The following is a 54,245-nucleotide window of genomic DNA, read 5'->3' on the forward strand; positions in this document are numbered from 1 at the left end:
TGCACCGCATCCACCACGTCGCGCACGGCGCCCAGCGAGGTGATGATCAGCGGCACCTTCTCCTCGACCGAGACCATCATGTCGGCCATCAGGCGCGGATTGGTCGGGTGGACGATGTGGTTGACGCCGAAGGCGGCGGCGTCGGGCTTCAGGCGCGCCTTGATCTCGTGCAGCCACTCCCGATAGCCCTCTGTCGTGCGCTGGTTCAGCGAGGGGAAGGTGCCGATCACGCCCGCATTACAGGCCTCCACCACCAGATCCGGCCCCGACACCAGGAACATGGGCGAGGCGATCACCGGCAGCTTCAGGCCGGACTGCAGGGAAGCGGGAATGGCCACGGGTCGTCTCTCCTGAGTTGCTTTTGGCCACGCTAACCGGCTGTCGTCGGGGAAGGCAATGCGTTCCAGCGCCCTTCTCCCCTTGTGGGAGAAGGTGGCAGGCGGAGCCTGACGGATGAGGGGTGTGAGCGCCCTGGCGGCCGATGATCGCACGGGACAGGCGCAGGACAGCAAACCTCGCGCCGACACCCCTCATCCGAGCGCCTCCGGCGCCCACCTTCTCCCACAAGGGGAGAAGGAGAAAAAAGAGAGTCCAATTCGTCTGAAATTCGCATCAGTGGATGCTGAAGGGCACGGTGACGACGAAGGTCGATCCGACCTCTTCCGGCCGGATCGTGGCGGGGTCCAGCCGGCCGCGAAGGACGATTTTGACGGCCGCCTCGCCGAAGCCGCTGCCGCGAGGAACCTCGCCGATCACGACGCAGTTGGTCGGCTTGCCTGAGGGCGCCACTTCGCAACGGACGGCGGCGCCGCCGGAAAGGCCGCGATCGACCGCCCTTTGCGGATAGTCAGACGCCTTCGGCTGGGGCGGCGTCAGCCATCGGGATTCAATGTTGGCCAACGTCCGGGCCGGTTCCTGCGGGGGCGGCTCGGGGGCGAGATTGAACGGCACGCGGACGGCGAAACGGCTAGAGGCCGCGTCAGCGCCGTCATCGCTGACCACCACGCGCCCGCGCTGCACGATGCCCAGGGCGGCCGGACCGAAACCCATGCCCGGCGGCGTTTCGGAACGGACTTCGCAGTTGACGGGCCGGCCGTCCGGCGCGGCGTCGCAGGCGATCACGGCGGCGCCGCTGACGTCCGCCTGCAGGGCCGCTTCGGGGAAGTCATCGACCGAAGCCTGCGGCGGCACGCTCCAGCGCGGGGGCGCCAAGGCCTGATCGGCCTCCTGGGCCGAAGACGCCGGGGGCAGGGCGGCGACGCCTGATGCAATCACCAGCGCGCTCAAGGCGAAGCCAAGCTTGGTGGGCGAGATCATGGATGCTCCTGAAACAGGCCGCCGAAATGTCTCTGCGGAAAAAAAGAGAGTCCAATTCGTCTGAATCGTCTGAAATCGCCTCGTCCCCGCGCGGCCGGTCTCTCTCGGCCGGGGCGCAGTCTAGCACAGGTGAAACGGGGGGATGGCCGATTGCGGCGGGGGCGGCGTTTTCTTTGGCGGGGCGAAGGCCTAAATGGCGGGCATGACCCACTATACCGACAGCCTCAGCCAGCTCGGCGTCCAGACCGCCGCCCCGACGAACCCGCAAGAGGCGGTGCTGGAGCGCGTGCCCAATCCGCACGCCGACACGCTCTATGTGGCGCGCTTCACCGCGCCGGAGTTCACCAGCCTGTGCCCGGTGACGAACCAGCCCGACTTCGCCCACCTCGTCATCGACTATGTGCCCGGCGACTGGCTGGTCGAGAGCAAGAGCCTGAAGCTGTACCTGACCAGCTTCCGCAACCACGGCGCCTTCCACGAGGACTGCACCGTCGCCATCGGCAAGCGCCTGGCCGAGCTGCTGCAACCGAAATGGCTGCGCATCGGCGGCTATTGGTATCCGCGCGGCGGCATCCCCATCGACGTCTTCTGGCAGACGGGCGCGCCGCTGGAGGGCGTGTGGCTGCCGGATCAGGGCGTGGCGGGGTATCGCGGGCGGGGGTGAGGGGGCCACAAGGGCCGCTAAAGTTAGTAAAGGCCGCATTAACCAAAGTCGGCGAGTTTGTGACCGGGAGTTAATGCACCATGGCCGATACTACCATTGAATGGACGGACGCGACCTGGAACCCGGTCGCAGGGTGCACGATCATAACGCCCGGCTGCACCAACTGTTACGCTATGCGCATGGCGGCGCGCCTCGAAGCTATGGGAGTCGAGAAATATTCTGGCCTCACGCGAAAGAGTGGTGGCAGGTATGTATGGACTGGGCGGATCGCGCTGGATGAGTCAGCGCTGGGCGTTCCCGCTCGTTGGCGGAAGCCGCGCATGATCTTCGTAAATTCTATGTCCGATCTCTTCCATCCGGATGTCCCTCTAGAGTTCATTCGACGTGTCTGGATAGCGATGGCGGCGGCTCCACAGCATGTGTTTCAGGTCTTAACCAAGCGACCAGATCGCATGCGTGAAATATTGAATGAAGTAGCTCCCCAGCCGCTTACGCATGTTTGGCTGGGCACCACGGTCGAAGATAATGCTGTGGTCAGCCGATTGGATGAATTGCGCGCTACGCCGTCAGTCATTCGCTTTGTTTCTTTCGAGCCGCTGATTGGCTCGGTCAGGCGCGCGGAGCTTACAGATATTCAATGGGCTATCGTCGGAGGGGAGTCGGGCCCTCGTGCTAGACCGATGGAAGAAGCTTGGGTCGATGAGATTCGGGCCGCCTGCATCGCTACCGAAACGGCCTTTTTCTTCAAGCAGTGGGGTGGACGGAATAAGAAGGCCGCCGGCCGGACTTACCGTGGTCGGCTTTGGGACGAGATGCCCTTGTTGAGAACGGCACCTGCCAGCTTTTGAGCTAACCCGACGGCAGGACCGGATGCATTAGACATTGCGAAGAATAGTGAAAATTGGTGGACGCCCTTGCCGTCCATGTACAGACGCAGGGGGTTAGAGACCCATGGGAAGAGCCCTGCTAGTCTGCGCTTGACCCATTCTTCCACGGCGACTTCATCGGCGGTTCGCGCTGAATTCCGCGCGATTTCACCTACGTCCATGCCCGCGAACAGGCTGACTTGCTCTGGCCGAAGTTCGTACCAAGCGGAACGCCAATCTTCAGTGCCGAACATTCGCGTGAGCCGCCGATGCTTGTGGCTGTCGACCGCAGATAGAGATTTCGCTGCCTGACGTAGGATGCCATTGATGTTTACGAGATACCAAACATCGATTGCGTTGGTGCGCCGTATGGCCTCTAGCGTAGACCAGTCAACATTCAGGCCGTAGGGGTCGAGAAACATTACGGCTCTCTTGCCAGACCATCTTTCTCGGGCGAGAGCATCAGGAATTATGGCGTTGCAGTCGCCTCTGACGACTTCAACCAAGCGGCTCGGATACTCGGCAGCAAGGGCCTTCAGAGCTTCTACGTGGCCACGCTTTTGATCGATAAAAGTTAGGCGGTCGAAATGCGGACGAGCATCCAGTGCGATGCGGGCCGACCCGCGTCGATGCTCCTTATAGGCTGCTCGGTCGTCTTCAAAAATGGACCCTCGCACTTCTGCATGTTGCACGGTTCGATGCCCTGCTCCTGCGAAGGCGTCGATGTACCAAAGATGCTTGAACTTGGGCCTTAGTGCGGTTGTGTATGCGCTCAGATAATTTTCGATGACCTCTAGTTTGAGATCCGTCGAAGTGTTTCCGAAGATGTGGTCTGTCACAGGATCGCTCGCAACGCCGACTCAAGTCGCTTCGTCGCACACGGTTACACGTGGAAGCGCGGTTGTGTAGTGAGCTTAGCCGCGTGTGATATTGATGTTGCCCATGACCCCATCCTCCCGTCTACCGCTCGAAGCCTGGGGCCGGCGTCTGATGAAGCGCGCGGAGGCGTGGGCCGACCGATCGCGCCTGCGCCGTTACGCCTATGAGTTCCTGTGGTTCGGGCTGAAGCAGGGGTGGGCGTGTCTGTTCGGCGGGGCGATGCTGGCGCTGATCCTGGGGACGTTTCTGTTCTGGCCAGATCAGGCGCCGCTGGCGCGCTATGACTTCCTGGTGCTGGGGGCGCTGGGGATACAGGCGCTGATGCTGGCCTTCAGGCTGGAGAGCTGGGAGGAGGCGCGGGTCATCTTTCTGTTCCATGTCGCCGGGACGATCATGGAGCTGTTCAAGACCTATCACGGGTCGTGGATCTATCCGGAAGAGTCGGTGCTGAGGATCGGCGCCGTGCCGCTGTTCTCGGGCTTCATGTATGCGGCGGTGGGCAGCTACATCGCGCGGGTGCAGCGCATCTTCCATATCCGGGTGCGGAACTATCCGCCGCTGTGGACGACGTGGGTGCTGGCGGCGGCGATCTACGTCAACTTCTTTGCGCACCACTGGCTGCCGGACGTGCGGCTGGCGCTGTTCGCGGCGACGGGGCTGCTGTTCATGCGGGGGTGGTTCTACTTCACCGCCGACCGGACGCGGCGGTCGATGCCGCTGCTGCTGGGCTATGGGCTGGTGGCGCTGTTCATCTGGTTCGCGGAGAACCTGGGGACGTTCGCGCGGGCCTGGGTCTATCCGGGGCAGAGCGACGGGTGGGAGATGGTCAGCCTGAACAAGCTGGGGGCGTGGTTCCTGCTGATGATCATCTCGGTGGTGCTGGTGTCGATCGTGCACCGGCCGGAGGAGGAGCCGAGGTAGGAAGGCCTTCTCCCCTTGTGGGCGAAGGAGGGCGCCGGAGGCGCTCGGATGAGGGGGGGGCGGCGGGGCGTTTGCCGCCTGTGCTCGCCAGATGACGTAATCGGATGCCGGGGCGCTGACACCCCTCATCCGTCTCGCTGCGCGAGCCACCTTCTCCCACAGGGGGAGAAGGGGCGTTACGGCCGCCGCGTCACCTTGTGCGCCAGGTTGGGGCGGGGGCGCTCCAGCGGGGGCTCGGACAGGGAGCCGACGTGGATGAAGCCGGCGATGCTTTCGCCGTCCTCGACGCCGAACAGGGCGACGGCGGCGGGGTCGTAGGCATACCAGTCGGTGATCCAGCTGGCGCAGTAGCCCAGGGCGTTGGCCGCGTGCTCAAGGTTCATGCAGACGGCGCCGGCGGACAGCTGCTGCTCCCACACCGGGACCTTGTGACCCTGAATGGGGGTCGAGACGACCAGAATGGTCAGCGGCGGGTTGGCCAGCTTGGCCAGGGAGGCGACCTCCTTGCCGGTGCGGTTCTGGGTCTCGCCCAGCACGGCGAGGGCCTCGGACAGTTCGGCGCGGCTCTGGGGGCCAAGGATGACGAAGCGCCAGGGGAACAGCTTGCCGTGGTCGGGCGTGCGGGCGCCCAGGAGCAGGATCTGCTCGACCTCGGCGTCCGAGGGGCCGGGCAGGCTCAGCAGCTGGGCCGAGGCCGAGCGGCGCACGGTCAGGCGCGCCAGCAGCTCTTGCGAACGGACGGGCAGGGGCAGGGGGGCGGACAGGTCTGACGGGCTCATGGCCGCTTAGCTAGGATTTCCCGGCCTCCGGCGCCATAGCAGGGGGATGAGCAAGATCCGCGACATCAAGCCCCGCTGGGCCGAGGGCCTGCCCCAGACGCCGCCGTGGCGCAGTCTGGGGACGAGCGTGATCGTCGATACGCCCTGGATGCAGGTGACGCGCCATCCAGCCGTGGCGCCGACGGGGGCGGATGCGGACTATATGGTCATGCGGCCCAAGAATGTCGGCACGGGCGTGCTGCCGCTGCATGACGACGGGACGGTCAGCCTGGTCGGGCAGCACCGCTTCGCCCTGATGCGCTACTCCTGGGAGATGCCCGAGGGCGGGGCGCCGCAGGGCGAAGACCCGTTCGAGGCCGTGAAGCGCGAACTGGCCGAGGAGGCGGGGCTGACGGCGCAGCACTGGCGCGCGGCGCTGGACGTGGACCTGTCCAACTCCATCACCGACGAGCGGGCGATGACCTGGGTGGCCTGGGGGCTTGAGATGACCGAGACGGCGCCGGACGCGACGGAGGTCTTTCTGTCGGCGCGCGTGCCCTTTGGCGAACTGATGGCCGAGATCGCGCGCGGCGCGGTGCGCGACAGCCTGACGGTGGCGACGGCTTACCGCGCCTACCATATGGCCCGGGAGGGCGAACTGCCCGCCGCGCTGGCGCGTTCCATGCTGGGCGCGTAAGATCGCCGCCGAACGCGAAGGAAGCCTGATGGCCAAGCTGGAAGTCGTGCCGCAACAGCCGGACCTGTGGGCGCAGTTGCGCGCCGCAGCCCAGGACGCTGCGCGCGAGGAGCCTCGCCTGGCGTCGCAGCTGAACGCCGTGGTGCTGGCGCACGATGATTTCGCGGGGGCGCTGAGCTTCCAGATCGCGCGCAAGCTGGGCGATGCGGAACTGGGCGCCATGACGGTGCGCGAGGTAGCCCTGTCGGCCTTCGCCGCCGATCCGGGCATCGTGGCCGCCGCCGAGGCCGACCTGAAGGCGGTGCAGGAGCGCGATCCGGCGATCCGGTCGCTGTTGCAGCCCTTCATGTATTTCAAGGGGTTCCAGGCGTTGCAGGCCTGGCGCGTGGCGCACTGGCTGTGGGCCCAGGACCGCGACACCCTGGCGTTTCACTTCCAGAGCCGGATCTCGGAGCTGTTCCAACTGGACATCCACCCGGCGGCGCGGATCGGCTCGGGCGTCTTCCTGGACCACGGCACGGGCATCGTCATCGGCGAGACGGCGGTGATCGGCGACGAAGTGTCGATGCTGCACGCCGTGACCCTGGGCGGGACCGGGGCCGAGCGCGGCGATCGCCATCCGAAGATCGGGCGCGGCGTCCTGCTGGGCGCCGGGGCCAAGGTGCTGGGCAACATCACGGTCGGCGACTACGCCAAGGTGGCGTCCGGCTCGGTGGTGCTGAAGCCCGTCCCGGCGGGCTGCACCGTGGCGGGGGTGCCTGCGCGGCTGGTCAACTGCCCCACCGACGCCACGCCGGCGCGGACCATGGACCATACGCTGTCCGACATCGTCTATGACTTCGTGATCTGAGACTCTGCTGTGGGCTGATCCTGTCCGGGCTTCCAATCGGCAGACGGCTTCTCTACCCTTCGCGGCCAACGAGTTGAACGAGGCTACCCCGTGACCGAGAACGATCTGAAGCGCGTCGAGACGCACCTGAAGCGCACCTTCAACCACGGCGGCATCAAGGTGAAGGGCCGCAAGGTGGCCGATTCCGCCGAAGTCTATGTCGACGACGAGTTCATCGGCGTGGTGTTCGAGGATGAAGACGAAGCCGGTTCCTACATGTTCGAAATGGCGATCCTGGCGGAAGACCTGCCGCCGGCCTGAGGCCCGCCTGACGACGTGAATTGAAAAAGGCCGGAGAGGGCGTCCTCTCCGGCCTTTTTTCTTGGCGCTCAGCGCCGGATCACAAACCGAACAGACGGGCGAAGAAGCCCTTCTTCTTTTCGGGGGCGGGCGTGTCGACTGGCTTCACCGGCTCGACCGCCGCAGCGGCGGCGGCGGGCGCCGTGGCCTGAACGGGGGGCTCGACCGGGGCGGCGACGGCCGCGACGGCCGGCTCGGCCCTGGCCTCTGAAGCGGACGGCGCGGCTTTCACGGCGGGCTTGGCTGCGGGGGCCTTCTTCGGCGCTGCAGCCTTCTTGGGCGCGGCGTCCTTGGCGGCGGCCGTCTTCGCGGTCTTGGCGGCCGCCGGCTTCTTGGCCGGAGCGGCCTTGGCGGTCGTCGCCTTGGCTGCGGCGGGCTTGGCCTTGGGCTCAGCCTTGGGTGCGGCCGCCTTGGCGGGAGCCTTGGTCGCCGCGGCGGCCTTTACGGTCTTGGGCTTGGCGTCAGCTTTTGTCGCTGCGGCGCTCGACTTTGCCGCTGGTTTCGGCTTGGAAGCGACAGAAGCCGCTTTCGCGGCAGGTTTCGTCTCAGACGGTGCTTTGGCCATAAACTCCCCGACCCCTCGTTGGACGCGGGCGTGTGATCCAAGCCCGCACTGGCGATTCGTTATTATAACGGTGTTTGAAAAATGTCCGAATCCGCAGTTCAGGTGATCGCCCGCGGCGACCGCGCCCCGGCCGAGGCCGCCGCCGCCGCCATCGACGCCAACCCCCTGCTGGAAGGCGCCACCTACTCGATCCTGGAAGAGGATGAGGACAAGGAAATCTGGCGCATCGACGCCTTCCCGACCAGCGACGAGGAAGCCGAAGGCATCGCCGAGATCCTGCGCGCCACCCCGGGCCTGGAAGTGGTGGTCGAGAAGCTGGCGGACGCCGACTGGCTGGCCATGAGCCTGTCGGGCCTGCCGCCGGTCGAGGCGGGGCGCTTCTTCGTCTATGGCGCGCACGATCAGGGCAAGATTCCCGAGGGCCGGGTCAATCTGAAGATCGACGCAGGCGCCGCCTTCGGCACCGGCCACCACGGCACGACGGTCGGCTGCCTGGAGGCCTTCGACAAGCTGCTGGAAACAGAGAGCTTCGAAAAGGTGCTGGACGTCGGCTGCGGCACGGGCGTGCTGGCCATCGCGGCGGCCAAGACCGGCTCGCCCATCGCCGTCGGCACGGACATCGACGAGCCCTCAGCTCGCATCGCCAATGAGAATGCGGCGATCAACGACGCCAAATGCGAGTTCTATTTCGCCGACGGCCTGAGCGACGCGCGCATCGCCCAGCACGCGCCCTATGATCTGGTGTTCGCCAACATTCTGGCCGCGCCGCTGGTGTTCCTGGCGCCCGAGATCGCCGGGGCGCTGAAGTCGGGCGGGGTGGCGATCCTGTCGGGCCTGCTGCGGACGCAGGAAGAGCGGATTCTGGAGGCCTATCTGCCGCTGGGCTTCGTGGTGGAGCAGACGATCCATCATGACGCGTGGAGCGCGCTGCAGCTGCGTAAGAAGTAGGCGCACCGATTCTCCCTCCCCGTCCCGGGGAGGGTGGTCGCGTAGCGACCGGGTGGGGAGGGCCTGGTGATCCTGGCCTCGGCGCTCGAATAGCCTTGCCGCCCCCACCCGGCCTCGCCTTTGGCTCAGCCACCCTCCCCGGGGCGAGGAGGGAGAATGTCTTGCCTCTCCTCAAACGCTGCAGGGAGAGTATATGGGCTTCATGCGCCAGACATTCGACGAAACCACCGATCCGTCCTTCGGGGCCAAGCACCTGCCTCTGCTCCGCGCGGAGATGGCCAAGCAGGGCCTCGACGGCCTGTTGGTCCCGCACGAGGACGAGCATCAGAACGAATATCTGCCCGACGCCAATGAGCGGCTGGCCTGGGTCAGCGGCTTTACCGGCTCGGCCGGGGCGGGCGTGGTGCTGATGGACAAGGCGGCGGTCTTCGTCGACGGCCGCTATACGGTGCAGGCCAAGGCCCAAACGGACGAGGCCCTGTTCGAGCGGCAGCCGCTGAATGCGCTGGCCGACTGGCTGGCGGCTGTGCCGGCGGGGTCGGTAATCGGCTATGATCCGCGGCTGCACAGCCCCGATGCGCTGGCGACGCTGAAACGCGCGGTCGAGAAGGCCGGGGCGACGCTGAAGGCGGTCAAGGCCAATCCGATCGATCTGGCCTGGGGCGACGCTCGCCCGGCCCAGCCGCAGGCGCCGGTAGTCCCGCACGAGGATCACTATTCCGGCGAAGACGCCGCGTCCAAGCGCGCCCGCATCGGCAAGGCCATCCGTGATGCCGGGGCCGAGGCCGCCGTGCTGACGGCGCCGTCGTCGCTGGCCTGGCTGTTCAACATTCGCGGCGGCGACGTGATCCGCACGCCGCTGCCGCTGGGCCAGGCGGTGGTGAAGGCGGACGGGACCGCCAGCGTCTTCCTCGATCCCGCCAAGGTGACCAACGAACTGCCCGGCTGGCTGGGCGACGCCGTGACGCTGGAGGCGCCCGAGGCGCTGCCGGGCGCGCTGGACGCCCTGTCGGGGCGCAAGGTGCTGATCGACCCGGCCGTGTCGTCGGCCTGGTATTTCGACCGGCTGGAAGCGGCGGGCGCCGAAATCGTGCGCGGCATGGACCCCTGCGCCCTGCCGCGCGCCTGCAAGAACGCCGTCGAGATCGAGGGCGCCCGTCAGGCGCACATCCGCGACGGCGCGGCCCTGACCCGCTTCCTGCATTGGGTCGATACGGTCGCGCAGAAGGAACTGCCCGACGAGCGGGCGGTGGTCGAGGCGCTGGAAGGCTTCCGCGAGGCGACCGGCATGCTGAAGGACCTGTCGTTCGACACCATCGCCGGGGTCGGGCCGAACGGCGCCCTGCCGCACTACAAGCCGGTCGGGGCCAAGATTCGGCCGATGGAGACGGGCTCGCTGCTGCTGGTGGACGGCGGCGGCCAGTATCTGGACGGGACCACGGACGTGACCCGCACCATGGCCATCGGCGAGGGCGCGGCCGATCAGCGCCGGATGTTCACCCTGGTGCTGAAGGGCCATATCGCCATGGCGGTGATCCGCTTCCCCGCCGGGACCAGCGGGCGTCAGCTGGACGCCATCGCGCGCCAGCCGCTGTGGAATGCGGGCTTCGACTTCGATCACGGCACAGGGCACGGGGTGGGGTCGTATCTGGGCGTCCACGAAGGGCCGCAGCGCATCGCCGGCTGGGGCACCGACCAGCCGCTGCTGACCGGGATGATCCTGTCGAACGAGCCGGGCTATTACCGTGAGGGCAAGTGGGGCATCCGCATCGAGACGCTGCAGGTCGTCACGGAGCCGACGCAGGTTCCGGGCGGCGAGCGGCCGATGCACGGCTTCGAGCAGCTGACGCTGGCTCCGCTGGATCGCAAGCTGATCGACACAGCGCTGCTGACGGCGGACGAGCGGGCCTATGTCGACGCCTATCATGCCGAGGTTCTGGCCAAGGTCGGGCCTCTGCTGGCTGAGGGCGTGCAGAAGGACGAGGCGGCGCTGGAGTGGCTGAAGGCGCAGACGGCGCCGCTGTAAGGCGAGCGCGCAAGCGTGGATATGAAGACGCCTCCCTCGCGATCGCGGGGGAGACGTTTTTCGTTGGCCTGTGCGCCTCGATTACTGGACGCGGGTCCAGGTCTGGGTCTTGCACAGCGGGGCGACGATGCAGCCGCGCAGGCGCAGCGTATTGTCGTTGGTCAGGGTGATGGTCCCGCGATAGGTCCCGCCGTCCTCGGGATTGTAGACGCTGCCGCCGCGCCACTCGGTCGGGCCGCCGGTGAAGCCCGACAGCATCCGCAGGCCGCGTAAGGGACGGTCGCGCAGGGAGGCGTCCTTGTTGCGAGCGTCGCGGGCGTTCGGATCGGCGCGGATGTGGCTGGAGGTGACGAGCGTGCCGCACAGGGCCTGGCCGCAGCGCTCGATGCGCACCTGGCCGCCATTGGTCGGGGTCTGCCACAGGCCGGTCGGGTCGCTGGCGAGCGCGGGAGAAGCGAGGGCGGCGGCGGCGACGGCGAGCGCCGTCAGGACGGAGGTCTTCATCGGCGTTTTCCTTCTGACGGATCGTTGAGCCGATCCCTTGGCCGGAGGGTGATCCGGGTTTCGGACGGAAACAAGGCCGAAATCTTGAAGTTCGCCAAAGGATTACATGACCTCAGGTCAAGATTTCTTCGCGCGCGTTCTCCTCCCCATTCCATGGGGAGGAAAGCGTCAGCCGCCGATCAGCGCCAGCCACTCGTCCTCGGTCAGGACGGCGACGCCGTGTTTTTCGGCGTCCTTCAGCTTGGACCCGGCGCCGGGTCCGGCGACGACGTAGTCGGTTTTCTTGGACACCGAGCCCGAGACCTTGGCGCCGAGGCTCTCGGCGCGGGCCTTCGCTTCGTCGCGGGTGAAGCGTTCCAGCGAGCCGGTGAAGACCACGGTCTTGCCCGCCACCGGGCTGTCGGTCGTGGGGGCGGCCACGTCCTCGACGCGCTCGAGCTCGGCCAGCAGGGCGTCGACGACCTGGAGGTTGTGCGGCTCGTGGAAGAAGTGGGCCAGGGCCTCGGCGGCGACCGGGCCGACGCCGGAGACGCCGGCGATCTGGTTCAGCATTTCGGACGGGCCTTCGTTGCGCGCGACGGCGGCCCAGCGGGTGAGGTCGCTCCAGCCGTCCGAGATTTCCGCCAGCGAGCGGCGGGCGGGGGCGGCCATGCCGGGGAAGGCGAGGGCGATCTTCTGATCCATCGGCGCTTCGGGCCAGGGATCGTCGGCGGCGGGGCGGGCGTCAGCCATCAGGCCCAGGACGCGGGGCGAAATGGCGTGGGTCGCGGCCAGCGTCTTCCAGTCGTCGCTGGCCAGGCCATCGGCGGCGGCCATGCAGGCGCCCTGGAAGGCGGTCCAGCTGCCGAAGGCGCGGGCCAGGACGAGCGAGGTCTGTTCGCCGATCTCTCGCACGCCCAGGCCGAAGATCAGGCGGTCCAGGCTGATGACGCGGCGCGCGTCGATCCCGGCGATCAGGTTGCCGACGCTGGTCTCGCCATAGCCGTCTTCGGCGCGCAGCAGGGCCAGCTTCTGCTCGTCGCGGGCGAGGCGGAAGATGTCGGCGGGCTCCTTGATCCAGCCGCGCGCGTGGAAGGCAATCAGCTGCTTTTCGCCGAGGCCCTCGATGTCGAAGGCGCGGCGGCTGACGAAGTGCTTGAGGCGCTCGACGATCTGGGCGTCGCAGATCAGGCCGCCGGTGCAGCGGCGCTTGACCTCGTCCCCCTCGCGCACGGCTTCGGAGCCGCAGACGGGGCAGACGGTGGGGAAGACGTAAGGGACGGCGCCGTCGGGGCGCAGGGTTTCGACCACGCCGACGATCTGGGGGATGACGTCGCCGGCGCGTTGCAGGACGACGGTGTCGCCGATGCGCACGTCCTTGCGGGCGATCTCGTCCTCGTTGTGCAGGGTGGCGTTGCGGACCACGACGCCGCCGACAGTGACGGGATGCAGGCGGGCGACGGGGGTCAGGGAGCCGGTGCGGCCGACCTGAATGTCGATGCCTTCCAGAACGGTCGTCGCCTGTTGCGCCGGGAATTTGTGAGCGATGGCCCAGCGGGGACTGCGGGCGATGAAGCCGAGGCGCTGCTGCCAGTCCAGCCGGTCGACCTTATAGACCACGCCGTCGATGTCGTAACCGAGGCGGCTGCGGTCGGCCTCCAGCGCCTGATAGACGCCGATCAGGCCTTCGGCGCCCTCGACGCGGGCCGAGCGGTCGTTGACCTGAAAGCCCCAGCTGCGGAAGGCCTCCAGCGCGCCGTGTTGCGTCTCGGCGAAGGGTGCGGAGGTCTCGCCCCAGGCGTAGGCGAAGAAGGTTAGGGGGCGCAGGGCCGTGATCTTGGGGTCTTTCTGACGCAGCGACCCGGCGGCGAAGTTGCGGGGGTTAGCGTAGGTGCGGCGGCCCTCAGCCTCGGCCGCCGCGTTGAAGGCGTCGAAGGCGGCGTTGGGGGCGTAGACCTCGCCGCGGATCTCGATCACGTCGGGCCAGCCGGAGCCGGCCAGGGTCTGGGGAATGGCGGCGATGGTGCGCAGATTGGCGGTCACGTCCTCGCCGGTCTTGCCGTCGCCGCGCGTGGCGCCCTGAACCAGAACGCCCTTTTCGTAGCGCAGGCTGGCGGACAAGCCGTCGATCTTGGGCTCGGCGACGAAGGCGATCGGCTCATCGCCCGGCAGCTTCAGGAAGCGCGCGATGCGGGCCACGAAGTCACGCACCTCGCCGTCGTCGAAGGCGTTGTCCAGCGACAGCATGGGCACGCCGTGGCGGACCTCGGCGAACTGGGTCGAGACGGGGGCGCCGACGCGCTGGGACGGGGAGACGGGGCTAGAGAGGGCCGGGAAGGCGGCTTCGATGGCCAGGGCGCGGCGCTTCAGGTCGTCATAGTCGGCGTCGGAAATCTCGGGCGCGGCGTTGGCGTAGTAGAGGGCGTCGTGACGCGCCAGTTCAGCCGACAGGCGGTCCAGTTCCTCGCGCGCCCGGGCTTCGGTCAGGGTTTCGACAGGCGGGAAGAGATCGGACATGAGAATCGCAGGAAGTCGGCAAAGGCGGAAGGGGTTCCTTATCACCCTGCCGCCGCCATGACAGAAACGTAATCTGACGCAGCGGCCCGGGGCCGCTAGCGTCGCGCCTCAAAGATTCCTGCCGGAGCCCTCCATGCGTCCTGTCCTCGCCAGCCTGTCCGTGATCGCCGCCGCCCTGACGCTGGCCGCCTGTGAGACGACGACCGCGCCTGTGGTCGAGACGCCTGCGGTCGCGGCGTCGCCCTCGGTCGATTACGCCCAGTTGATGGAGGACCTGCGCATCCTGTCGGCCGACGACATGCAGGGGCGCGACACCGGTTCGGAGGGCGGGGCCAAGGCGCGCGCCTACATCGTCGGGCGGTTGGAGGCGCTGGGCGTCCAGCCCTCGCCGATGGGGCGGCTGCAGCCGTGGGAGATGCAGGGGCGGACGCGCGAAGGGACCAAGACCTTCAGCGGGACCAACATCATCGGCGTGATCCCCGGCACGCGGGTGGGCGACAAATACATCGTCGTGACCGCCCACTATGACCATGTGGGCGTCAACGACGGCCAGATCTTCAACGGGGCGGACGACAACGCCTCGGGCGTGGCGACCATGCTGGAGCTGGCCAGACGGCTGAAGGCCAACCCGCCCGAACACAGCGTGCTGATCGTGGCTCTGGACGGCGAGGAGCGAGGCCTGCTGGGCGCCAAGCATTTCGTCGAGGCGCCGCCGGTGCCGCTGCACGCCATCGCGATGAACCTGAACTTCGACATGACGGCGCGGGCCGACAGCGACGGCAAGCTGTGGGTGACGGGGACGTATCAGCATCCCTATTTCCGCCCGGTGCTGGATCAGGTGGCGGCGCGTCCGAACGTGGCGTTGGCCTTCGGCAAGGACACGCCTCAGGATGAGGGCGCCGACAACTGGGTCGAGGCGTCGGATCACGCCGCCTTCCACCGCGCGGGGCTGCCGTTCCTCTATTTTGGGGTGAACTATCACCCGGACTATCACCGCCCCAGCGACGACTTCGAGAAGATCAACCCGGCGGTGTTCCAGGACTCGACCGAGCTGGCCATCGCCGGCTTCCGGGCGCTGGACCGGTGGCTGGATCAGTGACGGCTGTCGCAAAACACTTGCAAAGATAGGCCTTGAATCCGCCGTCAGAGCGGCGTTCTGTCGCAGCCTCAGCAGTCGAGGAATACAGTGATGTCGGCGACGCAAGGGTTTGACCTTCAACGGGTGCAGAAACTGCGCAAGGCGGCGCTGCTGGTCGGATTGATCGGCGTGGTCGGGCTGGCCTTCGTCAGCCGGTCCATCGGCGGCGAGACCATGCTGCACGAGGGGGTGGAGGCGTTCGGCCTGGGCCTGATCGTCGTCTGCATCGTCGGGCGCGCCTGGTGCTCCCTCTATATCGGCGGACGCAAGAAGGCCGAGATCGTGGATCGCGGACCCTATTCGATCAGCCGCAACCCGCTGTATGTCTTCAGCTTCATGGGGGCGTTCGGCGTGGGCGCGCAGACGGGCAGCGTGACGCTGGCGACCGTCTTCCTGCTGCTGACGGTGGCGGTCTTCTACGCCACGGTGAAGCGCGAGGAGGCCTGGCTGGCGGGCGCCTTCGGCCAGACCTATGCGGACTATTGCGCGCGGACGCCGCGTTTCGGGCCGGACTTCTCCAAATGGCGCGACGCCGACAGCCTGGAGGTGCGGCCGCAGTTCTTCCTGACGACCTTGCGTGACGGTCTGGTCTTCCTGCTGGCCGTGCCGCTGTTCGAGTCGGTCGAGCATCTTCAGGACATGGGCTGGCTGTCGACCCTGCTGCGTCTGCCATGAGGGCGTTGTCGATTCTGCTGGCGGGGGCCCTGGCCCTGACGGTCGCGGCCTGTGATCGGGGCGCCGTGCCTGACAAGGCTCCCTCGGCGACGGCGTTCAAGCACGACCTGCCCGAGGACGTGTCCGGTTACTACATCCCCACGACGGTGGTGCAGGTCGGCGACTGGCGGCTGCATCACCTGTTCATAGGGCAGGTTCCCGACTTCATGGCCTGGCGCGACGGTCAGCGCACGGCGGGGTTCGCGCCGATCATGATGGAGTTCGAGACGGGCGATAAGGCGCGGCGCACGCGGTTGATTCCGACGGCCTATGACGTGACCGAGGACCGGGTGCGGTTTGAGGCGTCGTCGCGCGAGCTGGGCGCGGTGTCGTTCGAAGGAGCGCTGGACCAGGGCGCGCTGGCGACGGCGCGGCGCAACCTGGGCGATCAGGGCGTGGTCCTGAAAGGACGGCTGAAGGTCGGGGACCGGACCTTCGACGGGGTGTCGATGCGGTGGTGGGCGGGGGACTGATCTTCTCCTCCCCATTTCATGGGGAGGTGGCGCGGCGCGTAGCGCCGTGACGGAGGGGCTGCCCGGTTCCGCTGTCGCAAGCCCCTCCACCACTTTGTGGTCCCCCTCCCCACGCCGTGGGGAGGAGATTTATGATCAGGCGACGGTCGCCTTGACGATCTTGCCCGGCGCGCGCGGGGGCTCGCCCTTGGGCAGGGCGTCGACGTGTTCCATGCCTTCGATCACTTCGCCCCAGACGGTGTACTGGCCGTCCAGGAAGCGGGCGTCGTCGAAGCAGATGAAGAACTGCGAGTTGGCGCTGTCCGGATTGGCGGTGCGGGCCATCGAGCAGACGCCGCGAACGTGGGGCTCTTTCGAGAATTCCTGCTTCAGGTTCGGCTTGGACGAACCCGAGGTGCCGGTGCCCGTCGGGTCGCCGCCCTGGGCCATGAAGCCCGGAATCACGCGGTGGAAGACCACGCCGTCGTAGAAGCCTTCCTTGGCCAGGTCGGTGATCTGCTTGACGTGGTTCGGCGCCAGATCGTCGCGCAGCTTGATGACGACGTTACGGTCTTCGCCGTCGCCGGTGTCCAGGGTGAAGGTCAGGGTTTGGTCGGCCATCGGGCGCTCCTTGAGGTTATGCGAGCCGGAATTGTGCGCGGGTCATAGCGGCTGAACGCCGTCAGGGCTATGTGGGAAGCATGAGTGAAGACGAAAAGCCCGCCGACAAGCCGCAGGAACGCCGCCGCATGGTGCGCCTGCCCACGGGCGGCACGGCGGCCGGCCGCAAGGTCGGCCAGAAGATCAAGACAGCCGACAAGAAGACGCTGTCCAGCCAGGCGTGGATCAAGCGTCAACTGTCGGACCAGTGGTCCGAGCGCGCCCGCGCAGAGGGCTGGCGCAGCCGCGCCGCCTTCAAGCTGATGGAGATCGACGACAGGTATCGGCTGATCAAGCGCGGCTCGCGGGTCATCGACCTGGGCGCGGCGCCGGGCGGCTGGGTGCAGGTGGCGCTGGATCGCGGCGCGGCGGCGGTGGCGGGCGTGGACCTGCTGATGATCGAGCCGATTCCGGGCGCGACGCTGATTCAGGCCGACTTCACCGATCCGGGGGTGGATCAGCAGATGCTGGACGCCATCGGCGGGCCGCCGGACCTGGTGCTGTCTGACATGGCGCACAACACCATCGGCCACCGCCAGACGGACCACCTGAAGATCATCGCCCTGATCGAGATCGCGGCCGATTTCGCCATCCGCACGCTGAGGCCGGGCGGGAACTTCGTGTCGAAGAACTTCCAGGGCGGCGACGCCGGCGGGGTGCTGACGCGCCTGCGCGAAGAGTTCGAGACGGTGAAATACGTGAAGCCGGAGTCGAGCCGAAAGGGCAGCGCCGAGGTCTTCCTGGTGGCGCTGAACAAGCGCTAGGCCGACGCGCCTTCCGCCTCGGCCGCAGCGCGCCGGGCGGCTTTTTTCGCTTCGGCGCGTGTCCACAGGCGGTCGTGCAGGGTGAAGAAGACCGTCTGCACCAGAGGCTCGATCGTGCCGATGGCCAGGGCGATGCGGATGTCGCGCGTCAGGGCGAAGGCCACCAGCACCGCGACGGCGAAGTGCATGACTCCGTAGGTGACGGTTTTCAACGCCACCTGCTTCAGGTTGCGGGGCAGGGCGTGGCTGTGTCCGTGGCCGTGGTGGTTGTGGGCGCGGTTCTGCTCGTGCGCGTCCATCAGCTCCAGACGGGCGGTGAAGGCCTCGACCGTCTCTTCCACCCCGGACAGCATCTTGCGGCGCTCGACCCGGTGCCAGACGCGGTCGTGGATCGAATAGGCGATGGTCTGGAAGATCGGCTCGACCACCCCGACCGCCAGCGCCAGCCGCCAGTCGCGCGTCAGGGCGAAGGCCACCAGGATCGCCACGATCAGGTGCATGGCGCCGTAGCTCGCAATCTTGAGAGCCAGCTCCCGCGCCGTGTTGATCAAGATGCGAACCATTATCGCGCAATGCGTCCCTTCGCCGCCCGTTTCAAGGCAATTCCTCTTATATGGACGATAGCGCGGGCTTGGGGTTGCGGTTCCCCGCCAACGGGGGCTATACGCGGCCCGCAAAATGGAGGCTCCAAATGGAGATACGCGAAGGCCTAACCTTCGATGACGTTTTGCTCGAACCCGGTCCGTCCGAGGTCATGCCCGCTGATGTCGATGTCTCGACCCAGCTGACGCGCGAAATCAGATTGAACATCCCGCTGCTGTCGTCCGCCATGGACACGGTGACGGAAAGCCGCCTGGCGATCGCCATGGCGCAGGCGGGCGGCCTGGGCGTGCTGCACCGGAACATGACCATCGACGAGCAGGCCGAAGAGGTCCGCGCCGTCAAACGCTATGAAAGCGGCATGGTGGTGAACCCGGTCACGGTCGCCCCCGACACGACGCTGGGCGAAGTGCTGCAGATCGTTGAACGCAAGAAGATCACCGGCTTCCCCGTGGTCGATCCCAAGAGCGGCAAGCTGGTCGGGATGCTGACCAACCGCGACATGCGCTTCGAGACGGACCTGAACCTCAAGGCCGCCGATCTGATGACCACCGGCGAGCTGATCACCCTGCGCGAAGGCTCGGCCGGGCGCGAGGCGGCGCGCGAACTGCTGCGCACGCGCAAGATCGAGCGGGTCATCGTGGTGGACGACGCCTATCGCGCCGTCGGCCTGATCACCATGAAGGACATCCAGAAGGCCCAGGCCTTCCCCAACGCCTGCAAGGACGAGCAGGGCCGCCTGCGCGTCGGCGCCGCCTCGACCGTCGGCGACGCCGGGTTCGAGCGCGCCATGGCGCTGGCCGATGCGGGCGCCGACGTGGTGGTGATCGACACCGCCCACGGCCACTCGGCCTCGGTCGCCCAGGTGGTCGAGCGCATCAAGCGCGAGAACAACCGCGTCCAGATCATCGCCGGCAACGTCGCCACCTATGACGCCACGCGCGCCCTGATCGACGCGGGCGCCGATGCGGTGAAGGTCGGCATCGGGCCGGGCAGCATCTGCACCACCCGCATCGTCGCGGGCGTGGGCGTGCCGCAGCTGACGGCCATCGTCGACGCCGCCCGCGCGGCGCAAGGCACGGGCGCTTCGGTCATCGCCGACGGCGGCATCAAGTTCTCGGGCGATCTGGCCAAGGCCATCGCGGCGGGCGCCAATGTCGCCATGATGGGCTCGATGTTCGCAGGCACCGACGAAAGCCCCGGCGAGGTCTTCCTGTACCAGGGCCGGTCCTACAAGTCGTATCGCGGCATGGGCTCGGTGGGCGCCATGGCGCGCGGCTCGGCCGACCGCTACTTCCAGAAGGAAGTCTCGTCCGAGAAGCTGGTCCCCGAGGGCATCGAGGGCCAGACCCCTTACAAGGGGCCGATCGCCCCGGTGGTGCACCAGCTGGTCGGGGGGCTGCGCGCTTCGATGGGTTATGTCGGCGGCGCCACCATCGCGGACTTCCAGGAGCGCGCGCGCTTCGTCCGCATCACCAATGCGGGCCTTCGTGAAAGCCACGTCCACGACGTGATGATCACGCGCGAGGCGCCGAACTATCGTCAGGGCTGACCTGATCCGCTCCCGGCCCCGGTCGGGAGCGGTTTTGTTTTGGGCTAGCGACACAGGAGAAGAGCGTGACCACTGAACTCACCTATCTGGCGGCGACGCTGGTGCTGGCCCTGGTGCAGATCTTCCTGCCCGCCTTCGCCCGAACGCGCGAGTTCGGCCTGTCGTGGAACGCCGGGGCGCGGGACGAAACGCCCGCAGCCAAGAGCCCCGTCGTCGGCCGTCTGGAGCGGGCCCAGACCAATCTGTTCGAGACCCTGCCGCTGTTCATCGGCGCCGTGCTGATCGCCCAGATGGCGGATCGGACCGGCGCGCTGACGGCGTGGGGCGCAGGCCTCTACTTCTGGGCGCGCGTCGCCTATATCCCGCTGTACGCCCTGGGCGTTCCCTATATCCGGTCGCTGGTGTGGCTGGTCTCGCTTGCGGGACTGGCGCTGTGCCTTCTGGCCCTTTTCATCCGAGTCTGATTTGACCCCAGCCGCCCGCCTGGCCGCCGCCGCCGCCATCATCGACAGCATTTCGCAGGGCCGCCAGCCCGCCGACGCCGTGCTCAAGGCCTGGAGCCAGCAGAACCGCTATGCCGGTTCGGGCGACCGCCGCGCCATCGCCGAACGCGTCTATCAGGTGCTGCGCGCGCGCGGCCGCCTGTCGGCCTTCATGGGCGGGCGTCAGGACGGACGCGCCCTGATCGTGGGCGCCCTGTCGCTGCTGGACGGTGCGACGCTGGAGGAGATCGAAGGCCTCTACAACGGCGAGGGCTATGGCCCACGCCCGCTGTCCAAGCACGAGCGCGGCCGCATCATGGCGCACGAGGACGCGGCCGATCTGGCCGAGGTAGCCCTGCCGGACTTCGTGACGGCGGACCTAAAGGCGGTCCACGGCGACCGCTGGCGTGAAGAGGTCGAGGCCCTGAGCGGTCGCGCGCCGGTGGACCTGCGGGTCAACGGTCTGCGGGCTACGATGGAGGAGGTCGAGGCCGAGCTGCGCGGCGCGGGCCTATCGCCCCAGCGCACCGAACTGTCGGGCTGGGGCCTGCGGCTGGACGCTGAGCCGGCGCCGAACGTGCAGCCGCTGGACGGCTTCCAGAACGGCCATTTCGAGATTCAGGACGAGGCCAGTCAGGTGGTGGGCTGGCTGTCCGGCGCCTTCCCCGGCGCGACGGTGGTGGACTATTGCGCGGGCGGCGGCGGCAAGACGCTGGGTCTGGTGCAGGCCATGCAGGGGCAGGGGTCGCTGATCGCCTGCGACGTCTCGGCCAAACGCCTGGACAATGTGAAGCCGCGTCTGGCCCGCGCGGGCGTCGAGGCCGATCTGCGCCTGCTGGGCACGAACGGCGGCGGGGTCGAGGATCTGAACGCTCAGGCCGACGTGGTGTTCGTCGACGCGCCCTGCTCGGGCTCGGGCGCCTGGCGGCGCCGGCCGGAGGACAGCTGGCGCCTGACGGCCGAGGAAGTCGCGCGCCTGCATGCGCTGCAACTGCGGATACTGGGGCAGGCGACCAAGCTGGTGCGGCCGGGCGGGCGTTTGGCCTATGTCACCTGCTCGGTGCTGGGCGCGGAGAACGAGGCCACAGCCGCCGCCTTCGAGGCCGCGCACGCGGACTTCAAGCCCGTCCCCATCGCCGATGCGGCGCATAGCGCGGATTTGACCGAGGCGGGGCGCGAACGCCTGACCGCGCTGGCGCAAGGCAACCGCCTGCGCCTGTCGCCCGCCGCCACCGGCACGGACGGCTTCTTCATCGCCCTTTATGAGCGCGCTTCATGAGGCTGGAACGCTACGGCGCCGTCACGGTCCTGCCCGTGATGGCGGCGCCTGCGGAATATGGCGAGCACCTGCGCGCCCGCATCGACCCGCTGATGACCGGCATCGGCCCGGTCGAGGGGGCGGTGGCGCTGACGGCGGCGCTGGCGCGGCTAGAGGCGAGGGGAGAGGCGCCGGACCTGATCCTGTCGCTGGGCTCGTGCGGGTCACGCGTGCTGGATCATGCGGCCGTCTATCAGGCGTCGTCCGTGGCCTATCGCGACATGGACGCCAGTCCGTTGGGGTTTGAGAAGGGCGTGACGCCGCTGCTCGATCTGCCCGCCGTTCTGCCGCTGCCGTGCCCCATTCCGGGCGTGCCGAGCGCGCGCCTGTCGACGGGCGGCAACGTCGTCTCGGGCGCAGCCTATGACGCCATCGACGCCGAGATGGTGGACATGGAGACGTGGGCGCTGGTGCGCGCGGCCCAAAGCTTCGGCTTGCCGCTGGTCGCGCTGCGCGGGGTGTCGGACGGCAAGGCCGAACTGACGGGCCTGCACGACTGGACCTCGACCCTGCATCTGGTGGATGAGAACCTGGCCCGGGCGCTGGACGGCCTGATCGCGGTGCTCGCGGATCAGGGCCTCTCGGCCCTTGAAATTCCGGCCCTGCAAGGCCAAACCCTCGCGCAATCGCTCGCCCCGGATTCGACCTCATGACCCAGCCGACCCAACACCAGAAGGTGCTCATCGTCGATTTCGGCAGCCAGGTGACGCAGCTGATCGCGCGTCGCCTGCGCGAGGCCGGCGTCTATTGCGAAATCCATCCCTTCAACAAGGCGGGCGAGGCCCTGGCGGCGATGCAGCCGCAGGCCATCATCCTGTCGGGCGGCCCCAACTCCACGACCGACGCCGACAGTCCGCGCGTCGACCGCGCCGTGTTTGACTACGGCGCGCCGATCCTGGGCATCTGCTATGGCGAGCAACTGATCTGCGCCGAGCTGGGCGGCAAGGTCGAGAGCGGCCACCACGCCGAGTTCGGCCGCGCCGAGATCGTCATCACCCGCGAAAGCCCCCTGTTCGCCGGTATCGGCGCCGTCGACCATCGCGAGCCGGTGTGGATGAGCCACGGCGACCGCGTGACGGCCCTGCCGGAAGGCTTCCACGTCATCGCCACCTCGGAAGGCGCGCCCTTCGCCGCCATCGCCGATGAGACGCGCAAGATCTACGGCGTGCAGTTCCACCCCGAGGTGGTGCACACCCCGCGCGGCGCCCAGCTGCTGAAGAACTTCACCCACGGCGTGGCGGGCCTGACCGGCGACTGGACCATGGCCGCCTATCGCGACGAGCAGATCGCCAAGATCCGCGAACAGGTCGGCGACGCCAAGGTCATCTGCGGCCTGTCGGGCGGGGTCGATTCATCGGTCGCCGCCGTGCTGGTCCACGAGGCCATCGGCGATCAGCTGACCTGCGTCTTCGTCGACACCGGCCTGATGCGCAAGGGCGAGGCCGATCAGGTCACGACCCTGTTTCGCGAGCACTACAACATCCCGCTGGTGCACGTTGATGCGTCGAAGGAATTTCTCGGCGAACTGGCCGGAATTTCCGACCCGGAGACCAAGCGCAAGACCATCGGCCGCATCTTCATCGAGGTGTTCGACCGCGAGGCGCACAAGATCGAAGGCGCCGCCTTCCTGGCCCAAGGCACCCTCTATCCCGACGTGATCGAGAGCGTGTCCCCGACCGGCGGCCCGTCGCACGTCATCAAGAGCCACCACAACGTCGGCGGCCTGCCGGACTTCATGAAGCTGAAGCTGGTCGAACCTCTGCGCGAACTGTTCAAGGACGAGGTGCGGGCGCTTGGCCGCGAGCTGGGCCTGACGGACGCCTTCGTCGGCCGCCATCCCTTCCCCGGACCGGGCCTGGCCATCCGCATCCCCGGCGAGATCACGCCGGAGGCCGTCGCCACGCTCCAGGACGCGGACGCCATCTATCTGGACGAAATCCGCAAGGCGGGCCTGTACGACGACATCTGGCAGGCGTTCGCCGTGCTGCTGCCGGTCAAGACCGTCGGCGTCCAGGGCGACGCCCGCACCTATGAAAAGGTGCTGGCCCTGCGCGCCGTCACCTCGACCGACGGCATGACAGCCGACTTCTACCAGTTCCCCTGGGACGTCCTGGCCAAGACCGCCACGCGCATCATCAACGAAGTCCGCGGCGTCAACCGCGTCGTCTACGACGTGACGTCCAAGCCGCCCGGCACGATCGAGTGGGAATAATTCAGGCCTTTCGGCACCTTTCGAGATCGCTCGAGAAGATGCCGTTAAGTCACTGACGTAAAAGTGAATTTTTACGAGACCCTTCGAAGCCTTTCGGAGGGTCTCTTTTTTGTGATGACGGCTTTCCTGACGGTCTCGTGTCCGTTGCCTCAGCCGCCCCTGATTCATACCGTCACCCCATTAAGGGCGTTCTGACGGTCTTTTCTTCGAAACAAGATTTTGAATTGTTTACGAAAAATCGCCGTGGAGGACCCCGAAAACGCCTGACGGTCTTTTGGAAGGGGAAATGGCATGCTTACCGACGCAGAGCTGAGGAATACGCGAGGAAAATCAAAAGCATATAAAAAGACCGACAGGGATGGTCTGTACGTGCTCGTAACACCGTCAGGAGGCATCGCGTTCAAGTACGACTACCGCTTCAACGGGCGGCGCGAGACGGTCACTTTCGGGTCATACGGGCTGACCGGTTTGTCGCTCGCCAGGGCTCGGGAGAAGCTCATCGAAGCCAAGCGGATGATCGCGGAAGGGGTGTCTCCGGCTCTGGAAAAGCAGCGCGCCAAAAGACGGCTCAAGGAGGCCCGCGACTTCGCCCATGTGGCGCAGAAGTGGATGGACGACGCACCCATGGCGGACAGCACGCGAAACATGCGGCGGTCCATCTTCAACCGGGAGGTCCTGCCGCAATGGCGCAACCGGCTGCTGACCGAGATCACGCCGGACGACCTGCGCGCGCACTGCAAGTCGATCGTGGACAGGGGCGCTCCCGCCACGGCCATCCACGTCCGGGACATCGTCAAGCAGATCTACGCCTGGGCCATTCTCCATGGCGAGAAGATCGACAATCCGGCCGACGGGGTGGCGCCGGCAGCGATCGCGCGCTTTCGTCCCCGTGACCGGTCGCTGTCGCCGTCCGAGATCCGGATCATGCTCGGGCTGCTAGGGGAGGTCGCGACCCTTCCGACGATCCGTCTGGGTCTGAAGTTCATCCTGCTGAGCATGGTCCGCAAGAGCGAGCTGCAGGATGGGACCTGGGACGAGGTCGATTTCGAGAACGCGGTCTGGTCCATCCCTAAGGAACGGATGAAGCGGTCGCGCCCCCACAACGTCTATCTGTCGACCCAGATGCTCGACATCCTGGTCGCCCTGAAGACCTGCTCCGGAAACTCCCGTTACATCCTGCCGTCCCGCTATGACGCCGATGCACCCATGTCACGGGCGACCTTCAACCGGGTGACCACGGCCATTGTCCAACGCGCCCGCGAGCAGGAACTGCCGCTGGAGACCTTCACCGTTCACGACCTGCGGCGGACGGCTTCAACGCTGCTGCACGAGATGGGCTTCAACTCGGACTGGATCGAGAAGTGCCTGGCCCATGAGGAGCGCTCGTCACGCGGGGTCTACAACAAGGCGGAGTTCGAGGCGCAGAGACGGCACATGGCGCAAGAATGGTCGAACGCGGTCGACGCCTGGGAGGCCGGCCGTTCATGGACGCCCGCGCTCTCTATCCCTGAAACGGAAGGACCCCGTTTCGATCCGCGTCTCTGACCGGGCGGGAGATGCGTTTGCGCACATCGGGAGGCGGCGTAGGGCGGATCGGTCGCCGCCGCCGCGACGCCAGCCAGGCTTCAATCTCCGCTAGGTCCCATACGACGCATCGCGGGGTCAGCAGGAAGCGTTTGGGGAACTCGCCGCGGCGCTCCATCTCCCAAATGGTGCTATCCGCCAACGGAATCATTTGGCGCAACTGGGTCTTCTTGATGGTCCGCTGCAATGGCCGGTTCGCGGTCGTCATGGCGCATCTCCTCGTTCGAGGGAATCGAACCCGAACGACGTCAAAGCGTGAACCCGTAGACCTACGGAAGAGGCGCGGACCTAACTCACCACGGGATAGAAGGGCTGCCCCCAGTCGCGGGTTGGATTGTCCATCATGATGTCGATGAAGATCGGCAGCAGGCTGGCCATGACGGCAGCGCCGTCGCGAACCTGGTCTCGGTTGACGCCGCTATTCCAGGTCGCTCCGCCGTGAACGAGCTGATTGCGCAGCACGTAGAGCCGGTCAAACATGAGCGACAGGATGCGCGGCGTGTTGCGTTGCGCCATGGCGGTCGCGACCGCCTTTTGGCTGAGCGCGAGACGATCTTGCCAGTCCTCGTAGCCCTCTATCCCGTTCTGGTGGTTCCAGAACGGTGAGAAGACATAGCGGTTGTTGAGCAGAAGCCGGATCTCGTGAGGGAACCGCTCCCAGACAGAATTATAGATCCGGTGATCCCGATCCAGACTGATGAGGGCGTTGAAATAGGCGGCGAAGGCGCCGCGTTCGCTGCTGAGCTCAACGTGCAAATCCCCCGCATAGGCAGCGTTGAAACCGACCCAGTAGAGGATGAAACGTACATCGGAGTCGTCCGTCTCACGTTCAGCACGTCCGAGCCAGCTCAGCGCGCGATGAACGCGAAGGCCTAGCGCCTCGGGAAAAGCGTCGCGGACGCTCCTTTGCTTATCCTTGAGGATGGAAAAATCAGAAGCGGTCGGCGATTTCACCTGAGCGTTTGTCATGGCCCCCTCGATGCATTGCATGCTCGAGTGCAACCTTAGCCGTTGTCCGGTTCTCTTTTGATGAAGACCGCGTCTTAAGCCGCGCTCCATGGGCGCTTAAGACGCGATGATATCAAAGGGCGGCGACTAGGCCGCTTCGCGGCTCGCGTTCTCGATGCGAGCGAAGAGGTCCAGCCGCGGCAGGTCCTCAAGGCTAGGCGAGGGCAGGTCCATCAATCGTTCGGAGTGAACGACGACCGCGAGGGACTTGGCCCGGCTGATCGCGACATTGAGGCGGTTACGGTTGAAGAGGAACTCTGTCCCTCTTGGCGCGTCGCCGCCAAAGGAGGTGGCCATGGAGATGATCACCACCGGCGCCTCCTGACCTTGGAACTTGTCCACGGTGCCGACACGAGCCCCCTTTGGCAGGGACCTGCGCAGGAGATCGACCTGCATGTTGAAGGGGCTCACGACGAGGACGTCGTCGAGGCTCAGGCGACGGCTTTCAGAGCCGTTGTTCCACGAGGTCTGCAGAAGGTCTTGTAGGAGGCGGGCGACTTCGCGCGCTTCTTCGATCGCGCTTTGGGTGGATCCTTCATGGTCGAGGGCGATTTGCACAATGCCAGCCGGTTTCAATGGCGAGCTTGCGTCTAGCTCCAGGCAACGAGCCGCAGTTTGAGGGTGGGCCTTCAGTCGGCCGTCGTAAATGGCGTCGGAAATGAAGCTGCAGACCGCCGGATGCATGCGCCACGAAACGTCTAGCAGGACGCCGCGTTCAGGCGGCACGGTCGCCTGGTCTCGCAGCGCATAGTCGAGGGTCGACAGGCCTGTGTCGCCGGGATGCACGCCCTGCACCGGTTGGGGCAGCTGCATTTGGTCGCCGACGAGGACTAGATTCTTGGCGCAGCCGGCCATGGCTATAAGGTTGCCCAAGGACACCTGGCCCGCTTCATCGACGAACAGATAGTCGAATGCGTTGCAGCCGTCGGTCGCGAAGTGGAACGCGGTGGCGCCCACCAAATCGTATCCCCCTTCATCCACCTCTTCCGACTTCAGGACGGTCGTGAAACCCGGATCTTCAAAAAAGGTCTCGGGCTTGTCCCTCGTGCCTTTCTTGGCGCCGTTGAAGCGTACGCCACGCTCTGCGGCGCGCTTTGAGATCGCGGCGAGCAGGTTGTTGATGGCCTTATGGGAGTTGGAGGAGACGGCGACCCGCTTGCCCTCCTCTAGCAAGCTGACAATGGCGTGCGATGTCGTATAGGTCTTGCCCGTGCCTGGCGGACCCTGGATGAGCAAGGTGCTCTCATCGAGATTCCGCACGGAGCGCGTGACGCCGTCAACGAGGTTCTCGTCGCTGCGGATCACGGCGTCGCCCGTGGCGGTATCCTTCAGGCGAGGCGTACGGCGCCTCAGGAAGTCGAGCGTGGCCTGGTCATATTCGAAGATCCCGTCCGCCATACGTGTCGCAAAGGCCATCAGGGCCTCGACCAGCGGTTTCTGGTTGATGATGGTTCCGGGGATGAGCGAGCAGGCGGCAGGGAAGTCGCCAGCGGTCATGCCGCGACGAAGCACGACGCGCCCTGCCTTGGGATCAATCTCGACGATCGATGCGGCGCGCTCGAGGTCGATGGCGAACTTCGGGGTGTCGTCCGGTTTGAGCTTAGTGTCCTGAGGCGGGAAGGCGTAGGTCGCGAGGTAGGAGCGCTTGTCGGGCTCAAGCTTGAGCAGCGTCAGCTTTCCGAGGCTTTCGGCGTCGTCCACCAGCTCTTCGTCGGTCCAAGCCTGACGGTCGAACATGGCCCAGAGCTGAGGCTTCTGCGCGCGCTGGTGGAACCATAGAAGCTCCGCGATCAATTCGCGGATTTCGGGCTCGAGAGCGCTCTGTGCGCGAACGCGAGCCGCAAGCGCGTTGCGATCGGCTTCAAAGGCTTCGCGTTTTTCAGCGCGTTCTCGGTCTTCCGGCGTCTCATCTTCCGCAAGTCCATAGACGGCGCCTTCAGGACGCAGGGTCTCCAGCCAGTCGCGCAGCTTGGCGGTCGAGACGCAGTCATCCTCATTATAGCGGGCGATGGCCTCAAGGATGGCGGGGTCCTGAGTTTCGCGCCAACGCTCGTATTCGATGATGCTGTCGCCGGCGTTGGTCACTTCGCCAGCTCGTTTGCCCCAGTAGATCTTTTCCAGGGCCTTGAGCGAGTAACTCTCCGTTGACGCACGGATCCCCTGGCGCGCCACCTGATAGAGGTCCACGAACCTGTGGGTACGCAACATGTGGTCCAGCTCGGCTTCGCGGGTGGCATAGCGCATGGCTAGGCGCTTCAGCGCGGTCTGTTCATAGGCCGCATAGTGATAGATCCGCGCTTGGGGATAGCGCTCCAAATGCGCGGTGAAGAGGTCGATGAGGCGCTCGAACGCGACCTTCTCCTCTTCATGGTCATGGGCCCAGATCTCGACGAAGCTGTCTTCTCCCTTTTCGCCGAGCGGACCCCATAGGCCGTGAAGGTACTCCAGCCGTTCCGGATACAGAGGGTCGCCCTCGATATCGTAGAAAAGATCGCCCTCGGCCGGCGGGGGTAGCAAGGCGAAGCCACGAGCCGGGGCGGGCGGCAACACTTCGACTGAGTGTTCTTGGGTTTCCTCGGCGCGCTTCTGCAGGCGTGCTTGCGCTGTCAGCTTGGCGAGGGTCTCATCGCCGATCCCTGGGATCTTTTGCTCAGCGGGCAGGGCGGCGAGCTCCGTCAGGGTCGTTACGCCGGCCTTCTCAAGCTTGATGATCTGGTCGCCCCTGATATTGGCGACGAAGACGGGGCTGTCAGCGCTACGCCATTCGGCCGTGCAGCGCTCAGCAAAGTCGCATTGGCCACAGGCCGAGGCCTTCACGGGCCGGGTATCGCGCTGCGCCTGGTCGGCGAAGGCTTCAAAACCTCGCATCAGTCTTTGGGTGATATAGCGCGTCTGGTTCAGATCAAAGACTGCAGGTTCCGGTGCTGAGACGTGAATGACGCCGCGGCGAGGGTAGGCGCCGGTTACGGGCTCTAGAAGCGCTGCATAGACGCCGAGCTGGACGACGTGGTCGGCCTTGGCCTTCTTGGCGAGTTTGGCGTCCTCTGGATCGTACTGCCAACGTCCGTCCGGTCCTTGGCCCGTGCGAACCAAGAAGTCGGGAAAGCCGACCCAGCGCTCATCCGCAAACGCCGCTTGATAAATGAGCGGCGCGCCTTGACGCATGGCCTCCAGGGTCTGGGCCGTTCGCTCCTCGAGCGACCCAGACGTTGTGACTTCAAAGACATCTCCATGGCGTTCGGTGAGATCGGCGAGCACCTTAGCTTCATGATCGAAGCCCTTGCTGCGCACGAGGGTCAAAGTGTCCTCAGCGCGTTCCGGGGGCTTCTCTCCGGCCAGCCAAAGGGCGGCGTGGTGGGGGCAAGCTTGGAAGTTGTTGAGCCGCGAGGCCGAGAGCAAAGGTTTCATAGGGCCAGCTCTAGCGGCGAATTACGACGTTATCGGTCGTTGGTGGCGGGCAAGAGAGGTTTGGAGCTCTTCGACCATGACCTGTTTGAGCCTCTCGGGCGCGATGATCTCGATGGTGTCACGCCAGGTGAAGAGGTGCCATGCCAACTCCATCATGCCGCTGGCTCGGAAAGAGACGATAACGGAGCCATCCTCTTGTTCGGTGATGGTTTGATAGGGGTGGAAGCGCCAGCGACGGCCGTCTTCAGCGGCTTCGGGCATCACCCTAAGAACCACGTCCTCTTGCTTGTCGTGGAAGACCCCGAAGGACTGGGCGGCGAAGTCGGAAATTGAGAAGTCTTCCGGCGCGCCTCCGGCTTCATCGAGCACTTCGAGGTCGACGATCCGGTCGAGCCGCCAGCTGCGGGGCTTGTCCTGGCCTGGTTCCGCCGCGACGAGATAGTTCATGCGATCGAACAATAGGCCGTAGGGAACCACCTTGCGGCGGCTGCCAGCTTTCGAGCCGCCCATATAGCGAAAGCTGATGAGGGACAGGCCCATGATGGCCTGGCGGATCGCAGCAATGAGGGTCAGATCCTCGTGGGGGCGGGGACCGGCGCGCACGCCCGTTAGTTCGGCGCGCGCCAAGGCTTCGACATCCGGCGTGAGGCGACGAAGCGCCTCTGTTTTCAGGGCGGCTCGGACTTTTTGGTCGAGGGCAGCGAGTGTCGCCGCGCGCCGCGGGTGACCGCTGTCTTTGAGCGTATGGATGGCTCGAGACAGCTCCACCAGCTCTTCCGTAGTCGGCGCCTGAAAGAAGCCGTCGAGGCCCTTGGGGATGCGGAAGCGTTTGACGACGCCCTCGGGAAGCTCCTCCATTTGTGGAAAGAGCGACCACAAGGCGTCTCGCATGCGCTCTGCGGTGCGGCGACTAATATCGAGCTCAGCCGCCATCTCGTCGAGCGTCATGCCCTCCGCGCTCGCGGCGAGGCGGCGGGCGAGCTCTAACAACAATCCCGCCTTCTCGTGCCGCATGCCCAACTCCGATTTGCGACCGAATCTGTCGCTCGACCGTAGCCTTAGGCAGGGATGGAGCCAAGCGATCGGCGCAAAGCCGTCGCTCTAGGCGAGCAGGGCGTTCAAGAGGATTTCCGCTTCCTCCACCGTTTGAATGGTCACGCGGGTTACGGCCTGGTCGCGCAGATCCGGCATTTGATTGACGTTGGAGTGCCGGCCCTTGCCGCCTTCCGTCGCCGGGTAGGGGCGCGCCGTCGCCGGCAGAACGAGGCGGTCGTCGCTAGCAAACCACAGGTGCTGAGGCGAGGTCTCGATCTGATGGCCAAGGCTTCGGCCATTGGCGAGACGATAGCGGACCATTTTGGCCGTGGCGGGTGCGCACAGATCATGGGGGCGGACGGCGGGGTGATTGACGAAAAGATCGGTCAAGCCGCCGCGAAGCGGATTGGGGGTTTTCTGGTCGGCTGCGCGGATGCGTTGCTGGATTTCGAAATAAGCGTCTTTTACCATTTTACTTCAGTATCTTGTGAGATTGGTTGGCGAGTTGGAATGGCGCGCAGCTCAGGGCGGGCCTCGACCGATTCCGAACTTTGACCAAGCGGGGGTGCGAGCGCCGGTTAGAAGCCAGCCATGAGGATGACGATGAACAGCACAAAAAGACTGCCGGGGATGACGTTTCTGGGATGATGCCGGAGCATGCGGCGAGAAGGGTTGCGACGGCGCCGGGGCATTATCGTCTTCTCCAGACAAGAGGGCTTCCTAAGAGGCGGGGGCTACGCAAGAGCAAGCGTCACGCACCATCGCCTGTCTTGGCGGGCGACGCAGCGATCACGCCGCTGGTCCACGCCATGTCGTGAGTATGTCCAGACGTATCCCAGTCTACGCCTCGGCAGGCGGCAGTTGATTGCAGTTTGATAATGCGCCGTTTGCGGCCCGCATTGTCCAGGTTCCTACTGTCGATAGGGCTGATGTCCAAAATGGAGCCCCCGAAATACGAAGGACGGCCTTTCGTCTCGTGGAAGAGAACCTCTCCTCCTTTCAGTGCGACGACATCGTCTTCGCTGAGGAGCCAAGCCTCGCTCTCATAGACGCCAGCTTTGGCGTCGACGCAGGTTAGGCCGGCATTGGCCTTGCAGATAAGGTGGATCTTGAACGCCATGATTGCTCAGAAGCTGGTGTTGGAAAGGATGACGAGATTTGAGGGATTGCGAAGCGCCAGTTCGGCGCTAGCGCGGTTGCGCACCTCGTCGGACATCTCCGATTGATCGAGAAGCCATTGCAGGTAGTCGGTTGGCACCTCGGGCCACGCTTTGCCGCGATGCTTGCCAAACGGCATGCGCTCGAGACTGCGTGCGTCGTCGTTCCATTCCATGAGGCGCTCAACCGAAGCCTCTTTGAGAAGGTCGATCAGGATATGGGCGGTGACCCAAGCGTCCGGCGCCGCTCTATGGGCCGGCATGGCGAGCTCGGGCGCGAGCTTAAGGTTTCTCCAGTAGCGAAGCACTTGGTTCGAATGCCCTGGCGCTTCAGGCCAGGCGGCGCGTGCGGCTTTGACGGTGCAGAGCCAGGGACGGGCGCCGGTGACCTCCACCGGAATATGGCGCGCTTCAAAAGCGGCGTGGTGGGCCACGAGAATATCGGCCGCCGGTCCTTCATCGATGAAAGCGGCGAGCGCCTGGTCTGAAAGGGCAGGCGCATCGGTAAGGTCAGCCGGCGTCAGGTGGTGGATCGCCATGGCGTGAAAGGAGATCTCGCCTAGGGGCTTGAAGCACTGGGCGCGCGGCGGCTCCGCCTTCCAGCCGTCGAGATGGGAAACGACGTCGACCGCAGCGATCTCAATGATCTCGGAGGGCGAGCCCCCACTGGTTTCGATGTCGATGACCCTTAATCGCATGCCGCGTCGTCCCTATTGCTACGAGGCTCAATATGGTCGAGCTTTCCGTCAATATCGGACGTGATTGGGGGCGAGATGGCGGACTTAGAGGCGGAGATCGTTTCGCGATGCCAAGCCTTGGGGGTAGGGCGATGCGGCTTGGGCTCCATCCGGAACTTCATCGCCAGCGCCTTCTATCACGCCAGCCTGCCCGGCACCTTACCGGCGGATCGGCACGTGGCTTTCAATAGCGCCATTCGGTTTGCGACGAACCGCATCGCCTGCCAGGGGCGCGACGGCGCCAGTATATGGGGGAGCCGGGTGTTGAGCCGGCGCGCGAGAGACCTACGCGAAGCCTTGTTGGCAGACGAACAATCGGAGCGTGCGAAGGTGAAAGCTTGGACGCAAGCTGTGACGTTTGAGCACCAAGATCCTGTTCGGGAGGTCCAGGATTGGATCGACAAGGATGACGGCGTCGGCGTCGATGACGTGATCAGGCGGCTGCTGGCTTATCCCGCCGTCGTCATTCTTCGGGAAGAAGAAAAGAGGATCCCTGGTGCATATCGGAGTCGCGGGCGTCCCGACGAGCGATACGAGGCGGCGGACATTGAAGTGATAACCGTGAGGGAAGGGACCGGAGCCTTGTTTAGGGCTCGGCTATGGCCTGACCGGCCCGTTAGGAAGAACAAGTATCACTGGGCGTTCGAACCCTTTGACGCATCTACGACCGTATCTGGCATGGCGACGGTCTAGGAAACAACGAGACGTTAGGTCGTGGCGACCGGACAACATTGGAGAGGACAGGATGTCGAACGAAGCAGGAAGGCTGTTGGCAGCCTTTGAATTGGTGGCCGCCGGTAGCGGCAAAGGCCGATACCTTCGTGCGACGCCAGGACCTGCGCAAGGCTATCGCTATTGGGCGACCATGATCAAAGGCGACTACATTTTCGGCGTCCAAGCGCAGCCCAAAGCGCGAACTGTCGCCGGCCTTGATCGAGCGCTTTAAAGCTGCGCAGTTTGATGTTCGAGACAACAAGCACGAGGCCTTTATGAACCTTGGCCCTGTTTTTGAAGCTGCGATTGATCGGGCTCAAGTGACGATGAAGGCTATCGCGGAAGTGCTGGACTAAGATCCCATGCTAGGCGTTTTTGTGCTGGCCCTAGCCCTATCCGGCGGGTCTGAGGCTTGGGCCGGGCGAGCCTCGGTGATTGACGGCGACACGCTGGAGATCCGCGGGCAGCGCATTCGACTTTGGGGCGTGGATGCGCCGGAGGCGCGCCAGCCCTGTAGCCGTGGGGGGCAGACCTATCGTTGCGGCCAGTCGGCGGCGAACGCGCTTTCTGACTACGTGGGCCAGCGCACAGTCATCTGCAGTCCGGTCGGGCGGCCAGATCGCTATCGACGGATCGTGGCGCGTTGCTCGGTCGCCGGGTCGGATCTGGGCGGCTGGATGGTTCGCCAAGGCTGGGCGCTCGATTATCCTCGCTATAGCGGCAAGACCTATGAGGTCGTCCAGGTCGAGGCGAAGAACGGACGCAAGGGCCTTTGGGCTGGAGAGTTTCAAGCGCCATGGGAATGGCGTCGTTCGCGCTGAGGGTGTCTCTGCTTGAGAGTAGCCGCGAGAACTAGCCCTTAGGCGAGCGCGCCATTCGCTAAGGGAGCTGGGGCGATGTCTTTTCCAAACGATAGAGGAATCTCGAGCAGCGCCTGACGGATGTCCTGCCAGGGCTGTGTGAGATCGATGGAACGCACGAGCACTTCGTGGCCCCTGAGGTTGTAGCGCAACGATAGCTCGCCGCCGATCGCAGGGTAGATCAAGGCGCCGTCGCACGGCAGGTGAGGCGCGCGCAAAGCTGCATGCTCGAGGTAGGCATAGAGCTGATAGAGGTGACCTGAGCGCACCTTGCCGGGACCAGCGCGCGACGCCAGCACCTCTTTATAGAACTTGGCGTCCATCACGATGGTCCGCTCTCGAGAGCGCAGGGTGATGTCGGTCTCCATTGCCGGCAAATAGGCGCCGTCGACGTCGCCGAGCGGGCGGGCGTCCCAAGCCATAGTCTCGCGCCCCACGTGGAAGGCGCGCTGTTCGTGAGCGTAGAAGTTTCTCAGGAAGTCCTCGAAGACCGCCGCCATTATTTTTTCGTCCTTGAGGATGTCGGCAAAGCGCGAGCCATCGCCGCCTTCCTCGGGAAGCTGGGCGTGGAAGACCAGCTCGCAGAGCTTTATGAGAGGTCCGTACTGTCGATTGTTCCTCGATAGCTGCACGCGCCTGAACGTGTCGGCGTTCAGCCGCAGGTCGGAAACCTGGGCCATTCTTTGGACGAGCAGGCCCAGTTCATGGGCGTGTTCGTCATCGAGGCCGCGCCGTCGCGCTAATGCTCGGGCGGAGGCCTTGATGATCTGGTTGTGTAGGACGTCGGTCGTCAGCTCGTCGACGGCGCATATGACGGCGCCGCGGCGCAAGGTCTGCTCCTTGACGATGAGGTCTAGAAGCATCCGCCCGCGAGGAGCACGGGTCTCCTCAATGAAGCTGCGGTAGCTGCGGTCGAGCCCGCGTCGCAGCAAACGATTGGCGTCCGTGACTAGAAGGCGCGCGAATAGATTGGGCAGATCGGGCGAGGAATCCACGCCGACGTCCACCACTCCACCGTCTGGGAAGCGGCGCCAGGCGTAGCAGAACAGATAATAGAGGTTGCGGATCGGGATCGTCATGCGTGGGCGAGAAGGCGAGCGCACCAGTCGTCAGCCCGCTCTGGGGCATCAAACCAATATTCCTCCAGGAGCGGGCGGATCTCCGTGTCCACCACACGCCGGAACCAGTTCGTGCCTACCGCCTGACCCTCAGCCGGCGTGAAGAAACTGTGGCCGATCTGGAAGCCCGGGCCGAGATTGACCTTGTCTTCGGCAATCGCCGCATTGAGCTCCTGCATGCCTTGAATGACGGCGCTGATGATTGCGGGCGAAGCGCCTCGAGCGCGCAGGTGTTCGCCGAAGCCGGCACTCGTGAAGCCCGGCTTCAAGGAGACGAAGGCGAAACGGCGTCGTAGAGCGTAGTCCACAAGGGACAACGAGCGGTCCGCGGTGTTCATCATGCCGAGCAGGAAGACGTTCTCAGGGACGTAGAACGGCTCTGCATCTTCGTCGGCGTAGGCGAGGCGGGCAGCCCATTCGCTTGAGCGTTTATCATGTTCAATCAATAGCATGAGCTCTCCAAAGACCTTGGAGAGGTTGCCGCGATTGATCTCGTCGATGATGAAGACGTGGGTCCGGCCGGGGTCGCGACGCGCCTGTTCACAGAAGCGGTGGAAGATCCCGTCGCGCAGCTCAAACCCGCCGTCGCGGGTGGGGCGATAGCCCTGGATAAAGTCCTCATAGCCGTAGGACTGGTGGAACTGCACCACGGCGACGCGATCAGCGTCCTTTTGCGCCATCAGGGCGTAGGCCAATCGGCGCGCGATGAAGGACTTGCCGACGCCGGGCGCGCCCTGGAGCACGAGGTTCTTCTTGTCGCGCCAGATCTCCAGGATCCGTTCGAACTCCGCACGGTCGAGGAAGAGGCCGCGCATCGCTTCATCAACGGTATAGGGAGCCTCGACGGGCATAGGATGATCTTCTTCCTCGATGTCCAAGGGCGCGCCCTCAATGATGCGCTGATAGGCGGCCAAGAGCGGCTCAAGCGCCGCATCGAGTGCCTCATCAGACGGCAGATCCTCGACCATCAAAGGAAGGTGGGCGATGGTGCTGGCCTCGTAGCTTTGAGCGCGCCATCCTTCAGCGCCCAGGGCGATGTCGCCGTCTAGGCGGAAGCCGTATTCAACGAGTTCCGGCACTTGGGCGCGGTAGGCTTCGGAGCGAGCTCGCAAAAGCGGCATGGCTCCGGACCGCTTGTGTTCGTTCACGACGTCTGTGGTGCCTTGGAGCAGTACGAGGTGAACCACTTCCATGTCGCGGCTGACGAGGAAGACGACGTAGAGGCCTCGCTGCGTGCTGGTGGTCTCGCGTTCATCCATGAGGGCGATCCAGGGGACGGAGGCCCAAACGCCTTTGCCGAGGCTCCAGTCCACTAGAAGGTGCGGCCGGGCTGCGACGCTCGGCATGCGTTTTAGGAGCGCCTTCAGCTTGTCCATGACAGCCCACAGGTCGGGCGTCGTCTTAAAGGGCGTTTCGCGGACGTCGCGGTATTGCTCGAGGGAGAGACGGATGAGGTCGGCGAAGCTTTCAGAGACGTCGTCGTTCTTGTGCATGAGGGCGACCCATAGGAAGCTTTGAACATCAATCAGATCACGCGGCGCCCAGCCGGCGGAGGTCAGGGCTTCGCGAAGGTCTTCGCAGAGTGATAGCGCTAAGCGAATGCGCGCCGGTTCATCGGCGTAGGAGGGGTATTTCTCCCGCTTGAGTTCGCTTGTCGCCCGCTCGAAGAGATCCGTGCGGATGGCGACGAAGCCTTCGGGGTTCTGAAGCATGAGGGCGCAGGAACCCAAAAGGCGGGCCATGCCAAGAGGGCCTGAGGCGCCGGCTTGCCGGAAGGCATCGCCGACCTCGGCGATAAAACGATCTAGGCGGTCGGTCGCTACATCCTCATGGCTGAGAAGGGCGTTGAGCGCTTGGCCTAGCCGGACCGTCCGGGCGGGATCTGACGTCTTAAGGCGATCGACCGCCTGCCAGCTCACCAGGTTCTGCGCCTTGCCTGAACTGATTAGCTTGCGGGTCAGAAGGCTATGATAGGCCGCCGCCAAGTCTGCAGCCTGATTATCCTGCAAAGCCTCGGTGGAGAGCTTGGGAGTGATCTCCTCGTGGAAAATCGAGACGAGCTCATCCTTATAGCGACGCTCTTGCGCGAGGTAGGTTTCGCCTGGATCCGCGAACGTCGTGAAGCCGGGCATAGCCTCGAGGAAGGCCTGCTTAAGACGTTCAAGCGCCTCTAGATCAAGGCTTTGCGTCTCAAGGCCCGAATACCAGGCCAATAGGCTTGCGAGGGCGGTCTCTGAAGGAACGATGAGGCGCCAGGCGGTATGAGGCAGGGCTAGGCGTTTGGCGTTGGCGGTGAGATAGGTATGGCGTTCGTCGCCTGCGCCGTAGCGCGTCGCGCTCACACCCTCGACGCGCGGCTCCTGCTCGACCCAGATGCGGACGGATTCCTGCTCGAGCTGCAAGGCGAGCTCTCGCCCATGCGGGGTCGTCCAGACGGCGATGTGCTTGCCGCCGCGCCCTTCAAGGCCCCAAGCTCGACGGATCGCTTCCAAGGCTTCGGTTGAGCGGAAGGCCTGAACGGCGTCGCTGCGCCAGATTTTGAAGCCGAGGTTTTCGAGCGTCTTCTGGACCGTGGCTTCGCCGCCGAAAAACTCGTCGGGCTTGAGCGGGCCGCGCTCGGGGTGTTGCTTGCCGACGGCAACGCCGGCGATCGCCTTGGATTCATACATCCGGCCGTCGCGGACGACGAAGTAGGAACGGCTGCGGCCGTATCCGTACCGGGAGAGAAAGGCTTCGCCGCCAATCTCGTCGTACTCGTCGAGCGTGGCGTGAACGGCGGCTGGGTCCGTCAGAAGGTCTAAGCTCAAGGAGAGGCCTCGTTCGCCGGCGGTCATGGATCCGCGAAACACTAATCCATGATTTGCGACGTTTCCGGTCGTGAACCGGACAGACTAGCCCAATGATCCACAATTTCCTGCTTTTCGAGGATGCGGTGAGGCTTCGAAGCTTGAGAGGCGGTTTCGCGACCGCTTTTGTCATAAATCTTGGCTAACTCTCAAACCTAGGTGTTGAAGCTCATAACGGGTTCAACACTTTAGAAAGGCCTGCCGAGTTTGGTGAGCTTTGGTATATGAGGGTGACGCCAGGACGGCGTCGAGCAGTTGGGGGCTTGAGGCATGACGGATACGTCAAGCGGCGATGAAAAGACGAAGCGCGTGATTGAGCAGATCGTGGAGCTGCAGCGCGAATTTTTTTACGAGAACAAGGGACGCGACGCCGATCGTAGGCGCAAGCTGCGCGAGATTATCGAGCGCGCCACGCCGAGCGGTGAGGCCTGATAATGTGGCTAGTTCAAATCACGCTTAAGGATTTCCGCTGTTTCCACGGCGAGCATTCGATTGAGTTCTCGCAGAACCCTGAGCGCAACGTCACCCTTATCCATGCTGAGAACGGTGTCGGCAAGACGACCCTGCTGAACGCTCTGCTGTGGTGTTTCTACGGCGAAACCACTGCAAAGTTTGAAAAGAGCAGCGAACTTGTCAACTTCGACGCCAAGGCGGCGGGCGTGACACATGCCTATGTCGAAGTTCTCTTTGAGCATAACGGGAGTCTTTACCGAGCGCGTCGTTTCACCAAGGGCGGGCCGGGCGATCGTGAGTTCACGATCATGCGAAATGATAATGGCAGCTGGCTGCCGCTTTCGACGCCAGACGCCTTTATCAATACGGTCGTGCCTAAAAGCATGGCGGGGCATTTCCTGTTCGACGGTGAACATGCCGAAGTCTTCCTCGGTGAAGACAACCGTCGCAGCATTCGCCGGGCTGTTCAGGACATTCTTGGCTGTTCCCTGATCGAGACGGCGATCAAAGATCTCGAAGAGACCGCGACATATTACCGCCGGCAGATTCCCAACACGAAAGCTTCGGCGAGCATCGCGCAAGAAAGCGCTCGCATCGACAGTATCGGGACGCAGATTGAAGCCGCCAAGGAGGCGCGTGACGGCTTCCGCGGCGAGATTGAAGTCCTCGAGCAGCAGGTGGCTGACATTGAGGATAAGCTGCGCAACTCCGCAGCAGCCAAGAGCTTGCAAGCTCGTCGCGATCAGGCTCAAAAAGATCTTGATCGCGCGCGCGCCCGCGAAACTGAATCTCAGACAGAAATCCTGCGCTGGATCGGCGAAAGCGGACGCTTCATCGTCTCGACCCGCATCACAGAGCTCGGCGTCGGTCATCTTGACGTGCAAGAGACCAAGGGGCGGTTGCCGTCGCCCTACAACGAGGAGTTTGTGCATGACATCCTCGATATGAAGCGCTGCATCTGCGGCGCGGCGCTTGAGGCCGGCACTGAAGCCCATATCAACGTCTCAAGCCTCCTTCAGAAGGCCGCAAACGCCACCTTGCGCAATCGCATCAGCAAGGTGAAGGCTCGCCTGTCCCAGCTTCGTTCTGAACGGACGAGGGCGCCGGGACAGCTCGACGCCGCCAACAAGCGGCTTGCTGCGGCGCGCGAAGATATCGCGCGGCTGGAGCAGGAGTTGAGCGATGTCTCGGCTAAGCTTGTCGGTATCGACATCAAGGACATCGCTGAGCGGGAAACCAAGCGCAATGATCTTCAACGCAGGATCAAGCAGCGGTATGAGCAAATCGGCCAGCTGAACGCCAGCATTATCAGTGCAGAGAACGGCAAGGCTAATGCTGAGCGCAATCTCAAAAAGCTTGCTGACGAAGACGCTAGCTCAAGGATTTTCGTAACGCGTTATAATCTTTGCGAGATGCTCAAGGGGCAGCTTGAGAAGGAACTCAAGGAAGAAGAAAAGGCGGCGCAAGGCGTGCTGCGCAAATCGATCTCCTCCATCCTTGAAGATACGAGCCGCAAGGCTCTGCAGCTTCAGATGACGAGCGACTACGCCATCAGCCTTGTGAATGACGCCGGCACGCAGCTGCCCAAGTCGAGCGGCGAGAACCAACTGCTTGGCCTAGCCTTTACGGCCGCCCTCGTTGAGTTCGCCAAGATCCGCCAAAACGCCGACGACTATCGTCTGCTAAAAGGTACGGTCGCGCCGCTAGTGCTGGATTCTCCCTTCGGTCAGCTCGACGAAGACTATCGTCGGACGACGGCTCAATACGTCCCCAAGATGGCCGGGCAGGTCGTGCTGATGGTGTCCAAGTCCCAAGGCTCAGGGAGCGTCATGGAAGCGCTGCGCGACAGAATCGGCGAGGAATATGTGCTGGTTCGTCATAACCGGGCCGAGCGGGGCGAACGCACGCCCGAGATCCGTCAGTTCAACGGCCGCGATGTCGAGACGGCCGTCTTCGGCGCCAAGAGCGATGGCAGCGCCTTTGAGAGAGTGACCTACAATGGCTGAGCGCGTCCCCAACATTCACCGCAGCCGCGTCTATGAGGACCTGGTGCAAAGGCTGGCCATGCAGCCAATTCCGGGCTCTACGAGGAAACTGTTCCCCACGATCCGGGAGCTTCTGTGCTTTGCCGCCCTCCTCGGCTTTTCGGAGCAGAGGAGGGTTCAGCTCGATCGGTCGCAAGGGACTGAGGATATCTCCTACCAGCAGTTTGAGGCTGATCCTGCGGCCGAAGACCTCCTGTGGGCCTTGGCCGTCGCTGAAGCTCAGGACGTCGAAATCCTGCGAGAAGGGCAGGAAGCCCAGTGTGCGGAGATTTTCGAAGAGTACGCCAATGGCGGCCTAGCCATCATCAAGGACTATTTCCTGAGGAACGGCGGCGAGTATCCGGATCGGGCGCTTCTCGCGCTCATGAAGGAGCGAAAATACTTGCCCTCCACCGCTCCAGAGCCTGACTTGGCGGCGATTACGTTTTGACAATGCTGCGCGATCTGCCTTTCAAGGGCGTCTATAAATCCGACCAGGACGACATCCTGCGGGATTTCTATTTCCCGGCCCTCTCGGTCGCGAAAAGGTATGATCGCGCTGTCGGTTATTTTTCGGCGTCTACGCTGAGCGAGGCGGCCCAAGCCCTGACGGCTTTCATCCAGGGGGAGGGCAAGATCCGCCTGATCGTCGGGGCTTTTACGGCCTCCGAGGATATTGCCGCCGTCAGCGAAGGTTTGAGGCTTAGGGAGGTCTCGCAGCGCCTAGGCGAGGATCTTATCGCCTCCATCGGCGAGGTCGATGATGAGTTGTTCGAGCACCGCTTCCAGGCCCTCGCCTGGCTTGTTGCGCACGAACGGCTGGAGATCCGCATCGCGCTGCGGCCTCAAGGAATCTACCACGACAAGGTTGGGATCATCACCGACGAGCATGGCGACGCCGTGGTCTTTTCGGGCTCAGCCAATGAAAGCGCTGCGGCGCTTCTGCCCACTCACAACTACGAGTCGATCAATGTCTTTCCCGCGTGGCGGCCCGAATTCGAGCAGTGGCATGCGCCCCATCGAGAGAGCTTCGAGCGCCTATGGGAAAATCGAAGCAGAGGAACGGCGGTCATCGACATGCCGACGGCCTTGAAGGACAAGCTGCTCGAGGTCGCAGCGAGGATGGATCAGGCGCCGAGCCCGGAACGAGAAGCGGCTATCGCCGCCAAGCTCAGCGATCCGGACGAAGGGGTCGTCGAGGCCCAACTTGGACCGCGTGTGCCGGAAACGATCAACGGCTCGCCGTTCAAGATCAGAGATCATCAGCGCGCCGCGCTAAGAGAATGGCAAACGCGAGGGGACTATCTAGGGATATTCGACCTCGCCACTGGAGCGGGCAAGACCATTACAGCCGTCTATGGCGCGGTTCAGATGGCCAAGGGTATTCCCGACCTCACAGTGGTGATCGCCGCCCCGTATCAAAGCCTGGCGGATCAATGGTGCGAGATCCTCGAAACCTTCAATATCCGGCCACTCAAATGCTACGTCTCAAAGGCCAACTGGTCTGACGAACTGCAGCGGAAGGTTCAAGATTTGCAGACGGACGTGGCGCGCTTTCAAGCGATCGTCGTCGTCAATCGGACCTTGAAGACGCCAGAGTTTCAGGACGCTCTGGCGCGGATCCCTGGGGAGAAGCTCTTGTGGATCGGAGACGAGTGCCACCACCATGGCTCCCAGGCCATGGCTTCAGCCTTGCCGCAGAACGCACGCTATCGGATCGGCCTTTCCGCCACGCCGATGCACTACCTCGATGAAGAGCGGAATGATCGCCTGAAGGCCTATTACGGGGAAGTCGTCTATACCTACAGCCTGAGACAGGCCATCGATGACGAGGTCCTGACGCGCTACAACTACTATCCTAAGGTGGTGACGTTGACGGCTGAAGAAGCCGACGAGTTCATCACCCTGTCGGATGAGATCGCCAGGCTGTTTGCGCGTGAAGGGCAGGGCGGCGGCAAGCCCAGCCAGAACCTCACGGCGCTCCTTATGAAACGGTCGCGGCTTATCGGCTCGGCAGCCAATAAGTTGCCCGCCCTCCAAGCGGTTCTGAATGGACGCCCGCCTGAAAGGCATACGCTCTTTTATTGCGGCGATGGGAGAATGGACGTCGAGGGCGATGATGAAGACGAGGCGGATCTCGACGCCCTGCCTGCGCGGCAGATCGAGGTCGTCAGCAAGTTGCTGAACGATATGAAGTGGCGGGTGTCTCGTTTCACAGCGCGGGAAAGTCGCCGTGATCGCGAAGCGATCCTACGCTCGTTCAGGTTCGGCGACATTGATGGCCTGGTCGCTATCAAATGCCTCGATGAAGGCATCGACGTACCCGCCTGCAGTACTGCCTATATCCTGGCGAGCTCGAGGGATCCGCGCCAGTTTATTCAGCGGCGTGGACGGATCCTCCGTCGCTCTCCTGGCAAGACGATCGCCAATATCCATGACTTCGTCGTGGTGCTGCCGGAAGGCGCGCACGATGAAACGGGTGCAGCCCACAAGCTGATCAGCGCGGAGTTGAAGCGGGTGGCGGAGTTCTCGCAGCTGGCTGAGAACAGCACGGAAGCCTACAGCGTGCTCAGGCCGATACTCGTCGCCTACGACTTGGAACACGTTCTGTAGCGGCGGGCGAGGTTGCGTTCGACCTTGGGCTGCTCATGAAAATTTCAAGCGGCTCGATTTCACGGTGACCATGAAATCGAGCCGCATTGGTCTGCGCTATTTGTGGCAGGTCATGCAGAGCTTGGCTGCCGAGCCGTAGATCTCGTCGAACTCGATGGGGGCGTCCTGCAGCGGATTGATGCGTCGCTTGGCTTGAATACGCGCCACGCGACGTTCGTGATCCTCTCGGATTTGAGCGATCCGCTCTGGACGAGAAAGATCATCAAGGGACTCGCCCTGGCTCCAGGTGAAGGGCGAGCCATGTTCCAGGGCGTTCTTCTCATAGCCCTTGGCTTCTTCGAAGGCTTCGGGATGCTCCTCCATGAGGCGAACCCATTCGATCTTCTGCTGATAGAAGCAGAAAGTGCAGCCGCTGCGCGACCGCCAACGATAATACTCAGGAAGCCCCACGCCGGCGGCCTCGAGGATGTCGATGACGCCGGCCTTGTCGATGCCGGCTTCGCGGAACGGCAGATGGGTCTTCAGCGTCTCCTTTCCTGAGACATAGCCTTCCCGGTAGTCTTCGTCGGCGCGGATGGCGACATAGCTGTGCACCGTCACGCCTTGAGCGACCGACGGGTAGACCCATTCCTCGAAGGGCTTAATCTTGAGTTGGCGCGTGCACCAGCGCGTCTGAGGCGAGGGAAGGAAGTTCTTATATTCTCGCAGCCAGTAGTCGAAATCCCGGTCCGGGTTGAGACGCTCGATGGGCTTGCCGAGAAATCCTTCGAGTCTGCCTAGAAATTCATAAACCTCTGGCAGTTCCTTGCCAGTGTCGGTGTAGAAGTACTCGATATCCAGTTCAGGATGATGCTGAGCCATATAGACCGCCAAGGCGGCGCTGTCGCGCCCGCCGGATATCCCGAGCACGTGACGCTCAGCCATGCTGGACCTCCAATTTTTTCTTACTCTTTTGCTCGGGCGCCGGCTCCTGGCTCAATGTCCAGCCGAGATCGGCAAGGGCCGCGAGAGCCACCTCAGGGCTGGCGCCATTGGCTTCGACAAGCGCCCGAAGGCGTTGGGCCAAGATGCCGGCTTCGGCGCGCTCTGCGGCGGAGACCGTGATCTCGCGGGCCTTGGGTTCGGGGTGATCAGGGTCGCTGATGTAGACCGCCATCGCCACACGGCCGCCTTCACGTCCCTTTAGGCGTTGGAAGATCTCAGCCTTGAGGAACTGCTGGGCCAGCGCCGCGAGCTCCACCGAGGCCGCATCGATATCGCGATCGACCCAATCTCGCGGAGGCTTGTTCGCCGCTAGGCTGGAGATGCCTTCGAGCTCTTCGAGGGTGCCCTCGTAGGTCGATAGCCTGGTGGCGAGAGCGTCGAGACGGAAGTTGCCGGTCACGCCCTTAACGCTTGCCGCACGACGACGAAGGGCTGCAAGGCCGTCGCTCTTCACGCGGAGCTCTCGAATGAGGTTGTCGCCGATCGCGGCCAGCATGAGACCATAGGCGTTGCGGAGCTCGTCCACAGCTTCGGTGACTTGCCGGGCGAGTGCGGGACCGGAGAAGTCGCCGCTCCAGCCGAAAGCCTTGGGCGTGTCGATCGTCAGGAAGCGGTTCGGATCCTCCGCTGTTTTCGCCCGATCGCGGAAGGCTATCGTAGAGGCGTTCAGTCGGCCGGTGCGCTGGCTCCACATCGGCAAGCCGCGAATGAGGCCAACAAGAGCTCGAGCGACGTCGAAGGTCGTCGGCGGAATAGGGACCTCTTCCGTAGAAAGGCGTTCGCTCAGCGTCGAAATGAAGGCGAAGTCCACTTCCGACAACTGGACCGCGCGAATGCTGACGGCGCCGGGCTCCTGGACCATGCGGTCGATCAGGAAGGTGTCGAGCGAAGGACGAAACACCCCGTCAAGATAGAAGGCGCAGGTCTCGACGCGCGTCAGCAAATAGGCGGCGCCAAGTATGTTGCACAGGCCGTTGCGCACGCCGAACGGCGGGGCCTGCCAAGCCTTGAAGACGTCAGCCATGGAGACGCCGTCTTTGCTACGCTTGAGGAGGTCGTCGGTGGCTTGCCAAAGGTCATGAAGGTGGTGAGGGTCGTTAGCGGCAGGCGCGCTGAAACCCCAGGCTTCAGTCGCCTCGTCGTAGCGATGAAGGCCCGTGGTTTCCAGCAGGCTGACGTAGAGGCCCGCTTCCGGCGGGAACCCAGAGATGCCGAGCCGCTCTTGCGATTTGCGGTCGATCATGGCCCGAAGGAGCGTGCGCACCGCGCCAGCGGCGTTCGAAGAGGGGCGGCTGCGGTTCACCAGCTCGTTCGGCAGGTGAGGGGCCTTGGGGTAGCGCCAGTCCGCTAGGCGGGACGCCAGAATGCTCAAGCCTGCGGGACCGCTATGGCGCAAGGATATGTCCGTCTTCATGCCGGCGGGACGCTCCCATTTGACCCGATGAATGGCGCTCGCCATGCGGTCTTCAAGGTCGGCGCTCAGGCGCGTGATGCGGGCATCCACTTCCCGTCTTGCGACCGCGTCCCCCGCCAGCTCGGCTCGGTGGGCCCGAACATGCTCGAGTGCGGCCAAGTCGAAGGCCATTTCGCGGATCATGAAGCTCTCGGGCGTCCAGCCGGGCACAACCAGGCGATCTCCTGCCTGGGCCTTGGCTCGTTTCAAAATCGACTGGGCTTCAGAGGCGCTTTCTTCTTCGCCACTGACCGTAAGGAGGAAAAGGCCTGCCGCGCCGGGGGCGGGGTGATAGGTGCGGATACGCTCTTCGGCGTCGGCGACGGCGCAGAGCTCGATTTCAAACCAACGCAAAGCGCCGGTCGTTTCATAGTGGCGCTTGGCCAGGATCGGCTGCAGCGCCGCATACCGCGAGAGCTGGCGCAAATCCATCGAGACGCCGGCTTCACGCGCTTGATCGACCGCGGCGTCGATGTCGAAATCGCTGCCTGCAAAGATCGCATAGCTTCCGGAGTGCTTGCGGAAGATAACGACCGACCAGTTCGCGAGGTCTTCCAGCGCGGCTGTGAAGCGCTTGGCGCTCAAGCCCGCGACGACCTCGCTGAGCAGGTCAAGCGTCGCCTGCAACCCGGATCGATCCTTGAACAGGTCGATGAGAGCGATCGCCTTGAGCAGTTCGAAATGCTCTTGGCTGGCTTCTCGGCTCTCGAGGCGGGCCAAGGCCTCCAGAGCGGTCGACCAGCGGTGACCGTCGGGGGAAGCGAGAATGGCCGGTTCGAGGTTGGCGTGAAGGTAATCCCACAGTCGTCCCACTTGGTAGGCGCGGGCCCCGCCGAGCTCTGTTTCCTCAAGGTACGATTGGAAGCCATAGGGCTCCACAGAGTTTAGGAAGCCAAAGAGGCTGCGTTGGTTCTGACCAAAACGGCGCCGCGAAATGGGACCTAGCAAAGCCGCCACCAAGGGGTGTAGCGGCCAGCAGGCTTCTAGACGCGCTTCCAGCACCGAGACGTTGCCGAAGCGTTGGCTGCTCAGGCTCTTCGCCACGGCGTTCGTCGCGGCGGTCTTGTCCTGAATAGGCTGGCTGACCTCGATGGCGCGTCCAATGAGATCGAGTTGTTCTTCGGCGGCCAGATTGATCGGCACGTCGAGGTAACGGCCCTGGATCTTGATCCATTCGTCGCGCGCCTCGCGGGCGAGACGATGAGCATATTCGTCGAAGGCCTGGTGGAGGATCCCAACCACCATAAGCCGCCCCTCAGAACGAGAAGCGGTTTCGGCGAGATCTTGGAAGAGGTGGACGTCGCCGTCGGCGCGCGCGGCATGCTCGAGGAACTTGCCCATCTCGTCGACGAGCAAGATGAGGCCGGCATGCGATTTGTCCGTAGCAATTCGAAGGGCCCAGGCCGCTAGGGTTTCACGCTCTCCACGGGCGAGCTTCGGCTGATCCTGAACGGCCGCTGCAATGGATTCGGCGATCGCAGCTTCAGGAGCGTCGCGACGACCAACCGCAGCGACGACCCGCCAAGCCCGTTCAGTCGGGCGGAAGGCTTCGATGAGTTCGTCCCGATCTGCCGCATTGATGTCGCCGAGCAGGCGCTTGCGGCTCTCCTCGGGGCCGGCCGCGAGCGCGGCGAGCGCAATGGCGAGGCTGGATTTGCCGCTGCCGTAAGGGCCTGTCCAGGTGAAGGCGCCATGACCGGAGGCCTTGTGGTGGCGTCCCATCAGCAGCAGGGCTTCGACGGCCGACTGGGAGCAGACGTAACCGTCAAGCGCGCGAGGATCGGTCAGATCGGCGTCTACGCGAACTGCACGACTGAAGCGGCGAGCGACTTTTACGATGGAAGAGAGGCGCTTACTCATGCCGCCATAATCTCCATGTCCCGGGCGTAGAAGGATTTCAGGATCTCATTCTTGTCGAGGATCGCGAGGCCAGGCGCATAGAGCTGGCGCATCCCGGAGGATTCATCCCAGCGAAGCGCCCCTTTGGTCAGTTCGTCGAGGCGAACCAAGCGCTCGGCGACGGCCTCCTCATCCATTAAGAAGACCTGTCCTGGAGAGCCGCGCTCGAAGGTGAGGAAGTCCACGGAGAAGGATCGCCTGCTGTCGAACAGCCCGTTCCAGAAATCGACGAGGGCGTAGAGGAATATCTCGTCCGGCAGTGTCGGCTTAGGCCCGCGGCGAAGGCGGTACTGTTCTCCGACGCCGGCCTTTTGAATGAGGCCGAGCTCGGCGAGAGGAGACTCGATGCTGTCTTCCGGCGCGCGTCGGCCGACGGCCGGAGCGGCATGGTAGGTACGCAGAATGCAGTCCACGTCCCGCTTGATGGTGATCTCCGCCACGGGTCGATCGCGATTAAAGCGGCCCGCATCCTTCAGGTCCTCGCAGCGCCGAGAGAGCCGGCGCGCCATGAGATGGCGATCAAAGACGGGCTCATGGAATTCATTGAAAGCCCAGTGCCAGGCAGTAGTCCGGCCGGGTTTAGACGCAAGCAGCCAATGGATCAGCCAAAGCGAGCCGGGATGCTCGAGATAGGGATCGGCCGACTCACCAAAGAGAAGGTCGCCGATCGGGCCGCAAGCAATGGGGCTGATCCGCGCGCCTTCTTTTTCATAGGTTTGCAGAACTTGGGTCGCGAGCGCCCAGTGGCGCATAGAAAGAACCATGTTCTTTCCAACGCCGAAGCGCGCGATCGCAGTCTCGTCTAGGAAAACGGCAGCACCACTTTCAGCATCTTGTTCAATGTTTTCTTTGACGGCGTCGTATGCCTTCTTGAGCCATCCGTAACGCAGCGGAAAGGTCTCGTGACCGGCGAAGTGAAGACGATAATCGTCGTTGTCTAGAAGGCTGCGGGTCATTTTGTCCTGGAGAGTTCTTCCAGTTGATGACAGCCGGTAAGCTCCGCTATGTCAACGTCCTGGACGAGATCACCAGGACGAGATTGGGGATTCGCGATCGTGCTCATCGATGGAACGGTCTACCTTGATTATCAAGCCGCAACGCCGGTCGATCCTCGTGTGATCGAAGTGATGACGACGTCTATGGCGACGGACTTCGCCAACCCGAGCTCGGATGACCACAGTCTTGGGTGGCGAGCCCGGCGCACCGTAGAGCAGGCGCGGGCGACAATCGCGGACGTATGGGGGGCGCTCGCTGAGGAGATCATCTTTACGAGCGGAGCTACGGAGGCGAATAATATCGCGGTGTTCGGGGGAGCGCTTGCGGCGCCAAGCGAGCGCAGGCGCCTTCTTGTCAGCGCGATCGAGCACAAGGCGGTCCTTGAAGTTGCATACGCCGCCGAGCGGCACGGGTATGCAGTCGAGATCATTCCGGTTAACGCCGACGGCATCGTCGACTTGGCAGCCTTGCGGCGCAGCCTCGACGACACGGTCGCCGTGGTGTCGGTGATGGCGGTCAACAATGAGACGGGGATCGTGCAGCCGGTTCGACAGGTGGCCGACCTTGCCGCGCAGTTTGGGGCCTTCTCCCACTGCGACGCCACGCAGGCCCCGCTTGCAGGGGAAATTGATCTCTTCGCCTGGGGTGTCGACGCGGCGAGCTTCTCGAGCCACAAGCTCTATGGGCCTAAGGGCGTGGGGGCGCTCTACCTATCACCCGACCGTCCCTGGACGCCCCGGTCCTTGACCTTTGGCGGCGGGCAGGAGGGCGGCGTTCGGCCAGGCACCTTGCCGACGCCGCTGTGCGCTGGGTTCGCTGCGGCGGTCGATATCATGAGAAGGGAAGGCGAGGCGGAGCGCGCCCGCGTCGCTTCGTTGAGGGATGACTTTGTAGAGGCGCTTCAAGCCCTTGATGCTCGCTTCAAGCTGACGGCCGCTGATGCGCCGCGCCATCCGGGCAACGCCCATATGACGCTTTGCGGCGTTGATGCTGCAGATCTGCTGGTCCGGCTGCAGCCGGCTGTGGCCGCCTCTCTAGGCTCTGCTTGCACGTCTGGGGTGATTGGACCGTCCCATGTCCTGTCCGCCATGGGGCTTTCTGATGAGGAGGCAGGAAGCTGCCTTCGGTTCTCCCTGGGACGTTTTTCCGACGCCTCGCAGGTCGCTCAGGCTGTCGAAGCAATCCAAGCGGCGCTTAAGAGCGCCGGCAATCCGACGAAAGCCTCGGCGGCCTAAGCGAATATCGTCTTTCGCGTCCGAAGCTGTCGTGGTGGGGAGGCATATCCGCACTTCAGATTGAAGGAGCGGGTTATGAGCGTAGGTGTCGTCATCAAAGGCGGGAACGCGCGACGGATCGATTTGAAGACCGGCGCGGATAAGGGATCGGTCGGCATGAGCGGAGCAGTCGCCGCCGCTAGCAATGGCGACTGGATTGTCGTGGTCTACAAAGATGGCCGAGCGCGTCGCTATGAGGCTAGGAACGGCAGCGATCGGGGATCAGTCGGCATGAGTGGCGTGACCGGATGCGCCATATCCAGCGGTGTAATTTTGTTGAACTATGTTAGCCAAAGGGTGCGGCGCTACGATGCTCGGTCGGGAGCGGATCGCGGCAGCGTCTGAATGCGCGGGGGCGCAAAAGGGGGGGTGGAATGACCGAGTTTCTTACACGTCGCGCTCTTAGCGAGCGCATCCAGGAGATCGTCCGCGGGGGCAATGCGAGATGCGCTGTGGCGTTCCTCGGCAAGGGGGCTGCCGATTTCTTGAGCGGTCGCAGCGGCGTAGCGACGCCGAAGATCATCTGCGACATCTCAATGGGATGCACTTCGCCGCATGAACTCGAGGCTCTAGGCGCGCCAGACGCTCCCAGTCTGAAGCATGTCAAAGGTCTGCACGCCAAGGTCTACATCTCTGACCGTGGTCTAATCGTGGGTTCCGCGAACGTCTCGGACAACGGGATCGGCTTCGAGATCGAGCATGATGCGCGCTTCGTTGAAGCAGGGGTATTTCATTCGCCGGAGACCTCGGTCTGGCGTGAGGCTTCCGATTGGTTTGATGAGCTCTACGGCGGCGCTGAACCTCTGTCGGCTGAGGCTTTGGAAAGCGCGCGGGCGTCTTGGCGTGTCGGGCCGCGGGGAGAGGGGCGAGCGCTGAGAGCGGGATCTCTTCTGGACCTAGTCAGGGCTAAGCCGCAGCATTTCGCCAATATAGGCTTTGTGTTCACTGGCATCGCGAGCACAGAAGAAGAGCGCAATGCTGCGCGAGAGGCGGCGACGGAACGGCTAGGGGAGGATGCCGGCGCGCCCTTTGCGTCCTGGCCGGCAGACGATATGTTTTGCGGCTGGGGCGCTGAGGATTTGGCTCAATGGCCTAGCCTCTTCTTTGAGTTTTGGATCCCGAAGAACCGCTTGTCCGTCTATGCGCGCGATATGCGCTTCAAAGAGCCGAAAACGGGTTCGGTTTTTACGACGACCACGCAGCGAGGCTGGCGTTCCAAGCTCGGTGTACAAATGCCTTCTCTCGAAGAGATCGGGATCAAAGATGCAGCGCTTGCCAGGCGGATCGTTGAGGAGCGGGGCAGCGCGATCTTCCCCTCGGGCTACGCTCTACGTGAGGAGTTAGAGGGGATGGCGAACTGATCTATCTCGACCTCCTTCGGCGAGGTTTTCGGTAGGGCGGCGAGCCGTCATTCTCAGCCGATGCGTCCGCCGAGTTGGTGTAGCGCGCGTTTTAGTTGTCGTTCGCGGCGGCAGGTCGAAGCAGGATGCCCGCTACGGCGAAAGCCGCCAGCACCACACCCGCAATAATCAATAAGGCGGCGAGCGCTGACGAGGCGACGTTCAACATGCCAAAGGCCGTGCCTAAAAGGGCGACTATGGCTCCAAAGCAGAACAGGGCCATGGGTCGTAGATTGGAGCGAGAACGGATTGTGCGGATGAGGCGGGCGGCAGTCCTATCGAACGCGGTCATGCTCTCTACTCGGCGAGACGCCGAAGTTCTTGGATCCGAGTCTCGCAGGCCTGGCGGACCACGTCGCGCAGAAGGTCGATGCGTTCGGTGAGGAAGGCCAGTTCTTCGTCTGTGATGCGGTAGTGGCGTGAGTAGCGGGCTTTGACGTACGCGGCTCGGAGGAGTTCGAAGCAGCGCTTCTGGAACTTGGTGTCGTGGGGCCAGACGTCGCGGAGGCGGGGCTCCAAGGGCTCCGTCATGTTGCGGAGGCGGATGAGGTTGTGGCTCTTGGGGGAGTAGAACGTCAGGACCTGTAGGAGGCCCTGGTAGATCGTCTCGGCCGTCTGATGGAGGAGGAAGGCAGCCAGCTTCGGCTCGTTCTCCTGCACATAGAACCGAGCGCCTTTGAGAAAGCCGTTCGCGGCTTCCTGCCATTCCTCGAAATACTCGGTGGCTTCTTCCAGCGCTGTAGACGGCGGGAGGGGCTGCGGCTCCGAGAAGGCGACGCCGGGGGTGTCCTGCAGGACCACCCCGTCGCGGGCGATGTCGATGAAGAAGCCGCGCCCGTGCTCCAGCTTCCAGTTCACGTCGTCAAGACTATGGACGATCAGGCTGACGGGTGTGCGCATGGCGCCCGCCGACAGTTCGGCCAGCAGGCGCTTCTCCACGTCCTCCCAGAACTCGAAGTCGGTCAGGTCCTCGTGGTCCACAACGACCAGCAGGTCGAAGTCTGAAAAGTAGCGCCCGACCGGATCGTGGACCCAGTCGCCGCGCGCGTAGCTGCCGAACAGGATGATCTTGAGGATACGGCCGTTCTTCAGCCGGTCGGCCCGGCGTGTGGAGATGGCCTTGGCGAAGCCGTCCTGAATGATCTCGACGGCGGCGTCGAGTTCACGCTGTTTCGCGAGCGGCAATTTCCTCAGCGGACGTTTCATGCCCGGAGTCTCCGAAATGCTGAGCCGACACGCAAGAGTCGAAACGCCCCGATAAGCGTATACCTAGGCTGTCGCGCCCATAATCGCTACGCTGGCCGTTGCGGGCGCCGGTTCCATAGGGCGTCGTCTGTTCGCCGTAGGGCCGGTTCGCCGGAGAATCGTCGCGGCGCCGCCTGAAAGTCCCGGGCCTCTACGCAGAGGTTCCAACGCCCGCACCTTTCCCTTCCCGTCAAGGCTGGAAGTGACTCGTAACGGCGGTTCGGAACGTCTGCTTCTGGGGCCATACTACATATCCCGTCGTGACCGGCCTATGGGTCGGACTTCCTTCGGTGGACGGATGCCATCCGGATGAGTGCCGCCGCCGGCGTTGTCTTAAACGGCGGATGCGAAGGCGGACCCGCAGGGACGAGGTCCGCTATTCGGTCAACGGCGGCGCGCTCCATACCGATCGCGGGAACTGACCCTGTTCCAGGGCGATGTCGAATAGGTTGTGGAGCGCGCCCACAAACCGCGCTGGCGTCCGGAGGTTCAACGACACCATGTGCAGCCCAGGATAGTCGATCAGCATCAACGGTAGCTGGAGTTCATCGACCATGTCGAGGATCGGCTGACTGTTGGCGACTTGGCTGTCGTCAAACATCTCCCGGGTGACGACGAGGCCAAGGAGCTGACGTCCCGCCAGTGCGATATGCAGCGGCTCGGGGGCGGCCTTGATCACCACGCCATCGGCGCTGCGGGCATAGGTGAGCGCGCCCTTCAGCTGCTTCGTGGCCTTGATGATTTGGTTCTGGATGGTCTGCCGCTTGCGTTCCAGCGAGCGGTCCAGAGAAGCCGGGGTATTGGGACTGTCCTTGGCTTCGATGAACAACATCACCCTCTCGGTGACGACCAGGAGGTCGCACAGCTCCTTGTCGGTGTCAGACCGAAATGGATTCAGAAAGATGCTTTCCGGTGGAAACACGCGGCCCAGCATGACCGCGATATCACGCTCCTGAGGCGGCCCCGGATCCTCGCGAACAAGCTGCGTGACAGCCGGTCGCTGATGAGCACCGTTGAAACTGTTCGCGGCGGGCCGGGTGTCCATAATGACCAGGTCGTCGGGATAAAGGTGTTCCTGAACGGAGAGGATGAACGCCGTCTGGTCGTCGATCTGGTCGCGGATCGAGAACCGCTGGCTGAGACGCGCGACGACCTCGCCGTAGGTATCAACGTCGAACGGCGCGAAGGCGGCCGGCGCCATGGTTTCGTGGAAACGGCCAGCGTCGGGATTTGCGACCCTGACCCCGAGAAGTTCGCGGTTCTGCTCGTCGACGAAATAGACCTTGAACTCGGGCTGGCTCAAGACCGTCTCGATGTCGCCGGTCATTTCATCACCGTCGAAGAGCGCGGTCATTACAGTCAAGGGTTGATCATGGTCGTCGAAGAATGCGGTGACCAAGCCCAGGAACTGCTCGGGATTCTCGGAAAGCAGATAAACCCTGAATCCGTTCTTTTCGCGGGCAGCAAGAATCCCCTCTTTGGTCGCCTTGATGATGAGAAAACGCTCCCCTTCAGGCGTGACGATCGGCATCAACCCGTAGCGGAACAACTGCAGGTGGCTCATCAGATGGGGGTAATGAATAGAGAGCATGACCCTGAATCAGGCGGTGCGGCCCTGACGTGACCCCCGTTTCTCATCCAGCCATAACAAGAGTCCGAGGTTGATCTGGGTAGAGATTGGTTGGGTTGGCAATAGGGCGGCCTGCGCAGCCGTC

General features: G+C 64.0%; 52 protein-coding genes (1 of these 52 cut by a window edge). 28 read left to right on the top strand and 24 right to left on the bottom strand.

What is annotated here, in order from left to right; all coding sequences use genetic code 11:
- Both ACLBV5_RS06720 and ACLBV5_RS06725 read right to left on the bottom strand, forming a co-directional pair.
- Positions 1-338: the 5' end (the start) of an NAD(P)H-dependent flavin oxidoreductase gene (locus ACLBV5_RS06720; RefSeq protein ID WP_447605179.1), read on the bottom strand. The gene continues 589 nt to the left of window position 1, outside the view; only the first 338 of its 927 coding nucleotides appear in the window; the start codon lies at positions 336-338; the stop codon falls past the left edge of the window.
- Positions 339-612: 274 nt separating this feature from the next.
- Positions 613-1,317, bottom strand: coding sequence for a TonB family protein (locus ACLBV5_RS06725; RefSeq protein ID WP_447605180.1), 705 nt, complete (start codon positions 1,315-1,317; stop codon positions 613-615).
- A 202-nt stretch (positions 1,318-1,519) separates the two neighbouring features.
- Between ACLBV5_RS06725 and queF the strand changes: the two genes are divergently transcribed.
- Together queF and ACLBV5_RS06735 are read left to right on the top strand one after the other, a co-directional pair.
- Positions 1,520-1,981 carry a preQ(1) synthase gene (gene queF, locus ACLBV5_RS06730; protein ID WP_025977575.1) on the top strand — a complete coding sequence of 154 codons (462 nt, stop codon included), beginning with the start codon at positions 1,520-1,522 and terminating at the stop codon, positions 1,979-1,981.
- Positions 1,982-2,061: 80 nt separating this feature from the next.
- Positions 2,062-2,829 carry a DUF5131 family protein gene (locus ACLBV5_RS06735; protein WP_447605181.1) on the top strand — a complete coding sequence of 256 codons (768 nt, stop codon included), beginning with the start codon at positions 2,062-2,064 and terminating at the stop codon, positions 2,827-2,829.
- Here the strand turns inward: ACLBV5_RS06735 and tcmP are convergent.
- Entirely contained in the window at positions 2,769-3,686 is a 918-nt protein-coding gene (gene tcmP, locus ACLBV5_RS06740) for a three-Cys-motif partner protein TcmP (RefSeq protein ID WP_447605182.1), read from the bottom strand. The genes ACLBV5_RS06735 and tcmP overlap by 61 nt on opposite strands.
- A gap of 103 nt (positions 3,687-3,789) precedes the next feature.
- Here tcmP and ACLBV5_RS06745 point away from each other — a divergent pair, with 103 nt between their 5' ends.
- Complete coding sequence (locus tag ACLBV5_RS06745; RefSeq protein ID WP_447605183.1) at positions 3,790-4,647, top strand: DUF817 domain-containing protein; 858 nt, start codon at positions 3,790-3,792, stop codon at positions 4,645-4,647.
- Positions 4,648-4,823: 176 nt separating this feature from the next.
- Here ACLBV5_RS06745 and ACLBV5_RS06750 read toward each other — a convergent pair whose 3' ends face one another.
- A complete protein-coding gene (locus tag ACLBV5_RS06750; protein WP_447605184.1) occupies positions 4,824-5,426 on the bottom strand; it encodes a nitroreductase family protein in 603 nt (200 codons plus the stop codon).
- 46 nt (positions 5,427-5,472) lie between these two features.
- Between ACLBV5_RS06750 and ACLBV5_RS06755 the strand changes: the two genes are divergently transcribed.
- The 3 genes from ACLBV5_RS06755 to ACLBV5_RS06765 all read left to right on the top strand — a co-directional run bounded on the left by ACLBV5_RS06755 (position 5,473) and on the right by ACLBV5_RS06765 (position 7,252).
- Entirely contained in the window at positions 5,473-6,102 is a 630-nt protein-coding gene (locus ACLBV5_RS06755; RefSeq protein WP_447605185.1) for an NUDIX domain-containing protein, read from the top strand.
- A gap of 28 nt (positions 6,103-6,130) precedes the next feature.
- Positions 6,131-6,952, top strand: coding sequence for a serine O-acetyltransferase (gene cysE / locus ACLBV5_RS06760; protein ID WP_447605186.1), 822 nt, complete (start codon positions 6,131-6,133; stop codon positions 6,950-6,952).
- Positions 6,953-7,042: 90 nt separating this feature from the next.
- Complete coding sequence (locus tag ACLBV5_RS06765) at positions 7,043-7,252, top strand: DUF3126 family protein (RefSeq protein WP_003167318.1); 210 nt, start codon at positions 7,043-7,045, stop codon at positions 7,250-7,252.
- A gap of 79 nt (positions 7,253-7,331) precedes the next feature.
- Here ACLBV5_RS06765 and ACLBV5_RS06770 read toward each other — a convergent pair whose 3' ends face one another.
- Positions 7,332-7,856, bottom strand: coding sequence for a hypothetical protein (locus ACLBV5_RS06770; RefSeq protein ID WP_447605187.1), 525 nt, complete (start codon positions 7,854-7,856; stop codon positions 7,332-7,334).
- Between the two features lie 81 nt (positions 7,857-7,937).
- Here ACLBV5_RS06770 and ACLBV5_RS06775 point away from each other — a divergent pair, with 81 nt between their 5' ends.
- Both ACLBV5_RS06775 and ACLBV5_RS06780 read left to right on the top strand, forming a co-directional pair.
- Positions 7,938-8,804, top strand: a complete 867-nt coding sequence (locus tag ACLBV5_RS06775; protein ID WP_025977567.1) for a 50S ribosomal protein L11 methyltransferase — start codon at positions 7,938-7,940, stop codon at positions 8,802-8,804.
- A gap of 202 nt (positions 8,805-9,006) precedes the next feature.
- Entirely contained in the window at positions 9,007-10,830 is a 1,824-nt protein-coding gene (locus tag ACLBV5_RS06780) for an aminopeptidase P family protein (protein WP_447605188.1), read from the top strand.
- Between the two features lie 81 nt (positions 10,831-10,911).
- On the opposite strand, the gene ACLBV5_RS06785 is transcribed toward ACLBV5_RS06780, so the two are convergent.
- A complete protein-coding gene (locus ACLBV5_RS06785) occupies positions 10,912-11,334 on the bottom strand; it encodes a DUF2147 domain-containing protein (RefSeq protein ID WP_278069334.1) in 423 nt (140 codons plus the stop codon).
- A 168-nt stretch (positions 11,335-11,502) separates the two neighbouring features.
- Positions 11,503-13,830: an NAD-dependent DNA ligase LigA gene (ligA, locus tag ACLBV5_RS06790; protein ID WP_447605189.1), complete on the bottom strand. Its 2,328-nt coding sequence runs from the start codon at positions 13,828-13,830 to the stop codon at positions 11,503-11,505.
- 133 nt (positions 13,831-13,963) lie between these two features.
- Between ligA and ACLBV5_RS06795 the strand changes: the two genes are divergently transcribed.
- From ACLBV5_RS06795 to ACLBV5_RS06805, 3 genes are all read left to right on the top strand, one after another.
- Entirely contained in the window at positions 13,964-14,929 is a 966-nt protein-coding gene (locus tag ACLBV5_RS06795) for a M20/M25/M40 family metallo-hydrolase (protein WP_134581310.1), read from the top strand.
- 90 nt (positions 14,930-15,019) lie between these two features.
- Positions 15,020-15,643 (top strand): methyltransferase family protein, encoded by a 624-nt coding sequence (locus tag ACLBV5_RS06800; protein WP_447605190.1) that lies wholly within the window; start codon positions 15,020-15,022, stop codon positions 15,641-15,643.
- On the top strand, positions 15,640-16,155 hold the full coding sequence (locus tag ACLBV5_RS06805) for a hypothetical protein (RefSeq protein WP_029972565.1): 516 nt from the start codon (positions 15,640-15,642) through the stop codon (positions 16,153-16,155). The genes ACLBV5_RS06800 and ACLBV5_RS06805 overlap by 4 nt, the downstream gene beginning before the upstream one ends.
- Before the next feature lie 135 nt (positions 16,156-16,290).
- Here the strand turns inward: ACLBV5_RS06805 and ACLBV5_RS06810 are convergent, their stop codons facing one another.
- Positions 16,291-16,755, bottom strand: a complete 465-nt coding sequence (locus ACLBV5_RS06810; RefSeq protein WP_003167307.1) for a peptidylprolyl isomerase — start codon at positions 16,753-16,755, stop codon at positions 16,291-16,293.
- A gap of 80 nt (positions 16,756-16,835) precedes the next feature.
- On the opposite strand from ACLBV5_RS06810, the gene ACLBV5_RS06815 reads away from it, so the two are divergent.
- Positions 16,836-17,558 (top strand): RlmE family RNA methyltransferase, encoded by a 723-nt coding sequence (locus tag ACLBV5_RS06815; RefSeq protein WP_303692477.1) that lies wholly within the window; start codon positions 16,836-16,838, stop codon positions 17,556-17,558.
- On the opposite strand, the gene ACLBV5_RS06820 is transcribed toward ACLBV5_RS06815, so the two are convergent.
- Complete coding sequence (locus ACLBV5_RS06820; protein WP_447605191.1) at positions 17,555-18,121, bottom strand: DUF2061 domain-containing protein; 567 nt, start codon at positions 18,119-18,121, stop codon at positions 17,555-17,557. The genes ACLBV5_RS06815 and ACLBV5_RS06820 overlap by 4 nt on opposite strands.
- Positions 18,122-18,249: 128 nt before the next feature.
- Between ACLBV5_RS06820 and guaB the strand changes: the two genes are divergently transcribed.
- From guaB to ACLBV5_RS06850, 6 genes are all read left to right on the top strand, one after another.
- Entirely contained in the window at positions 18,250-19,710 is a 1,461-nt protein-coding gene (guaB, locus tag ACLBV5_RS06825; protein WP_253122408.1) for an IMP dehydrogenase, read from the top strand.
- A 65-nt stretch (positions 19,711-19,775) separates the two neighbouring features.
- A complete protein-coding gene (locus ACLBV5_RS06830; RefSeq protein WP_134581307.1) occupies positions 19,776-20,174 on the top strand; it encodes an MAPEG family protein in 399 nt (132 codons plus the stop codon).
- Position 20,175: 1 nt separating this feature from the next.
- Positions 20,176-21,471 carry an RsmB/NOP family class I SAM-dependent RNA methyltransferase gene (locus ACLBV5_RS06835; RefSeq protein ID WP_447605192.1) on the top strand — a complete coding sequence of 432 codons (1,296 nt, stop codon included), beginning with the start codon at positions 20,176-20,178 and terminating at the stop codon, positions 21,469-21,471.
- Entirely contained in the window at positions 21,468-22,163 is a 696-nt protein-coding gene (locus ACLBV5_RS06840) for a 5'-methylthioadenosine/S-adenosylhomocysteine nucleosidase (protein WP_134581305.1), read from the top strand. The genes ACLBV5_RS06835 and ACLBV5_RS06840 overlap by 4 nt, the downstream gene beginning before the upstream one ends.
- Entirely contained in the window at positions 22,160-23,722 is a 1,563-nt protein-coding gene (gene guaA, locus ACLBV5_RS06845; RefSeq protein ID WP_447605193.1) for a glutamine-hydrolyzing GMP synthase, read from the top strand. The genes ACLBV5_RS06840 and guaA overlap by 4 nt, the downstream gene beginning before the upstream one ends.
- Positions 23,723-24,013: 291 nt before the next feature.
- Positions 24,014-25,267: a tyrosine-type recombinase/integrase gene (locus ACLBV5_RS06850; protein WP_447605194.1), complete on the top strand. Its 1,254-nt coding sequence runs from the start codon at positions 24,014-24,016 to the stop codon at positions 25,265-25,267.
- Here the strand turns inward: ACLBV5_RS06850 and ACLBV5_RS06855 are convergent.
- From ACLBV5_RS06855 to ACLBV5_RS06885, 7 genes are all read right to left on the bottom strand, one after another.
- Positions 25,224-25,514 carry a helix-turn-helix transcriptional regulator gene (locus ACLBV5_RS06855; RefSeq protein WP_447605195.1) on the bottom strand — a complete coding sequence of 97 codons (291 nt, stop codon included), beginning with the start codon at positions 25,512-25,514 and terminating at the stop codon, positions 25,224-25,226. The genes ACLBV5_RS06850 and ACLBV5_RS06855 overlap by 44 nt on opposite strands.
- A gap of 80 nt (positions 25,515-25,594) precedes the next feature.
- The gene (locus ACLBV5_RS06860; protein WP_447605196.1) at positions 25,595-26,275 is read right to left on the bottom strand and encodes a hypothetical protein; all 681 of its coding nucleotides are present in this window, start codon (positions 26,273-26,275) and stop codon (positions 25,595-25,597) included.
- Positions 26,276-26,401: 126 nt separating this feature from the next.
- On the bottom strand, positions 26,402-29,722 hold the full coding sequence (locus ACLBV5_RS06865) for a TM0106 family RecB-like putative nuclease (protein WP_447605197.1): 3,321 nt from the start codon (positions 29,720-29,722) through the stop codon (positions 26,402-26,404).
- Between the two features lie 21 nt (positions 29,723-29,743).
- Positions 29,744-30,736, bottom strand: coding sequence for a helix-turn-helix transcriptional regulator (locus tag ACLBV5_RS06870; RefSeq protein ID WP_447605198.1), 993 nt, complete (start codon positions 30,734-30,736; stop codon positions 29,744-29,746).
- 87 nt (positions 30,737-30,823) lie between these two features.
- Positions 30,824-31,228: a hypothetical protein gene (locus ACLBV5_RS06875; RefSeq protein WP_447605199.1), complete on the bottom strand. Its 405-nt coding sequence runs from the start codon at positions 31,226-31,228 to the stop codon at positions 30,824-30,826.
- A 280-nt stretch (positions 31,229-31,508) separates the two neighbouring features.
- Positions 31,509-31,877: a hypothetical protein gene (locus ACLBV5_RS06880; RefSeq protein WP_447605200.1), complete on the bottom strand. Its 369-nt coding sequence runs from the start codon at positions 31,875-31,877 to the stop codon at positions 31,509-31,511.
- Positions 31,878-31,883: 6 nt separating this feature from the next.
- On the bottom strand, positions 31,884-32,612 hold the full coding sequence (locus ACLBV5_RS06885) for an exonuclease domain-containing protein (protein WP_447605201.1): 729 nt from the start codon (positions 32,610-32,612) through the stop codon (positions 31,884-31,886).
- A 138-nt stretch (positions 32,613-32,750) separates the two neighbouring features.
- On the opposite strand from ACLBV5_RS06885, the gene ACLBV5_RS06890 reads away from it, so the two are divergent.
- The 3 genes from ACLBV5_RS06890 to ACLBV5_RS06900 all read left to right on the top strand — a co-directional run bounded on the left by ACLBV5_RS06890 (position 32,751) and on the right by ACLBV5_RS06900 (position 34,186).
- Complete coding sequence (locus tag ACLBV5_RS06890) at positions 32,751-33,344, top strand: hypothetical protein (protein WP_447605202.1); 594 nt, start codon at positions 32,751-32,753, stop codon at positions 33,342-33,344.
- A gap of 236 nt (positions 33,345-33,580) precedes the next feature.
- Positions 33,581-33,721 carry a hypothetical protein gene (locus ACLBV5_RS06895; RefSeq protein WP_447605203.1) on the top strand — a complete coding sequence of 47 codons (141 nt, stop codon included), beginning with the start codon at positions 33,581-33,583 and terminating at the stop codon, positions 33,719-33,721.
- Positions 33,722-33,727: 6 nt separating this feature from the next.
- On the top strand, positions 33,728-34,186 hold the full coding sequence (locus ACLBV5_RS06900; protein WP_447605204.1) for a thermonuclease family protein: 459 nt from the start codon (positions 33,728-33,730) through the stop codon (positions 34,184-34,186).
- A 38-nt stretch (positions 34,187-34,224) separates the two neighbouring features.
- On the opposite strand, the gene ACLBV5_RS06905 is transcribed toward ACLBV5_RS06900, so the two are convergent.
- Positions 34,225-35,304 (bottom strand): 5-methylcytosine restriction system specificity protein McrC, encoded by a 1,080-nt coding sequence (locus ACLBV5_RS06905; protein ID WP_447605205.1) that lies wholly within the window; start codon positions 35,302-35,304, stop codon positions 34,225-34,227.
- On the bottom strand, positions 35,301-38,177 hold the full coding sequence (locus ACLBV5_RS06910; protein ID WP_447605206.1) for an MrcB family domain-containing protein: 2,877 nt from the start codon (positions 38,175-38,177) through the stop codon (positions 35,301-35,303). Before ACLBV5_RS06910 ends, ACLBV5_RS06905 begins: the two co-directional genes overlap by 4 nt.
- A 282-nt stretch (positions 38,178-38,459) precedes the next feature.
- Here ACLBV5_RS06910 and ACLBV5_RS06915 point away from each other — a divergent pair, with 282 nt between their 5' ends.
- From ACLBV5_RS06915 to ACLBV5_RS06930, 4 genes are read left to right on the top strand one after another with little or no spacing between them, the layout of a single operon-like run.
- On the top strand, positions 38,460-38,621 hold the full coding sequence (locus tag ACLBV5_RS06915) for a hypothetical protein (RefSeq protein WP_447605207.1): 162 nt from the start codon (positions 38,460-38,462) through the stop codon (positions 38,619-38,621).
- A gap of 2 nt (positions 38,622-38,623) precedes the next feature.
- Entirely contained in the window at positions 38,624-40,648 is a 2,025-nt protein-coding gene (locus tag ACLBV5_RS06920; protein ID WP_447605208.1) for an AAA family ATPase, read from the top strand.
- Complete coding sequence (locus ACLBV5_RS06925) at positions 40,641-41,117, top strand: DNA phosphorothioation-associated protein 4 (protein ID WP_447605209.1); 477 nt, start codon at positions 40,641-40,643, stop codon at positions 41,115-41,117. Before ACLBV5_RS06920 ends, ACLBV5_RS06925 begins: the two co-directional genes overlap by 8 nt.
- A 2-nt stretch (positions 41,118-41,119) precedes the next feature.
- Positions 41,120-43,279, top strand: a complete 2,160-nt coding sequence (locus ACLBV5_RS06930; protein ID WP_447605210.1) for a DEAD/DEAH box helicase family protein — start codon at positions 41,120-41,122, stop codon at positions 43,277-43,279.
- Between the two features lie 96 nt (positions 43,280-43,375).
- On the opposite strand, the gene ACLBV5_RS06935 is transcribed toward ACLBV5_RS06930, so the two are convergent.
- Genes ACLBV5_RS06935 through ACLBV5_RS06945 form a run of 3 tightly spaced genes read right to left on the bottom strand, consistent with a single transcriptional unit; the run spans position 43,376 to position 48,571 of the window.
- Entirely contained in the window at positions 43,376-44,203 is an 828-nt protein-coding gene (locus tag ACLBV5_RS06935) for a phosphoadenosine phosphosulfate reductase domain-containing protein (RefSeq protein ID WP_427788517.1), read from the bottom strand.
- Positions 44,196-47,576, bottom strand: a complete 3,381-nt coding sequence (locus ACLBV5_RS06940; RefSeq protein ID WP_447605211.1) for a hypothetical protein — start codon at positions 47,574-47,576, stop codon at positions 44,196-44,198. Before ACLBV5_RS06940 ends, ACLBV5_RS06935 begins: the two co-directional genes overlap by 8 nt.
- Complete coding sequence (locus ACLBV5_RS06945; RefSeq protein ID WP_447605212.1) at positions 47,573-48,571, bottom strand: DUF4007 family protein; 999 nt, start codon at positions 48,569-48,571, stop codon at positions 47,573-47,575. Before ACLBV5_RS06945 ends, ACLBV5_RS06940 begins: the two co-directional genes overlap by 4 nt.
- Before the next feature lie 99 nt (positions 48,572-48,670).
- Here ACLBV5_RS06945 and ACLBV5_RS06950 point away from each other — a divergent pair, with 99 nt between their 5' ends.
- The 3 genes from ACLBV5_RS06950 to ACLBV5_RS06960 all read left to right on the top strand — a co-directional run bounded on the left by ACLBV5_RS06950 (position 48,671) and on the right by ACLBV5_RS06960 (position 51,246).
- Positions 48,671-49,846, top strand: coding sequence for a cysteine desulfurase family protein (locus tag ACLBV5_RS06950; RefSeq protein ID WP_447605213.1), 1,176 nt, complete (start codon positions 48,671-48,673; stop codon positions 49,844-49,846).
- 75 nt (positions 49,847-49,921) lie between these two features.
- Complete coding sequence (locus ACLBV5_RS06955; protein ID WP_447605214.1) at positions 49,922-50,230, top strand: hypothetical protein; 309 nt, start codon at positions 49,922-49,924, stop codon at positions 50,228-50,230.
- Between the two features lie 29 nt (positions 50,231-50,259).
- The gene (locus tag ACLBV5_RS06960; protein WP_447605215.1) at positions 50,260-51,246 is read left to right on the top strand and encodes a phospholipase D family protein; all 987 of its coding nucleotides are present in this window, start codon (positions 50,260-50,262) and stop codon (positions 51,244-51,246) included.
- 91 nt (positions 51,247-51,337) lie between these two features.
- On the opposite strand, the gene ACLBV5_RS06965 is transcribed toward ACLBV5_RS06960, so the two are convergent.
- The 3 genes from ACLBV5_RS06965 to ACLBV5_RS06975 all read right to left on the bottom strand — a co-directional run bounded on the left by ACLBV5_RS06965 (position 51,338) and on the right by ACLBV5_RS06975 (position 54,094).
- Positions 51,338-51,577: a hypothetical protein gene (locus ACLBV5_RS06965; RefSeq protein ID WP_447605216.1), complete on the bottom strand. Its 240-nt coding sequence runs from the start codon at positions 51,575-51,577 to the stop codon at positions 51,338-51,340.
- Positions 51,578-51,582: 5 nt separating this feature from the next.
- Positions 51,583-52,491: a HEPN domain-containing protein gene (locus ACLBV5_RS06970; RefSeq protein ID WP_447605217.1), complete on the bottom strand. Its 909-nt coding sequence runs from the start codon at positions 52,489-52,491 to the stop codon at positions 51,583-51,585.
- A 415-nt stretch (positions 52,492-52,906) separates the two neighbouring features.
- Positions 52,907-54,094, bottom strand: coding sequence for a hypothetical protein (locus ACLBV5_RS06975; RefSeq protein ID WP_447605218.1), 1,188 nt, complete (start codon positions 54,092-54,094; stop codon positions 52,907-52,909).
- Positions 54,095-54,245: the final 151 nt, after the last annotated feature.

The sequence above is a fragment of the Brevundimonas sp. M1A4_2e genome, assembly GCF_053345555.1.

What these genes read in the sequence shown, in the direction of transcription:
- ACLBV5_RS06880 (WP_447605200.1), bottom strand. Translation starts at nt 31,877, where the DNA reads ATGGCGTTCAAGATCCACCTTATCTGCAAGGCCAATGCCGGCCTAACC.
- ACLBV5_RS06885 (WP_447605201.1), bottom strand. Translation starts at nt 32,612, where the DNA reads ATGCGATTAAGGGTCATCGACATCGAAACCAGTGGGGGCTCGCCCTCC.
- ACLBV5_RS06800 (WP_447605190.1), top strand. Translation starts at nt 15,020, where the DNA reads ATGTCGGCGACGCAAGGGTTTGACCTTCAACGGGTGCAGAAACTGCGC.
- ACLBV5_RS06820 (WP_447605191.1), bottom strand. Translation starts at nt 18,121, where the DNA reads ATGGTTCGCATCTTGATCAACACGGCGCGGGAGCTGGCTCTCAAGATT.
- ACLBV5_RS06940 (WP_447605211.1), bottom strand. Translation starts at nt 47,576, where the DNA reads ATGAGTAAGCGCCTCTCTTCCATCGTAAAAGTCGCTCGCCGCTTCAGT.
- ligA (WP_447605189.1), bottom strand. Translation starts at nt 13,830, where the DNA reads ATGTCCGATCTCTTCCCGCCTGTCGAAACCCTGACCGAAGCCCGGGCG.
- ACLBV5_RS06855 (WP_447605195.1), bottom strand. Translation starts at nt 25,514, where the DNA reads ATGACGACCGCGAACCGGCCATTGCAGCGGACCATCAAGAAGACCCAG.
- ACLBV5_RS06755 (WP_447605185.1), top strand. Translation starts at nt 5,473, where the DNA reads ATGAGCAAGATCCGCGACATCAAGCCCCGCTGGGCCGAGGGCCTGCCC.
- ACLBV5_RS06815 (WP_303692477.1), top strand. Translation starts at nt 16,836, where the DNA reads ATGAGTGAAGACGAAAAGCCCGCCGACAAGCCGCAGGAACGCCGCCGC.
- ACLBV5_RS06850 (WP_447605194.1), top strand. Translation starts at nt 24,014, where the DNA reads ATGCTTACCGACGCAGAGCTGAGGAATACGCGAGGAAAATCAAAAGCA.
- ACLBV5_RS06810 (WP_003167307.1), bottom strand. Translation starts at nt 16,755, where the DNA reads ATGGCCGACCAAACCCTGACCTTCACCCTGGACACCGGCGACGGCGAA.
- ACLBV5_RS06805 (WP_029972565.1), top strand. Translation starts at nt 15,640, where the DNA reads ATGAGGGCGTTGTCGATTCTGCTGGCGGGGGCCCTGGCCCTGACGGTC.
- ACLBV5_RS06735 (WP_447605181.1), top strand. Translation starts at nt 2,062, where the DNA reads ATGGCCGATACTACCATTGAATGGACGGACGCGACCTGGAACCCGGTC.
- ACLBV5_RS06965 (WP_447605216.1), bottom strand. Translation starts at nt 51,577, where the DNA reads ATGACCGCGTTCGATAGGACTGCCGCCCGCCTCATCCGCACAATCCGT.
- ACLBV5_RS06960 (WP_447605215.1), top strand. Translation starts at nt 50,260, where the DNA reads ATGACCGAGTTTCTTACACGTCGCGCTCTTAGCGAGCGCATCCAGGAG.
- ACLBV5_RS06725 (WP_447605180.1), bottom strand. Translation starts at nt 1,317, where the DNA reads ATGATCTCGCCCACCAAGCTTGGCTTCGCCTTGAGCGCGCTGGTGATT.
- ACLBV5_RS06780 (WP_447605188.1), top strand. Translation starts at nt 9,007, where the DNA reads ATGCGCCAGACATTCGACGAAACCACCGATCCGTCCTTCGGGGCCAAG.
- ACLBV5_RS06745 (WP_447605183.1), top strand. Translation starts at nt 3,790, where the DNA reads ATGACCCCATCCTCCCGTCTACCGCTCGAAGCCTGGGGCCGGCGTCTG.
- ACLBV5_RS06775 (WP_025977567.1), top strand. Translation starts at nt 7,938, where the DNA reads ATGTCCGAATCCGCAGTTCAGGTGATCGCCCGCGGCGACCGCGCCCCG.
- ACLBV5_RS06785 (WP_278069334.1), bottom strand. Translation starts at nt 11,334, where the DNA reads ATGAAGACCTCCGTCCTGACGGCGCTCGCCGTCGCCGCCGCCGCCCTC.
- ACLBV5_RS06870 (WP_447605198.1), bottom strand. Translation starts at nt 30,736, where the DNA reads ATGCGGCACGAGAAGGCGGGATTGTTGTTAGAGCTCGCCCGCCGCCTC.
- ACLBV5_RS06920 (WP_447605208.1), top strand. Translation starts at nt 38,624, where the DNA reads ATGTGGCTAGTTCAAATCACGCTTAAGGATTTCCGCTGTTTCCACGGC.
- cysE (WP_447605186.1), top strand. Translation starts at nt 6,131, where the DNA reads ATGGCCAAGCTGGAAGTCGTGCCGCAACAGCCGGACCTGTGGGCGCAG.
- ACLBV5_RS06975 (WP_447605218.1), bottom strand. Translation starts at nt 54,094, where the DNA reads ATGAGCCACCTGCAGTTGTTCCGCTACGGGTTGATGCCGATCGTCACG.
- ACLBV5_RS06915 (WP_447605207.1), top strand. Translation starts at nt 38,460, where the DNA reads ATGACGGATACGTCAAGCGGCGATGAAAAGACGAAGCGCGTGATTGAG.
- ACLBV5_RS06945 (WP_447605212.1), bottom strand. Translation starts at nt 48,571, where the DNA reads ATGACCCGCAGCCTTCTAGACAACGACGATTATCGTCTTCACTTCGCC.
- ACLBV5_RS06900 (WP_447605204.1), top strand. Translation starts at nt 33,728, where the DNA reads ATGCTAGGCGTTTTTGTGCTGGCCCTAGCCCTATCCGGCGGGTCTGAG.
- ACLBV5_RS06925 (WP_447605209.1), top strand. Translation starts at nt 40,641, where the DNA reads ATGGCTGAGCGCGTCCCCAACATTCACCGCAGCCGCGTCTATGAGGAC.
- ACLBV5_RS06750 (WP_447605184.1), bottom strand. Translation starts at nt 5,426, where the DNA reads ATGAGCCCGTCAGACCTGTCCGCCCCCCTGCCCCTGCCCGTCCGTTCG.
- ACLBV5_RS06770 (WP_447605187.1), bottom strand. Translation starts at nt 7,856, where the DNA reads ATGGCCAAAGCACCGTCTGAGACGAAACCTGCCGCGAAAGCGGCTTCT.
- ACLBV5_RS06955 (WP_447605214.1), top strand. Translation starts at nt 49,922, where the DNA reads ATGAGCGTAGGTGTCGTCATCAAAGGCGGGAACGCGCGACGGATCGAT.
- ACLBV5_RS06860 (WP_447605196.1), bottom strand. Translation starts at nt 26,275, where the DNA reads ATGACAAACGCTCAGGTGAAATCGCCGACCGCTTCTGATTTTTCCATC.
- ACLBV5_RS06840 (WP_134581305.1), top strand. Translation starts at nt 21,468, where the DNA reads ATGAGGCTGGAACGCTACGGCGCCGTCACGGTCCTGCCCGTGATGGCG.
- ACLBV5_RS06935 (WP_427788517.1), bottom strand. Translation starts at nt 44,203, where the DNA reads ATGGCTGAGCGTCACGTGCTCGGGATATCCGGCGGGCGCGACAGCGCC.
- ACLBV5_RS06865 (WP_447605197.1), bottom strand. Translation starts at nt 29,722, where the DNA reads ATGAAACCTTTGCTCTCGGCCTCGCGGCTCAACAACTTCCAAGCTTGC.
- guaA (WP_447605193.1), top strand. Translation starts at nt 22,160, where the DNA reads ATGACCCAGCCGACCCAACACCAGAAGGTGCTCATCGTCGATTTCGGC.
- ACLBV5_RS06905 (WP_447605205.1), bottom strand. Translation starts at nt 35,304, where the DNA reads ATGACGATCCCGATCCGCAACCTCTATTATCTGTTCTGCTACGCCTGG.
- ACLBV5_RS06875 (WP_447605199.1), bottom strand. Translation starts at nt 31,228, where the DNA reads ATGGTAAAAGACGCTTATTTCGAAATCCAGCAACGCATCCGCGCAGCC.
- queF (WP_025977575.1), top strand. Translation starts at nt 1,520, where the DNA reads ATGACCCACTATACCGACAGCCTCAGCCAGCTCGGCGTCCAGACCGCC.
- ACLBV5_RS06910 (WP_447605206.1), bottom strand. Translation starts at nt 38,177, where the DNA reads ATGACCGCCGGCGAACGAGGCCTCTCCTTGAGCTTAGACCTTCTGACG.
- ACLBV5_RS06795 (WP_134581310.1), top strand. Translation starts at nt 13,964, where the DNA reads ATGCGTCCTGTCCTCGCCAGCCTGTCCGTGATCGCCGCCGCCCTGACG.
- guaB (WP_253122408.1), top strand. Translation starts at nt 18,250, where the DNA reads ATGGAGATACGCGAAGGCCTAACCTTCGATGACGTTTTGCTCGAACCC.
- ACLBV5_RS06970 (WP_447605217.1), bottom strand. Translation starts at nt 52,491, where the DNA reads ATGAAACGTCCGCTGAGGAAATTGCCGCTCGCGAAACAGCGTGAACTC.
- ACLBV5_RS06930 (WP_447605210.1), top strand. Translation starts at nt 41,120, where the DNA reads ATGCTGCGCGATCTGCCTTTCAAGGGCGTCTATAAATCCGACCAGGAC.